We start from the raw sequence: 56,956 nt of genomic DNA, 5'->3' as shown, positions 1-56,956 counted from the left end.
GATAATCGGATGCTTTCCTGCGAATACCCAGTCCGCCGGGAATGATTCCTTCCGTTTCCAGTCCGCGAAGTACCGCTTCCTGCATCACTTTCCATACTTCGTTCAGGTAATCCCATATCTCGCTGCCTTCCCGCTGTTCTACGTATTCCCAATACGAGTGTCCGGTTGTTTGGCACCATTGCTGGATCTCCCGTATGGTACTCATTTCGTAAATGTCGACAGTTTTTTGTTCGTTGAAGGTTTCATTGGCCAATGTGCCTCCTCCGATGCTGTAGATACTCCAGGCCTCCATCATTTTGTCGTTGCTGTCGAACGACTCGAAGAACATACCGTTTGGGTGGAAGGGCAAAACGATTTGGGGTTCCCATACCAGTGTAGTAGGAGCTACCGGCTCCAGTATTTCCAGTATTGCTTTATCTGTCATGTGACCTACCCCTGTGGCAGCCAGGCTACCGTATAAGGTAACAGTAAATCTGGCCGCTTCTTTGTTGCGTTCCAGAAACATCTGAGCGGCTCGTCTTGGCCCCATCGTATGGCTACTTGACGGCCCGTGGCCTATCCTGAATATTTGCTTTATTGATTCCATTCGTTTTGTGTTTTTTATGTTAGGATACAGTACATTAAATGAAGTCACAAAAGTACATAATTAACTTTAAGAAATATCATTAATTTTGTGACTTATAAAATAGTGATAGATGATACAGCGTTTAAGACCCATTATGTTTGTAGGAACCTGTTCGGATGCGGGAAAGAGTGTTATAGCAGCGGCTTTTTGCCGGATCTTCAAACAAGATGGCTATACACCGGCTCCCTTTAAGGCACAGAATATGTCGTTGAATTCGTATTCAACCCCGGAAGGTGGCGAGATGGGGCGTGCCCAAGTCGTTCAGGCTGAGGCGGCAGGTATTGCTCCGCATACAGATATGAATCCTGTTTTGCTAAAACCTAACCATGACACCAATTCACAAGTTGTATTGCATGGAAAGCCGGTAGGCAATATGTCGGCAAAGGATTATTTTGGAAAGGAAAACCCCAAAGAAGCCTTGTTTCAGGAAGTCAGAAAAGCCTTCAAACGCTTGGAGAAGCAATATAACCCGATCGTTATGGAAGGAGCAGGTAGTATTTCCGAACTTAATCTTCGCGATCGCGATATCACAAACATGCGTATGGCGCTGGCAGCAGGAGCCAATACCTATCTGATAGCCGATATCGACAGGGGAGGGGTCTTCGGATCCGTATATGGTACGATTGCTTTGTTGCCTCCTGAAGAAAAAGCCCTGATAAAGGGGATTATTATCAATAAATTCAGAGGAGATATCTCCCTGTTTGACGATGGGAAGAAGATATTGGAAGAGCTGACCGGTGTTCCTGTAGTTGGCATAATCCCATACTTCCGTGATATAAAGATTGAAGAAGAAGATGCTGTAGCGCTTGATATGAAGAATAATACCTGGTGCGAAGGCAAGATCAATGTCGCTATAATCCTGCTTAGACGGATGTCTAATTTTACCGATTTTGATGTTTTGGAGATGGATCCCCGCTTCAACCCCTATTATACCCATGATATTCAGGAAATAGAAAAGGCGGATATCATTATCCTTCCCGGTAGCAAGAATACCTTGTCTGATTTGCAGACACTCCGGGAAAATGGTATTGCAGACGCAATCGTAAAAGCTTACAAGAATGGCAAAAAGGTAATTGGCGTTTGCGGGGGCTATCAGATGATGGGTGTACAATTGGAAGATCCGGATGGGGTAGAGGGGGATATCCTGCTTATGCCGGGTTTAGGTTTGTTGCCTTTGAAAACCGTTCTTGAGAAAGAGAAAGTTACCCGCCAAAGCCAGTTTGTCTTTTTACCCAATGCAGCAGATACCCCCTGCAAAGGATACGAAATACACATGGGACAAACTTCGCTAATGGATGGAGCAGAGTCAAAACCGCTAGTAAAACAAGCAAACGGAAATACAGATGGCTACTACCTGAATCAAAACTGCTGGGGAAGCTATATACATGGCATCTTCGACAATTCGGTAGTTCTGGATCATCTGGATAAGGAGTTCACCCCCTCGGAGGTATCAAGCTCCTTCGATTATACAGCTTTCAAAAACGAACAATATGACAAATTAGCCAGCTTGGTACGGGCGCATGTAAACATGGAAGAGGTGTATAAACAATTACTTTAGACGCTTGACTGGTGCAACGTCTTCCAAGCTAACACTAACGGATACTCCCATTTGTTCGAGATAAAGAAGCAGGTATTTCTTTTTGATTTTCTTTACTTTTCCTGATACGTGCTTCATGGCTCCTGTCAGTATCTCTACCTCTTCTCCTACCATAAGGGTGCGATTGGCGGCCTGTTCCAGGAATTCTTTGATAGCATCTATCTCTTTCTGACGGATAACAGCCGGTTTTCCATTGTAAAAAACAATGCGTGATACTCCGTAGATCTTTATCATGTCACGTATTTCGTGTTCCTGACACTTAACGAATATATAGGAGTTAAACAGAGGTACTTCTACTACCTTTACCCGGTCGGACCATACACGCCGAGCCTGGTGCAGGGGCAACCAGCACTCATATCCCTTAGCCATAATCCTTTCTTTTACTTGTTTCTCGGCTCTGGCTGATGTATATAGGACATACCAATTCGTAATATTTGATTTCGGTTTCATTATTTTGGTTGTTTGCGAACACAGTGTAAATATTATTTCGTATTATTGCATTTGAAAATGCTATACACAGGTTAAAGATATATACTTTTTTAATACCATTCACCTTTTTTAAGGTTAAAAACGAAAAGACATAATGAATAGGAGAAACTTTTTACAAAAAACGGCTTTTTCAGCTGCTACTTTAGGGCTTACGCCTTTAATCGGAAACTCTTATAGCTCTGTTTTCGGACAAACAGCTCCCAGTAATAAGGTAAAGGTTGCCCTTATCGGCTGCCGCAGCATGGGATATTCGAACCTCAACACATTTCTAGATTATCCCGAAGTAGAATGTGTGGCTCTTTGTGATATAGACGATGAATGGCTGAACAAACGGGCGGCCGATGTAGAGAAAAAGACAGGTAAGAAAGTAGCAAACCTATATAAAGATTGGCGGCATGTGATTGATAATAAAGACATCGATGCCGTAATTATCGGGACTCCTGATCATTGGCATTGCCTTCCGATGATCTGGGCTGCTCAGGCAGGCAAAGATGTATATGTAGAAAAGCCTCTCTCCAACACCATAGAAGAATGTGACCTGATGCTGAAAGCTGCCCGTAAATATAACCGGGTTGTGCAGGTAGGACAATGGCAACGGAGCGATCCTCACTGGAACGAAGCAGCTGCTTATTTACGTGCAGGGAATATCGGACGTATCCGTACCGTAAAGGTTTGGGCGTATCAGGATGGGAAGCCTACACTTCCGGTTAAGCCCGACAGTAATCCTCCGGCAGGGGTCGACTATGATATGTGGCTGGGCCCGGCGCCTAAGCGTCCGTTCAATGAATATCGTTTCCATTATAATTTCCGCTTCTTCTGGGACTATGCAGGTGGTTTAATGTCTGATTGGGGTGTCCATTTGCTGGATTATGCCTTGGAAGGAATGGGTGCTTCTTTGCCGAGTCATGTATTCGGAAGCGGAGGTAAGTTTGCTTATCCTACCGATGCTATGGAAACGCCTGATACCTTAATGGCTACCTATGCATATAAGGACTTCAATATCATCTGGGATCATGCTTGTGGAGTCAATCACGGATTGTTTGATAAGAAAGAAGGCCTGGCCTTTTATGGTGAGAATGGAACGATGTTATTAACTCGTGCCGGATGGGAGGTAATGCCTGTTGTTGCCAATAATGTTCCCCGGATGGAAGCTGTTCCATTTAAGAAAGGAGAGGGGAAAGGCTTGTATAATCATGTGGGCAACTTCCTGTCTTGTATAAAGAGCCGCCAGCTACCGGCAGGTGATATAGAAATAGGCGCCCGGGTGGCTAAGATGTCTCATTTGGCAAATATATCCTGTCGCTTGCAACGTGAAGTACATTGGGACGACGCAAAGAGCATGTTTGTGAATGATAGTGAGGCAAATGCACTGGCAAAAGCCTATTATCGCGCCCCTTGGGAGCTACCTAAACTGTAATAAAAGGAGATAAATAAACTTCGTTATATCTAAACTGCCTCATCATTCGTGAGGCAGTTTTTGTTTTAAGGCAAGTTTTCCGAATCTTTTTTCTCTTTTGAATTTCTCATATTCTTTCCAATACTAATTCGATTAATCCGGTAAGGGAGCCTTTGTAGCTTGTGTTCATGTTTTTATCCACGCGTCCGGCTATGATGCAGCAAACGGTCATGGCTCTGTGTCCCATTAAAGCAGCCAGGGCAGCCAGAGACGAGCTTTCCATTTCAAAGTTGGTAATCTGCTTGTCCTGATAGTTGAATGCTTCTATCTTTTTGTTCAGATCCGGATCGGTAAGTGGTAGGCGTACTTCACGTCCTTGCGGACCGTAAAAGCCATTAGCTGCAATAGTTATACCACGTATAATGTCGTCTTGTGTTATTTGTTCGATCAGCGAAGGATCAGCGTTTACCACATACGGCCAAATGCCGGATGGTTGCCATTTAAGCTGTTTCAGTAATTCGGCTTCAAAGTCGGTATCGCGCACCTTTTCGCTATTGGCATAGAAATAGACAACGCCATCAAAGCCAATGGATTTTTCGGCAGCTACATAGGTGCCGATAGGAGTAAAAGGCTGAAGCCCTCCGGAGGTACCTACGCGTACCAGAGTGAGCTGTTTCAGTTCCGGCTTGACAGTCCGTGCATTAAAATCAATGTTGGCCAGTGCATCTAGCTCAGTCAGCACAATATCAATGTTATCCGTACCGATGCCATGAGATACTACCGAAAGGCGTTTTCCTTTGTAAGTACCTGTAATCGTGCGGAATTCCCGGCTCTGTACATCACACTCCTTTGTGTCGAAGTATGAGGCAACGGTGGGTACCCTGTCGGGGTCGCCTACCAATATAACTTTGTCTGCCAGTTGTTCCGGTTTCAAATGAAGATGGAATACGCTTCCATCTTCATTTATAATCAGTTCAGAAGGAGGAATTACTCTCATCTTAATCTTTTATAGGTTTTGAAGGACCGGTATTTGGCTTGGCGATAGCTTCGCGCATAGATGTATCGGCCTCTATATTCTTCATTTTGTAATAGTCCATGATCCCCAGGTTTCCTTCGCGGAAGGCTTCTGCCATTGCTTTGGGTACTTCGGCTTCTGCCTCTATTACCTTGGCGCGGGCTTCCTGAGCTTTTGCTTTCATTTCCTGCTCTAGTGCAACGGCCATGGCGCGACGTTCTTCGGCCTTAGCCTGTGCGATGTTCTTATCTGCCTGAGCCTGATCCATCTGCAATACGGCACCGATGTTCTTACCTATATCGATGTCTGCGATATCAATCGATAAGATCTCGAAAGCTGTTCCGGCATCCAGTCCTTTGCGGAGTACCAGTTTAGAGATAGAATCCGGATTTTCAAGAACCGTTTCATGATTGTCGGCAGAACCGATAGAAGATACAATACCTTCTCCTACACGGGCCAGGATGGTTTCTTCACCTGCTCCCCCTACCAATTGTTTGATATTGGCACGTACGGTAACGCGAGCCTTGGCTATCAGTTGGATACCATTTTTTGATACAGCCGTAACCGGAGGAGTATCAATTACTTTGGGGTTTACTGACATCTGTACGGCTTCAAATACGTCACGTCCGGCCAGGTCGATAGCTGTAGCCATCTGGAATGTCAGGTCGATATTAGCCTTGGAGGCAGAAACCAGTGCGTGAACCACCCGTTCTACATGTCCGCCGGCCAGGTAATGAGCTTCCAGCTCGTCACGGGTAAGGGTTTTTAAGCCCGCTTTGTGTGCTTCAATCATCGCACGTGTAATAACACCGGGAGGAACTTTACGGATACGCATCAGGAATAACTGTATCAGTGAGATATTAACACCGGATACTTTTGCCGAAATCCAAAGCAGGAACGGTACATAGTAGAAGAAGATGATCAACAGTATGATCGCCGCTCCTAATAGAAATGCTGGTAAAAAGGTTACTTCCATGAGTTTAATTATTATGAGTGAATAGTATTGTCTTTCGTTGTTACTAATACGTTATATCCGTCTACACGGACTACTACAATAGGTGTTTCTTCATCGATAAACTCCCCTGTAGACTTGGCTTCTACTGTGATATCTTTGATCCGGGCTTTGCCGATTGGTGCTAGGCGGGAAAGGCTTATTCCCTCGTCGCCCACTTCAATACCCAGCTCGCGGCTGGACGTTAGTTTTGAGTCCACATCGGTATTCAAGGCTACCTTATTGAACGATTTAGCCCTTAATAGCCAGAAGAAGGTGATAACAAAGCCTATAACCGAGCCAAGCAGTGTTATATGTCCGGCAAATGGGCTGATCGTATAGGCGTATATAACGCCGCCGATGGCAAAAAGAGCGCCCCCTATCCCAGCAATCGTAATGCCCGGCAAGAGGAATATCTCCAAGAGGATCAAGAAGATAGCCAGAGCCATTAAGAAAATAATGATAACGATGTCTAATATCATAATAGTAGAATAAATTTACTTTTATCGGTTGAGTTTCAAGAAGTTTATCTCGGCATTACGTGCTTTTTTCTCCCACTCGCCGGGTTGGTCCAACAAGCCAAAGAACTGCTCTTCCGCCTGCAGAATTGTAGGCCTTAGTTGGTCTTTCCGGGCACGATTGCCTTGTGTGTAACTTACCCGTAGTTCGTTTAGCTTTTTATCCAGGCTGTTGATCTGCTTGTTCAGCTCAATCACCTTCTGATAATGGCTTTTCGCTTCCGGGCTTTTGATCTCATCCAGTTTGTAATAGACAATTGTATTGTTGATTATGAACTCAAAATCTTTCTTTATTTCTTCTTTGCCCGACGGTATATCGGTATGTGCCAGTCGGATCAGTTCCGTATAGTCGGAGCCTGGTTTCCAGGAGTCTTTAATAGAGGTAATGGTAGCGCGTGCGCGTTTGAGAGCCATGTCTTCTCCTTCGATACGGCTACGTAAAGCATCTGGTATGTAGAGGTATACACATACTTTACCCTCTGGCTGGAACCTGTCGGACACAAACCAACCCAGACCTTTTGCCTCGTCAATGACCAACATATAGTCGTTGGCAAACGAATTGAAAGGCATCCCCAGTTGTTCCGGTGTCAGATAGGTGTCCGAATTGGTGTTGTAACGGGTTACAAATAAGTCATATCCGCCAATAGAACCGTTTCCTTTGGAGGCATAGTAGATGGTAACACCATCCGACAGTACGAAGGGGTAATTGTCGTCTTCCTTACTGTTAATGTTCATAGGAAGCTGCTTCTCATCCCCCCAATTATCAAGCAGACGAGACTGGGTAAACAGGCAATATCGGTTTTCGCCGGTAGGGCGGGCATAGTATATTTTATCCCCTTTCTCATTCATATATACAGTGGTGTTAAGGTCTTCTGTATTAAAGAAATCCTTGTAATACGACAGGCTGCCTCCTTCTTCACTCAAGGTATAAGAGGAAAGGAAGCTGTTTTTGTCAACCACCATACTATCAATGATTTGTATATTCTCTACTTTTTCTACCATGCGCTGGGCTTTTTGTGCCAGTTCCATCTGAGCCTTATAGGGCTCTACATCCTGTTTTTTCTTGGCCAGTTGATCCGCATATTCTTCAAACATTTCGGCTGCTTCTTCAAAACGGTATAACTCCATATACATCTCTCCCAGATGTAGATGGGCTTCCTGTACCCGTCTTTTTACGGCAACAGACAGATACTTTTCCGCCTCTTCCAGGTCGCCTGTTTTGTAACAACAGACCCCATACCAAAGATTATAGGAAGCATTATTGGGAGCTTGCTTTACCAAACGCTCGAAAGCCGGCTTGGCATCAGCGTATTGCCCTTCATTGTATAGTTTCTTTGCCTGGTCAAGGCTTTGGGCGTATAAACTGTTGTAGCTTAGAATAATTATTATGAAATAAACAAGTCTTTTAACCAACTGTATCATTTTTCCTGTTAAATAAGTATGCTGTTTCAAAGGTAATAATATTTATGGTTATCTGTATCATTCGCCTTCTAAAAATTGCATAAAGCGGTTTTCGGCTATTAAGTCCCACAATTGTAGAACATATGTTCAACATATGTAGAACATGAGTTCAACAACTGTAGAACACGTGTTCAACAATTGTGGGACGATGAATGAAAATAATATTTCGTATATGTTTTTTTTGAACACATTTGCCTACTTTTGCACCCGAAATAATAAGGTATGGCAGCAGTTTCTGAAGACGAAAAACGGTATCGTAAAATAAAGGATAAGGTTCGAAAGGCAATCCTGGACTATGGACTGATCAAGGACGGGGATCGTATACTGATTGGTCTGTCCGGAGGGAAAGACTCGCTGGCTCTGCTGGATTTGCTGGGGGATCGTTCCCGTATATTCCAGCCACGCTTTGAGCTGGTAGCAGCTCATATCGTTATGACGAATATTCCGTACCATTCGGATCAAGCCTATTTGAGGGATTTTGCTGCCCGGTATGATATCCCCTTTGTGTTGCACGAAACCAGCTTTGATGCCTCAACGGATACCCGGAAGTCGCCCTGCTTCCTCTGCTCCTGGACCCGCCGGAAAGCCTTGTTTGAAATAGCTAAGGCAAACTCCTGCAACAAAATAGCACTGGGTCATCATCAGGATGATATATTGGAGACTCTTTTGATGAATCTTACCCACCAGGGAGCCTTTTCTACGATGCCTCCCAAGCTGAAAATGGATAAGTTTGAGATGGAAATAATTCGTCCGCTTTGTCTCGTACCGGAGAAAGAACTGATCTGGCTGGCCGCCTGGCAAGAATACAAAAAACAGGTGAAGAACTGTCCTTATGAATCCGGTTCAAACCGTTCGGATATGAAACGTATTTTGCAGCAGTTGGAAGACATAAACCCCGAAGCCCGCTATAGCCTCTGGGGAAGCATGACGAATATTCAGGAACAATATTTACCGCAAAAAATAAAACCTAAAAAATAGTATGCAGGGAGTATATTCTGTATTGTTATTGATTGTTTCCAATATATTTATGACTATTGCCTGGTATGGGCATTTAAAGTTACAGGAAACAAAAGTGATCACGCATTGGCCTTTAATGGGGGTTATTGTCTTTAGCTGGGCAATTGCTTTTTTGGAGTATTGTGCTCAGGTTCCGGCTAATAGGATTGGGTATGTGGGGAATGGAGGCCCGTTTACTTTGATGCAGCTGAAGGTTATTCAGGAGGTTATTACCCTTACAGTGTTTACTATTTTCTCTACTTTACTGTTCAAGGGAGAAGTCCTGCACTGGAACCATGTAGCAGCCTTTATCTGTCTGATATTAGCCGTTTATTTTGTCTTTATGGAGTAGTACTTCCAGGGCGATGGCGGCGCATGCTTCTGCATCGGCCAGGGCGTGGTGGTGATTCTCCAGGTTGAAACCGCAGTATTCGGCTACGGTATGTAGTTTGTGATTGGGCAGGTTTTTGAATAGTCTCCTGCTGGCCTGTAAGGTGCAATGGAAGTCATAATCCGGATAATCCATGCAATAGGTTTTGAATACAGCCTTCAGACAATTCTCGTCAAAAGCTTTGTTATGTGCAATCAGCGGGAGGCCTTCGATAATTTCTTCTATCTCCTTCCATACCTTTGGAAATACCGGTGAATGGAGGGTGTCTTCTGCCGTAAGTCCGTGTACCTGTGAGTTCCAGTGTAGATAGTAGTCCGGCTCGGGATGAATCAGGCTGTAAAACGTGTCGGCAACAATCCCGTCACGTACAACAACAACTCCTACACTGCAAATGCTGCTTAGCTCCTGATTCGCAGTCTCAAAGTCGATAGTAGCAAAGCTATCGCTTATATCCCGGAAGTTCGACGTTTTCTTCATGCCCCGAAGGTACGAAAAACGCAAATAAAAAAAGTCCTGCAAACACAGGACTTTTTATTCGACAATCAGATTTAGACTTATTTTTTCTTTAGTATGTACATGTCAGCCAGTTCTCCGGTGATTTTGTTGCCTTCCATATCCAGATGGGTAAGGGTATTGTCGCTTACAAAATATTGGTTGGGAGCATCCATACCTTCCAGAGTAATGATGGACTTTTCTTTGTTCCATGTAAACGTACCTTCTTTGACAAAAGGCTCGGTAGACTTGCCGGTATAAACAATGGTTTGCTTATACGTATCACCTGTCAGTGTTACTGTTACGTTCATGCCTTCACCGGATGCAGTGGGCAGCTTACCTTCATATATGCCACTTGGAAGCACGCCGGAATAAGTACCTTCGATAGTAGGCTGATTGGCTACCTCTTGCGCTTTGTTTTCTTCTTTCTTAGTGTTGCAAGCGGCTAGTAACAACACCATACTCATCATTAAATAAAACTTTTTCATAATTTATTGTTTATAGAAATATTTGACAATTTCTATAAAAAACACTTCACGTATGAAAAAGGTTTTATTTTTTGTCAATAATTATGGCAACAGTTGCATCGCCTGTTACATTAACAGCTGTGCGGAGCATGTCTAATGGACGGTCTATCCCCAAGATAAGCGCCAGGCCTTCGGCAGGGATGCCCACAGAGGTAAGTACCATCGTAAGTATAACGTAGCTTCCGCCCGGAATGGCCGGTGTGCCAATGGAGGAGAGGATCGTCATAAGGAGGATCGTAAGCAGTTGTATCAGACCTAGTTCTATGCCTAACACCTGTGCGATAAAGAGAACGGCAATAGCCTGGTAGCAACTGGTACCATCCATATTAATGGTCGTTCCAACGGGCAAAACAAAAGAGGCTGTATCTTTGGCTACACCCAGCTCTTTCTCAACCGTTTCCATCGTAACGGGTAGTGTAGCAGCGCTGCTACTGGTAGTAAATGCAAAAAGCTGTACCGGGTACATGGCCTTTAAGAATTTCTTTACCCTTGTTTGAGTAAAAATGTGAATAAGAGCCGGATAGAAGAAAAAAATAAGAGAGAATAATGCCACAACTACGGTTAACGCGTATACTGCCAATGCCCCGAAAACAGAAGCATCTCCTTTAAAATCAATAATCAATCCGGCCATTAAAGCAGCCACTCCCAAAGGGGCGAAACGGATGATGTAGTCAATCATGCGGAGGATAATCTCGTTCAGTCCATTAAACAAAGACAAAACAGGTTTCACCTTTTCTGGAGGAATCGTAAGGGAGGCTATACCAAAGAAAATAGCGAAGAAGATTACTTGCAGCATCTTTGAATTATCAGCAGCAGCACCTACTATATTATTCGGTACAATATCGTTCAGAAAGGCCAATGGGCCTTGTTTTTGTGTTTCGGCAGCTTCCTGTTTTTTCTGCTCGGCAATGGAGTAATAGTCTTCTTGTATATGAACTATTTGTGATTGATCTACCAGTTCTCCCGGCTTAACAGCCAATCCCAATCCAAGCCCCAGTAGTACGGCAAATGCCGTAGTAAAGATGTATATTAAGATCGTTTTTCCACCCATTTTGGAGAACTTACTGATATCCTTCAATCCACTAACTCCATTCACCAAGGAAATGAACACCAGCGGTATAGCAATAAGTTGCAACAAACGAATAAATAGCTGCCCCCAAGGACGAATCCAATCCTGTATAAATCGCTCACCATTAATGAATAAAGCTATCAGTCCGATGATAATCCCAACGATCATCCCCAGCAAAATCTGCAAATACAAAGGTATGGCTGAAAGCTTTCTTTTTATCATTTTTGCTGTAAAGATAGCATATTTATAGCTGAAAGCAAACTGAAGGGTAAAGGGTTGTTGCTGACAACTCTATGGGATGGCTTATCGCTTACTACTACAAGGAGCGGGCTAGGGATGCCAGGTATTCTTCGACTTCTTGGGTGTTTTCTGGTTCAGGACTCCAGGGGGCGAAATTTTCGGGGGATAGGGGGGCGAATGGACCTTCTTTGGCTTCGTAGATGACGGTTCCAGTTTCCAATACTAGGAGGGAGTGCCAGACTCCGGCTTTTATGTCGGCTCCATATACTCCGTTCAGAGGATCAAGGATTTGTTTTTTGGTGATATGGCCTTGTTCGTCAAAAATGAAAATGGCAGCTTTTCCCCGTAATATCAGAAATGATTCGTCTTTGTTGGGATTCAGGTGCCGGTGCGGACGCAGGTATGTGCCGGGTTCCATTGCATTGATCAGACGGTTAAGAGAATCTTCCAATGAATCATGAAGGTTATAGTTCATTCGCAGACGGGGGGATTCTTTGGCTTTTTCAGTCGTTTGGTTCAGGAGTTTCTGATCAATGATTTTCATGTGATTGTAGGGTAAAAATATATCAGAAAGGGGATAACTTATAGGATATCCCCTTTCATATAATAAAAGAATAAAATACTATAAAAACAGATCAATAATAACGTTCCAAAATCCAGGCATCCTGGAAGTTCGGATAATATTTAGATCTGAAGGCGTCTCTGCTGTACAGAGCGTCTCTTTTGCTATCGAAACTGGAAACAATAACACGTAGCATACCAAGCTCGTTTTGGGCAACCATGGCATTATAACCATCACTCTGCATGCGGTCTCTCAACGAGTATGCATTTGTGTTGTTTCTGAAACTGCCTATTACTACGCTATAACGTCTTAGATTTGCACTGTTTTCTCCCATATATGGGTTGATACGTTCCTGACGTGTAGATACATTCAAGTCTTCTTCAAACTCATCAGTAAGTGGTTTGGAAACGACTTCGAATTCATCCTCAAATTCATCATAATCGTCTGCAAATTCATCATCTTCAAATTCATCAACAGGTAGGCCTGATTCTCTTTCTCTTGCTTGTTCATAAGCGGCTTTATAAGCACTTTGTTTAGGTTTACACGAGCTGTAAGCAAGTAACATGCATATAGCAGCTCCAAATAACCAAATCTTATTCATAATTATCCAGTTCTTAAATTATAATCGCAAAGATATAAATATTATTTACTATTTTCGCACTTAGTTGAAAATATATTATAAAGTAAATGAATAAAACTTTCTTTTTTATGGTTATTTCGGCATCCGTTTTGCTGGGTGCGTGTACGCACGAAGTTAAAAAGACAGAAAACACATCTCCTCTTATCGGGCGTACGGAGATAAAAGTATCCAACGGTCTGATGACCCCGGAAGTGCTGTATAGCTTAGCACGCGTAAGTGACGCCAAACTCTCTCCCGATGGAAGCAAAGTGCTCTACGGGGTGAGCTTTTTCAGTATTGAACAGAACAGAGGGAACCGTGAATTATTCGTTATGAATTATGACGGGACTGCTAAAAAACAAATTACAGAAACGCCAAAAAGTGAACAAAATGCTGTTTGGTTAAAGAACGGAAATGAAATTGCTTTTTTATCGTCTGAAAGCGGAAATTCGCAGGTTTGGATTATGAATGCAGACGGCACAAACCGTCGCCGGGTAAGTAATTATGAGGGTGGAATAAATGGCTTTATTCTCTCTCCGGATGAAACAAAAATTCTTTTCGTAAGTGATATTAAATACGGGAAAAGAGTTGTTGATATGTATCCCGATTTGCCCCAGGCTACTGGCCGCGTTGTGGATGATTTGATGTATAAACACTGGGATGAATGGGTGGAAACTATACCGCATCCGTTTGTAGCTTCTTTTGATGGGAAAATGATGGGTGAAGCCCTTGATATTATGCAAGGTGAGCCTTATGAGTGCCCGATGAAACCTCATAATGGAATAGAAGATCTGGCCTGGAGTCCGGACGGAAACCTGATAGCTTATGCCAGCCGTAAGAAAACCGGATTGGAGTATTCATTGTCTACAAACTCAGACATATACATATATAATATTGCTACAAAGGAAACCCGCAACCTGACTGAGGGTATGATGGGCTATGATACACATCCTTCTTTTTCGCCGGATGGTTCGTCTATTGCCTGGATTAGTCAGGAAAGAGATGGGTATGAGTCTGATAAAAAGCGTTTGTTTATAGTCAACCTCTCTTCGGGAGAAAAGCAGTATCTTACATCTGCCTTCGATTACAATGTAGACGATTTTCAATGGCTGCCCGATAGTAAGTCGCTTTACTTTATTGCTTGTAAAGAGGCACTTACCCATATCTGGCAAATAGGTTTGGATAAGCAGATTCGCCAGATTACTACCGGACAATATGACTATACAAGCATGGATGCCGTAGCTGGTAATATGATTGCGACACGCCATTCGATGGAACGTCCGGCTGAGATATATGCAATTAATGCACAGTCTGGTGAAGCTACAGAAATCAGTTTTGAGAATAAAGCTACACTGGATCAGTTGGCTGTCGGGAAATCGGAGCCCCGCTGGATAAAAACCTCCGATGGAAAGCAGATGCTTACCTGGATTGTATATCCGCCGAATTTTGATCCGACAAAGAAATACCCCACCTTGCTGTATTGCCAGGGAGGCCCTCAGAATACGGTTAGTCAGTTCTGGAGCTATCGCTGGAATCTTCAGATTATGGCAGCAAACGGCTATATCATTGTTGCTCCGAACCGCAGAGGATTACCCGGTTTTGGGCAAGAATGGCTGGAACAGATCAGTGGTGATTATGGTGGCCAGAATATGAAAGATTATTTTGCTGCGATTGACGAAATGGCGAAAGAGCCATATGTGGATGAAGAACGCTTGGGAGCAGTAGGAGCTAGCTATGGAGGTTTCTCTGTATACTGGCTTGCCGGACATCATCAGAAACGCTTTAAAGCCTTTATTGCACATGCCGGTATTTTCAATCTGGAACAGCAATATCTGGAAACCGAAGAATTGTGGTTTGCCAACTGGGATATGGGTGGCGCTTACTGGGATAAGAGTAATGCGATTGCTCAAAAAACATTCGCCAACTCACCTCATTTATTTGTAGATAAATGGGATACACCTATTTTAGTTACACATGGAGAATTGGATTACCGTATCCTTGCCTCGCAAGGTATGAGTGCCTTTAATGCAGCCAAGCTACGCGGAATTCCAACCGAAATGCTGGTCTTTCCTGATGAAAATCACTGGGTATTACAACCTCAAAACGGTGTCTTATTCCAACGCGTCTTCTTCAACTGGCTTGATAAGTGGCTGAAATAAGGAATGACGAATGACGAATGTAGAATATTTTGTTGCAATTTATTCCACATTCTTCATTCATCATTAAAAGATTATGCTATCGTAATTTCCGGATCCAAATAGATGTCCTGGATGGCATTTAGTAGTTCTACGCCATCTTTCATGGAGCGTTGGAAGGCTTTTCTTCCGCTGATTAGGCCCATACCGCCGGCGCGTTTGTTTACGATGGCTGTAAGGACGGCGTCTTTCAGGTCGGAAGCACCGTGTGATTCACCTCCCGAATTAATCAATCCTACACGTCCCATATAACCGTTGGCTACCTGATAGCGGCATAAGTCGATAGGGTGCTCGGTGGTGAGTTCTGTGTACATTTTCTGGTTGTATTTCCCAAAGTTAATGGCTGGGAAACCACCATTATTTACCGGTAACTTTTGTTTTACAATGTCTGCTTGTATCGTTACTCCCAGGTGATTGGCCTGGCCTGTCAGGTCGGCAGCGGCATGGTAGTCCATGTCTTCTTTTTTGAAACCATCGTTTCTCAGGTAGCACCATAGAACGGTAGCCATGCCCAGTTCGTGTGCATATTCAAAGGCTTCGGCTATTTCTACCAACTGGCGCCTACTTTCTTCTGATCCGAAATAAATGGTAGCTCCAACGGCTACAGCTCCCATATTCCAGGCTTCTTTGATCGTTCCGAACATCACCTGATTATACGAATTAGGATAGGTAAGTAATTCGTTGTGATTGATTTTCACCAGGAATGGAATTTTATGTGCGTATTTACGCGACATGATTCCAAGTACGCCAAAAGTGGAGGCTACGGCATTACAGCCGCCTTCTATCGCCAGTTTGATAATGTTTTCAGGGTCGAAGTATAGCGGATTCGGAGCAAATGAGGCTCCGGCGGTATGCTCTATTCCCTGGTCTACCGGCAGAATGGAGAGATAACCTGTATTGGCAAGTCGTCCGTGTCCGAACATGGATTGTAAACTTCTGAGTGTTTGTATATTCCTGTCAGAGTTTATCCATATATCATCCAGCTGGGTAGGAGATGGTACGTGTATCAAACTTTTTTCTATTGTCTTACATCTGTGATTAAGGTAATATTCACTTTCATGACCTAAAAGACTAATAACCTGTGCTGTATCCATAATAAAACTGTTTTATATTTATTAATTTATGTTTTTTCGTATCTATGTTTCTAACAAAAATAAGGAGTTTTTTGTTTTAAAACATCAATGGGACATTTTTATAATAAATAATAAAGATTACTTTTGTCCGATTGAAAACTTTTAACCAATTTGTTTGTTTTATATAAAACTAAAAGTTATGGCAAAATTTGAAATTACAAAAAGAAAAAATGGTGAGTTTCAGTTTAATCTGAAAGCTGGAAACGGAGAAATTATTTTAACTAGTGAAGGTTATGTAGCAAAAGAAAGCTGCAAAAAAGGTATCGAATCTGTAAAAAAGAATGGTCCTCTGGATGCACGTTACGAACGGAAGGAAGCGAAAAATGGCAAGCCGTTTTTTAACCTGAAAGCCAGCAATGGGCAGATCATCGGAACGAGCGAGATGTATGCCAGTGAGTCCGGCAGAGAAAAAGGTATCGAGTCTGTAAAAAAGAATTCGGCTATTGCTGATGTTGTTGATTTAACCGTTGAATAATAATTAATTGCGATAGGATAAAAAGAAAAAGTTAAACAATTAAAAACAAATTATCATGGGATGGATTTGGTTTATTATTATTGGCGTATTGGCCGGTGCTATTGCTGGCTATTTAATGAAAGGTAAGGGTTTTGGCTTTATTGTAAACTTAATTGTAGGTGTTATTGGCGGCTTATTAGGCGGCTGGATATTTTCTCTGCTAGGCCTGAGTACAAGTGGCCTTTTAGGAAGTTTGGTTACAGCTACGGTAGGTGCCGTTGTCTTACTTTGGATTTTGTCGCTGATTAAGAAATAGCTACTAGGGCTTTATGCTTAAAAGCGTAAAAGAATAAGAAAGGAACATCTTGAATGGTGTTCCTTTTTTCGTTTCTGTTTTGTCGTCTTTATCTTGAGATTTATTTTACTTTTGCAAATATAAATATAAAGGTTACTGCTATATGTTCGCTTTAATGCCGATAATCTTTCTTTTGGGAATCCTTGCCATTGCTTTAGAGGATAAGATAAAAATAAACAAAGCGGCTATTGCTTTGTTTATGGCTATTTCGTTGTGGATGATTTTGATGCTGGATGCATACCATATTTTTATTGACAGGTCAAGCCCATTGTTTCAGGAATTCCTGCTTGAAAACCCGGAAATGGCCGATCTTCCTCCGCATCAGCAGTTTGTTAATTTTATATCCAATCGTTCCATCGTCTATCATTTAGGAAATGTGGCCGAAACGCTGTTTTTTATCATGTGTTCGATGCTGATTGTCGACATAATAGACAAGCATGGAGGCTTTCGATCGGTAACAGGCTATATTGCAACTGCTAATAAACGGAAGCTGTTGTGGTATATCAGTTTTTCTGCTTTTTTCTTTTCTGCTATTCTAGACAACCTGGCAGCTGCTATTGTAATAATGGCTATTCTGCGTAAGATTGTTCCGGATCGTACAGACCGGATGAAATATGCCTGTATGCTTATCATTGCTGCCAATGCCGGAGGCTCTTGGTCTCCTATCGGAGATGTAACGACTCTTTTGCTTTGGGTGGGAAAGAATATCTCGGCTATGCATCAGATTACACATTTGTTTGTTCCAGCTTTGATCAATTTGCTGGTTCCGCTTACTATTGCTCATTTCTGGTTATTCAAAAAAGGGGCTACCTTACGTGTTTTGAGCGAAGAAGAGAAAGAGGATGAATATATACCGGAAATACCCAATCATGCACGCAGAACCATTTTTACGATCGCAGTCTTGTCACTGGCTTTAGTCCCTGTCTTTCAGATGACAACAGACTTGCCTCCCTTCCTGGGTGTTTTGTTGGGATTGGTTATCCTATGGTTTTATACTGATATCATGTATAGCAGGCTGCACCGGATAAAGGAGTCTAGGAAATTGCGGATCGTAAACTTGTTACCCAATGTGGATTTGTCTACCATCTTCTTTTTCCTGGGTATATTGATGGCTGTAGGGGCTTTGGAGACTTCCGGGCATCTGGGTTTGATGTCTGGTTTTCTGGACAAGCATATCCATCAACCTTACATTATTAGTTTTGTAGTAGGGCTTTTATCCTCTTGTGTAGACAATGTGGCACTGGTTGCGGCTACGATGGGGATGTATCCGGTGGTTCCGTATGCAGCGGATCTGGCTCCTTATGCGCAATTTTTTGTTAGTGATGGGGGTTTCTGGACGTTCCTGGCCTATTGTGCGGTAACAGGAGGAAGCATTTTGATCATCGGATCGGCTACCGGTGTAACGGTTATGGGAATGGAAAAGATTGATTTTATGTACTATACCAAACGATTTACAATCCTGGCTCTGGCAGGTTATATCTGCGGAGCGGGAGCCTATATGTTATTGTTTGCCTAAACTGAATTTATATGAAGAAAAAATGGATTATGTTGGCTGTTTGTGCAGCCTTGTTTACAGGGATAGAAGCCATGGCTTGTACCGGTTTGCTGGTTGGGAAGAAGGCTTCGGTTGACGGTTCTGTTATGATCAGTTATTCCGCAGATTCCCATACGCTTTATGGCGAGTTATATCGTTGGCCGGCTGCTGTTTGGCCGAAAGGTTCCATGCTGGATGTAGTAGAGTGGGATACCGGTAAACCCTTAGGGAAAATCCCGCAGGTAGAACAGACCTATTCTGTAATAGGAAATATGAATGAGTATCAGGTAGCTATCACAGAAAGTACTTGGGGAGGCCGTCCGGAGTTGGAAGACTCTACCGGTATTATGGACTATGGTAGCCTGATATACATCGCTTTGCAACGTTCAAAGTCGGCTCGAGAAGCTATAAAAGTAATGACAGACCTGGTGAAGGAACATGGCTATTATAGCAGTGGCGAAACCTTCTCTATTGCTGATAAAAACGAAGCATGGGTGATGGAATTGATCGGTAAAGGAGTTGGAAATAAAGGGGCTGTATGGGTGGCCATCCGTATTCCCGACGATTGTATTTCTGCTCATGCCAATCAGGCTCGTATTCAGCAGATTCCGTTTAAAGACAAGGAAAACTGTATGTATTCTCCGGATGTAGTTTCCCTGGCACGCGAAAAAGGCTATTTCAGCGGAAAAGACGAAGATTTTAGCTTTGCAAAGGCTTATAATCCATACGATTTTAGCGGTTTGCGTGGTTGCGAAGCTCGCGTATGGTCTTTCTTCAACAAGTATGACAAAACGATGGGAAAATATGCCGATTTTGTGAAAGGCGATCCTAGCAAGGAACCGATGCCTTTATACATCAAACCGAACAAGAAACTTTCTGTTCAGGATGTACAGAACGCCATGCGTGATCATTACGAAGGAACAGACCTGGATATGACAAAAGATGCCGGAGCAGGCCCGTATAAAGTGCCATATCGCTGGCGTCCGATGAACTTCAAAGTAGACGGTGAGACCTATGTGAATGAACGTGCTATTGCTACGCAACAAACAGGTTTTGTGATTGTTCCGCAGATGCGTAACTGGCTGCCCGACGAAATAGGTGGTATTCTGTGGTTTGGCGTTGACGATGCGGATATGGCTGTCTTTACCCCCCTGTATAGCTCTATGCTGGATGCCCCCGAATGTTATCGCGTGGGGAATGGTGATATGCTGACATTCTCTTGGACATCAGCCTTCTGGATGCATAACTGGGTGGCCAATATGGCTTATCATAAATATAGCTTTATGATACAAGACATTCGCAAAGTACAACAAGAGTTGGAAAATGGCTATCAGGATGTGGTTCCCGCCATCGATAAAGCTGCAGCGGAATTGTTGGCTAAAGACCCGATGGAAGCCCGTAGATTCCTTACTTGGTTTAGCACCACTACAGCCGATAATGCAACAGCCCGCTGGAGAAAGCTAGGTGAATATCTGACGGTTAAATATATAGACGGAAACGTAAAGAAAGAAGAGGATGGAGCATTCAAGCGGAACCCTTATGGAATGGCTGTTTCTCCTGACTTCCCAGGCTATGATGAAGCCTATTATCGCAGCATTGTAAAAAGTGCCGGCGAGCGTTTGAAAGTAAAAGAGTAATCTTATTATTAATCATAAAAACGTAAAGACATGAAGAGAATTGTTGTTTTGCTAATGTTGGTTGTTTTCTCCCTTGGCGTTCATGCGCAGAATCATAAGGGGGATTCGTCTTTTGGTTTGAACCTTGGTTACGGATTTGATTCTGAGAATGTAACACTTGGACTTGATTATCGGATCAATTTTACGGATGCAGTGCGTTTCGCTCCTTCTATTACTCATTTTGTGAAGGATAATGGACTAAGCGCCTGGATGATTGATGTGAATGCGCATTATGTTTTCCCACTGAGTGAATACTTTGGCTTTTACCCTCTGGCAGGTTTGAGTCTTGGCTTCTGGAAAGCCAGTGCTGGTGGTTGGAGTCATAACGATACTCGCTTTGGAGCAAATCTTGGCTTAGGCGGCGAAGTATATGCTTCAAAAGAAATAACACTGGGTCTGGAAGTGAAATATAATATCGTAAAAGACATTGACCAAGCGTTGATTGCCTTCCGCGTAGGATACAATTTCTAATATCCCTTAAGAAAAATACAGGATATTCTTGTCCTTTTTATGTTTAGAGGTACCTCTAAATTTATTTACACCTACCTCTAAATCGATTTACACGTACCTCTAAATTATTTTAGACGTACTTCTAAATAAAAAACGATCAAAAGCCACTTGGAAAATGGCTGAGCAAAGTGGGAAAAGGAATCACCACTTCAGATAATCGTCAAACGTGATATGTTCAAAGTTGGGGATTACTTTATATACTTTGTCCTGCAAGGACTCGGCAGAGTTTGTTGTGCTAAGTCCTATTACTCTCATTCCGGCAGCTGTTCCGGACTGTACACCGGCAAAAGAATCCTCAAACACCAGGCAATCTCCGGGAGGGACTTGCAGGTCGGATGCTGCCAGTAGATAGCACATCGGGTCGGGCTTTCCTTTAGTGATACGATCGGCTGTGACAATGGTATCGAACAGGTTTTCAAGATTATACATGGAAATAGCCCGTGTTATTTTAGCCATATCGGAACTGGTGACAAGACCAAGTTTGACCTGATGCGACTTTAAAAGCCGAAGGAAATCTATCGAGCCTGGCATGGCGGGAAGAGGCATAGTAGCCTCATATTCGGAGGCTTCCCTAAAAATCTTTTGTCTTTCTTCTTCGGGACGATCACTGAAATATTGGATTATTATATCGGGAAGGGTAGTACCTTTGATAACGTCCTGAAAGTTTTCAATCCCGATGTTGTAACGTTTGCCGGCCTCGTGCCAGAATATATCATAAATAGGCTCAGTATCAACAATTACGCCATCAAAATCGAAGAGAGCTGTTTTTCTTTGTTCCATTAGATTATCGTATGTAAATATGTAGTATTTAAGAGGCAAAGATACATTTTTTATCTATCTTTGATCTGTTTATAATCTAAATTCATGGTAACACGCAGAGATTTCCTGAAAAGTACGGCCCTAGGTACAGCCGCAATTACAGTAGGAGGTATTTCCTTTCCGCATAGCAGTTACGCCCGCATTGTTGGAGCAAATGACAAGATAAAGGTCGGTGTTGTTGGTTTTTCAGACCGAACGAGACATACTTTAATCCCTTCCTTTCAGGTATATGCCGAGCAGATGGGCTTTGAAATTGTAGCCGTATCAGACATATGGAAACGTCGTAGAGAAGAGGCTATAGCCTTTATGAAGAATACCTACGGGAAAGATATAAAGGCTTTTCGCAATAATGAAGAACTGTATGAGGCCGGAATATGTGATGCTGTGATTATAGCAACCGCTGATTTTCAGCATGCGCTGCACTGTATAGAAGCCGTAAAGGCTGGCTGTGATGCGTATGTGGAGAAGCCTTTTGCTGAGACAATGGCTGATAATCGGGCAGCCCGCCAGGCTGTGTTGGAGACAGGTCGTATTGTGCAGATAGGCTCTCAACGCCGTTCTGCACCAAACTATCAGGCTGCAAATGAGTACATCAGGTCAGGGAAGTTCGGTAAGGTAACGATGGTTGAGATGAGTTGGAACGTGAATCAGCCGGGACGTTGGCGTCGACCGGATTTAGTATCCCAATGCTTTGAAAAAGATACCGATTGGAAACGCTTTCTGATGAATCGCCCCTATGAGGAATGGGATCCTCGCAAGTATCTGGAATACCGCTTGTTCTGGCCTTACTCGTCCGGTATTCCCGGGCAGTGGATGTCGCATCAGATTGACACGGTTCATTGGTTTACCGGATATGCTCACCCCAAGTCTGTTGTAGCAAATGGAGGTATTTACCAATGGAATGACGGACGCTCAAACGCTGATACCCTGACAGCTGTATTTGAATATGCCGGAGCGGATGCCTCGGATGCTTTTCAGGTAGTCTATTCATCACGCATGCATAATAGTGCCGGAGGGGTTAAAGAACTCTATTTCTCTAATGGTGGATCCTTGAATCTGGAAACAAATAAAGTAACGTCGGATGGTGGCCTGACAGAACGTATGGCTGCACAAATGGGTATGCCTTCAAATATGCTGGACACTTTCGATTTACCGTCAGTTAAAGTTGAAACAGCTGCTAACACAGGGACAGATCCGATGACAAACTTACACATGCTAAACTGGATGGAATGTATAAAGAGTCGCAAACAGCCAAATGCCCCAGTAGATGCCGGATACAATCATTCCATAGCAACGATAATGTGTACCGCTTCCTTGCAGACGGGAGAAAAAGTGACTTTTGATGAAACTACTCAGGAAGTAAAAGCCGGAGGGAAAGTCTTCACTTATTAATGCCTCTCCTGCGGAATTTTGCCTAATAAGTAGCTGTCTATTTGTTTAACAAATTCTTCGCGAGGAAGGGCGCCTTGTGCTATTTGAGGGATTCCATCCGTAGGAATGAAGAGTAGGGTAGGGATGCTTTGTATTCCGAAAGCTGAAGCCAGCTCTTTTTCCTTGTCGATGTTTACTTTGTAGATAATAATGTCATCTTTATATGCAATGGCTAAATCTTTCAGAATAGGAGAAACTTTTTTGCATGGTCCGCACCAGTCGGCATAGAAATCAACGATGCAAGGCTTATCGCCTTCATATATCCATTGGGTGCTATTCTCTTCATAATTAAATACCTTACTGAGAAAATCAGCCTTGTCTAAAACGATAATTTCACCTTTAGAAACCTTTTCTTTTCCATTGCTCTCTGTCTTTGCCGACATAGAACAACTAAAGAGGGATAATATGACAGAAAAAGCAAAAAAAGTACTCAACTTATTCATCTTCATGCAGTATTTATTTTCAAGCCCACAAAAATAAAGATAAATATCCACGCGACACCATCAAAAACCCTAAAGAAAAATAATAGAATTAAAATAAGAAAAAATCGCCCCAAAAGTTAGGAAGTAAAAAAATAATACTTACCTTTGCCCCGCGTTTGAGACAAAACGCAAAACATGATGACAATTTAGGAGAGATGGCAGAGTGGTCGATTGCAGCGGTCTTGAAAACCGCCGTACTGAGAGGTACCGGGGGTTCGAATCCCTCTCTCTCCGCAAACAAGCAAAGCAAAAACAAGATAATCCCTGTAAATTAGACGTTTACGGGGATTTTTGTTTTTGGAAGAATAACAGAAAATAGCAAATTGGAGTACTTTTCGCAGACTTATTCGGGGAGGAGTGAGAAAAATAGGAAAAGCTCCCCTCTTTATAGGTAATGGATTGTTTTTCAATGTAATGCTATGTTTTGCGTAGTTCTGTTCCCACCGATATTTCATATATTTCGAACCCAATTAAAAATTGAAATGTATGAAAAGAATGACCTTCAAAATCCTGTTTGTCGTAAAGGCATCACGGGTCGCAAAAGATGGGAAAAGTCCTGTTTATTTGCGTGTTACAGTCAATGGACAACGATGTGAAACATCCATTAGCCTTAGAGTTGACTTCAAAAAGTGGAATACTATCGCTGAAAAGGTAATCGGGGACGATCGGGGAGACCAAGAAATCAATTTCCGTTTAGACACCATCCGCATGCGGATTATGCAAATCTATCGCGAGATGGAATTCGACCGCAAAGAGATTACAGCACATAAGATTATTGACCAGTATTTGGGAAGAAACGACAAGCCGGTAATTATGTTACTTGATATTTTTCGAGAACACAACGAGCGTTGTCGAAAACTGATTGGCAAAGATATGGCTCCGGCGACAGTTACCCGTTATGAAACTTCGTTGAAACATACAGCGAATTTTATCCAATTCAATTTCCACAAAGAAGACATTCCGATTACGGAAGTCAACCACAAATTTATTACGGATTACGAGTTTTATCTAAAGACCGAACGAAACTGCTCTCATAATTCGGCAACCAAGTATCTGAAAAATTTCAAGAAAATTATTCGTATTGCTTTGGCAAACGACTATATCAGTAAAGACCCTTTCGCCAATATTAAGTTCACGCTGGATGAGGTGGAGCGGGACTTCTTAGAAGATTCCGAAATTCAACGAATTATAGATAAAGAGATAACAATAGAGCGATTGGCACAGGTGCGTGATATTTTTGTTTTTTCGATTTTTACAGGCCTCGCCTTTTCAGATTTGAAAGGACTTACAGCCGAACATATCGCCACTGACAATAATGGTGCATTGTGGATTAGAAAAAAGCGACAGAAGACCAACAATATGTGTAATATCCCATTATTGGATGTGCCAAAACAGATATTAGCAAAGTATAAGAACCACCCTGTTTGTGTTCAGAAAGGAACTTTATTACCTGTTCTTTGCAACCAGAAGATGAACGCATATTTGAAAGAACTGGCTGACATATGCGGAATTGCGAAGAAAGTCTCGACACACACCGGCCGACACAGCTTCTCAACGTCTGTTGCCTTAGCTAATGGAGTTTCAATCGAAAATGTAGCAAAAATGCTGGGGCATTCCGATACAAAGATGACTCGCCATTATGCCAAAGTATTGGATAAGAGTATTATGCGAGATATGGAAGGGGTAAATGGTAAATTTTCAATCGGATAAATTATGAAACGAGATGTAATAACTATAGAAAATGGAATTGTATCCGTTCCGGTATCAGCCGAGGTCTGGATGACACAACACCAACTTGCCGATTTGTTCCAATGTTTTGTAGGCAAAGTAAATGCAAATATTCGTGCTATTCTGAAAACTAGCGTATTGGATGAAACCAATGTTTGTCGGACTTATCATTACAAGAATGGTGATTTTGTTGAACAATATAGTTTGGAAATGATTGTGGCTCTTTCATTTCGGATTAAGTCGAAGAATACAGAAATCTTTCGGGAGTGGTTAATGAATAAAGTAGTATTTCAAAATAGTCTCCAACTGTTATTAATTAGCAATTTTCAGAGCAATAAGTCAATGCTCAATTGATTTTTCTTATTTTTCGTTCACAAAAGAACAGGAAGAGAATAAAACGCCAAACCCAATGCCCTGCCGGGTTTCCTTTGGAAAGGTTTGTCTAATTTATTCTTTTCCTGTACGATAAAAGTTGCCGAAAAAAAGAAAAAATAGTATTGTGTTTAGGGTTGGTTCCGGAAAGCTTCATGGTATCCGTCATTAAGTAGTTTCTCTATATCTGATGATCTATACAGTATCTTGCCGCCCAGTTTGATATATGGGATTCGACCTTCGTTCCTATAATCCTGTAGACTCCTCCGGCTCAACTTTAATTTCTTGGAAAGTTCCTCATCCGTATAAAAACTGTCTCCGTTCAGGGTCGGTTTGCGGGATGTGAATAGCTTCTCTATCACAGTAGATAGCCGTTCGAGTGAAAGGAAAAATGATTTTACCCTTTCGTTTTCGGATGTAATTAATTGGTTGCTCATATCTGTTTTCCTTTTTTATATTTAGCTTGCTCGCGTTTTTCTTCTACTACTGGAACGATTTTTTCCACGTCTTCCGGTTTGTAATAAGTTTTATGGCTGATTTGGGTATATGCCAGCGTTCCATTATCCCGAAGCGTTTGAAGTGTCCGTTTCGAGATGTTCAAAAGCTGGCATACGTCCTGATTATCCAACCATTCTTTCATATCTCTGTCTCCATGCAAGCGGCATAGATGCTCCATCCGGCTTGCAAAATCTTCAAACTTGGAGAGCATTTTCTCGAAAGTTTGTGCTTCAATATTTATTATTTCCATATCTTTATTTTTTAAGTATTAATTTCAATCGAAGCACAAATATATATACAAAAAATCGGTTAAATAGCAAAGAATCAGGCTATGGCAGCATTTGTCCGGGGTTGTCCGGGGTTTTGGAGATAAACTCATTTCAGAAATGGAAAAATTTTGCTTTAAATAAGGAAAACAGCCTTCGAAAATCAATCCGAAGGCTGCCCTGTTTTACACGTTCCATTACTCACGTATAAATTTTCGGAACTCCTCATTTCTGATAGAATCGTAAGGAGCATTCCCTTCTGCCTGTTCAAAAGCCAACAGGATACGTTCCTGTGCACGAGGTATCCGTGTTATTATCTGTTCGAAAAGATCTGTATCACAAAGTTCAAATGCGACATTTAAGGCAGCCTTCTTTTTCTCTCTGTCAACTGTCCTGCCTGATGCCAGACCGCCCAACATCTGAAGTTCCTCAAAAGAAGTCCCATGCCCCCATGTGCCTATTTGTCTTGCCCTTGAAATTGCTGCTACGAAGTTTTTCTCTGTCAATTCTTCGAGTAGCTCTTTACTTACCAGCGAGCGGGCAACCTTGACACGTAGCTCATAAGTACGATTCTCCATATAAAGCGTGGTGTCTTTAAATCTCTTTAATATCGAACTGGTTACTTTTTTATATGCTTTTACCACCTGTCCCCAAGTAGCATCGTAGATTCTTTTCAAGAGTCTGAGGTGCATATCGCCGAATGCCTTGCGCAGCGGATCGCTCAGGAGCATCCCCGCCCAAAACCACAGGCTCACCAATACATAGAATTTTATAAATACTTCGTTCATTATTCTGTTGGGTTTATATTATTCGTCTGATAAATGGTATCTATCTCCTCTTTGAATGTATCCAGATGGTTCAGGATAATATTCTCCACATAGCTGCTGATAGTCGCTTTTGATTCATCCATCAGGTGAACAATTCGCATCAACCGGCGGTGGGTCGTGGCAGTTATGTACAGCGGCTTTCGGTGAGTGAAGTCTATCCGATTGAAGAACAAGCTTTGATAATCTGCCTGTGGTTTGCGCTTTCTTCTCTCTGGTGGTTTTGCAGGAGGTTCAGGAACTTTGGATGCTGGTTCCATCACTTCCGAGTCCACGCTGGCAGACTTTACTTCTTCCGGTGTTGTATTCTCCATAGCCTTTTCCAACGGCACACCCTGATGTACCATTGAGCGGAGTTTATCGAATTTATTCTCTGTTGCCATTATAATTGAGGTTTAAGGTGAATAATCTCCATAATTTCATTAACCAGCAAATCCAAGTTGCTGCCTTTGAGTAAATTCCTATCAGCAGGAAAGATTGTGGATAGAAAAACTGCATCGCTACCCTCGATGGACTGTTCCTTGTCGTAGCGGACGGATTGCGAGATAACTGTCTGCATCAGCGGTAATCCAAATTGGCAGATAAGTTTCTCGTAGTGTTCGAGCCAGTCTTTCTTGATACGTCCATCGACACGATTCCAAAACAGATGGATGGCTTTCAGGTTCAGGTCTTTGTATTCCCCCAACACTTCTTTTACAGGAACAATGAATGAGAGTGTACTCTCCATTGACATCCGAGAGGGAGCCATTGGCACGAAAACATAATCCATCGACATAAAGGTTGAAATTACCCCATCGTTGTTGATGGTTCCCGGCAGGTCGAAAAATACCACATCATAGTCGGCTGGTTCGCCAGCCAAAAACTCACGGGCTTTCAGGATTGCTTCTTCCGGTTTGGAGCATACGATCCGATAAGTCTGTTTACCCAGCGAATCAAACAGGGCAATAGCTTTGGACTGATAGTGCAGGTTGGTTTCCAACTGCCGGATTTCACGTTTACGCATGTCGTAGACACTGCATTGCGGATAGTCGCAATCCATTACGGCAACATTCAGTCCCTTGAGATAATGCAGATAGCTTGCCACGAGTACTGTAAATGTACTTTTGCCGACACCTCCCTTTTGGGTGGAGAAGGCGATAAATAAAGGTTTTTTTTTCATCTTGTTTTCAATTTTTAGAATTACACATATTGATATTTGTAAGTTTTTCAAGCTTTATTATTTTGTTGTTTTCAAGTTTCCTTGTTTTCAAATTACCAAACCACCAAGTTTTCATGTTTGATATTTTTCAAGTATTCAAAATATAAAACCAACTTGAAAAACTTCTAATCAGAAAAACAGCAGATTTTCCAAGTCTCAAAATTTATCGACAGATTGAAATTTGTATATTCTCCTATCTGTAAAATCTGCCAATTCCAAACTTTCCAAACTTTCAGTCGCGAATATATAATATTCTGTTTGTCAATATACAATGTCGGTTTCTTATGCATTGAAAGGATGTGTTTTGCACCAAGGACATGCTATTAAGAAGGCTATTTGAATAATTGCAGGACAAGTATGTTTTTTTTATCTCTCAATGGTTTGCCTGAATTTATCAATTGGCAAATCGGCGCAATTCGCACCGATTGCTTTCCGGTCAAACAAGCAATATATAGCAGAGTTATACATGCCAATCCGGCTTTAACATTGACCGGATATTATTAATTTTCTTCGTGGTCTGAAATATTAAAATGACAGACCGATGAATGAAGAAAATTATTTTAAGGCGACCTCCAATTTAAGTCGCATTAGAGAATCCGGGCTTCTTAGTTTTATGCGCCGGATAGTGTGTAACAGTTGCCGCCTAAGCAAAAAACAAAGAGCCTCTCGCCTCTTTATTTTTTTGTCGTCGTCAAAGGAGCAAGGTAATCGCACGGGTAACCCGAAATTCGCCTTTGGCTCTTTCTTGTTCCTCCTGTGCATACCTTGCCCTGCGGGGCAGCGAACTCCTGCGCCCGCTCCCGATGGTCGGCTGGTTTGGGTTCGCTTGACAACCTTCCCGTTATTCTCCCGATGGTCGCATGCTGGTCAGGTTGTCTTGCAAGCCTTCGCTTCATCTCCCGGTGGTCGCTTTCGTTTCGGCTTGCCCGGCTATCTGAATAGCCGGAAAGATTCCATAACCTTCAAATGTATATGTTATGGAAGATAAGAAAGAGGAGAAGCCTAAACGTGGTCGTCCGGCTAAGGAGAAAGAGAAGCTAAATTGTTCAATCAATCTCAAATTGACAGAGAAAGACTTGGGTTTAATCAAGGAGAAAGCGGAGAAAATAGGGATGAAAGCAACCCAATATGCACGGGAAATGGTGCTTAAAGTAGGTGTCAAATCCCGTTTTACATTGGAGGAACTTGACCTTATGCGAAAACTTTCAGGTATAGCAAATAACCTGAACCAGATCGCAAAGAAAGCTAATCAGGCAGGATATATTGCGGAAAGCATTAATATAATGGGAATGATGATCAGAATTAAAAGGATACTGGATGATCGCTAAGAATATCAAGGGAAAGTCATTCAGGGGATGTGTATCATATGTGATGAACGAAACTGCCAAGTTGCTTGAAGCCGAAGGTGTATTAGCTTCAAGTAAACACGATATTATCCGCAGTTTTGCCATGCAACGTTCCGGTAGAAAAGAAATTAAGCAGCCTGTCGGACACATTCCATTGTCATTTGCTCCCGAAGATAAAGATAGAATGACGAATGATTTTATGGTACAATTAGCTAAGGAATACATGGAAAAAATGGGCATTAAAAACACCCAATATATCATTGTCAGGCATCACAACACCGACAATGAACACATTCATATTGTCTATAACCGAATCGACAATAACCTGAAATTAATATCAGTCAACCACGATTACAAACGGAATATCAAGGTTTGTAAGAAGCTAAAAGATAAATATGGATTGACTTATGGAAAGGATAAAGAAAGGGTTAAGCGTGAGAAGTTAAGGAATCCGGATAAGGCAAAATATTATATCTATGATGCGATTAAAACCGTTCTGCTGGAATGTAAAACACCTAATGACCTGCGATATAATCTTCAGAAATTCGGGATAGAGCTTGAGTACAAGCATAAACGAACATCATCTGAGATTGAGGGAGTATCATTCCGGTACGGAGATATAGCATTCAAAGGCTCTGAGGTAGATAGAAAATACAGCTTTGGAAATATCAAAAAAGTATTAGAAAAAAATATCGAGGAGTCGAAAAAACGAGGAGAGGAAGAACTTTTACAGGAACAGACGGCACAAAAAGTAAGGCAAGAGGCTACGTTAAAAGTCAAACAAGAAGACGAAGAAAAAGCGAGGAAAAAAGACGAGGCAAAAGTACAAGTAGCCAAACGGAATATTATTATTAAAGGTGTGGTATTGAGTGATGAGCAAGAGAAAACGCTGATGGGCAGTGGTCATATATTCCTTGAAAATATGACAGCTAAGGATGGAAAAACTCAATTCTCAGCTTATGTTTTCCTAAATGATGAGAAGAAGCAGGTGTTGTTCTCCTATGACAATCCTGATGAGTTTGTGAAATACGGCAAGTATGAAATGCGTATCCGGGATAAGATTCTGATTGAAAATGGGTATATGACCAAGGCTAAAGTAAAATGGTTTGGAGGAGTAAATTATGCCTATCCATTTCTTTGGAAAGCGAATAAGTCTGATGCCGAATATAAAGAGTCATGGAATGATCCAAGGTTGCCGAAAACTCAAAAGGAGGAACAGAAACAAAAGCCAAAGCAACCTATTATTCAACAGAAGAACAGAGGGAGGAAGAGGTAAGTCCAAGCGGAGGAACGAGAATATTAACAACAAATTTATTACGTAAAAACAGATAAAAATGACTTCAGTAAAAATAAAATTTAGAAAATCAACAATAAAGAATAAGGAGGGAGTCCTCTATATTCAAATTATTCATAGTCGTGAAACTAAGCTCATTACGACAAGATTTCGTTTGCATTCTTTTGAGTGGGATAATCGTTCATCCACAGTAGTCGCAAATACCATAGACTCTGAAAGGATGTCTTACTTGCAAAACATAAAAGACGGATTAGAATTAGAAATCAGGCAGATTTATGATTTAATCTCCATGCTTGAAAGGCGTGGCGATTATACTACTAAGGAATTGGTTGAATACTACTTCAATAATTCTTTTAATGGTTATTTCTTTCCTTTCATAAAGTATCAAATCAAGGAGTTGAAGTCTGAAAATCGAACCAAAACCGCATCAATATATGAAACAGCGAGGAGAAGTTTTTCTCGCTTCCGGTATGGAGAAGATATCCGAATCGACAAAATAGACAGTGCATTGATGCAACGATATGAAACTTACCTAAAAAATAATGGTGTATCACAGAATAGTATTTCTTGCTATATGCGAGCATTGAGAGTTATATACAATCTGGCGGTACAAAAAGGCTTGACAATCTCAAAAAATCCGTTTAAGGATGTTTATACCGGTATAGACAAGACAACAAAGAGAGCCGTAAATCAAGACATTATCTCTAAATTGATTAGGTTTGATTTTTCGGAATATAGCCATTTGCAATTGGCACGAGACCTTTTTATATTTAGTTTTTACACACGGGGAATGTCCTTTGTTGATATGGCTAATCTCAAACAGAGTAATCTAAAAAACGGTTATCTTATCTATTCCCGAAGTAAAACTAAACAAGTTTTGACCATCAAAATGGAAAAATGTATTGAAGAAATAATAGACCGATATAAGGAGGTTGTTTTTGATGATTACATTCTTCCCATATACAACCCTCTGAACCGTGATTATAACAGTCATTTACGAACCTACAATAAACGTCTTAAACGAATTTCGGAACTACTCAATCTGGAAAAGCCATTGAGTTCGTATGTCTCACGGCATTCTTGGGCTACAATAGCCTTGCGCAAAGGAATTTCGGTACAAGTTATCAGTGAAGGGATGGGGCATGAAAATGAGAAGACAACCCGAATATACTTAGCTTCTTTGGATCAATCTCTTATAGACGATGCAAATGCCCAGATAATTTCGCTATAAAAACATCTCCGAAAAAAGATACCACCTCTTGCTTAGAAGTGGTACGCATGAAAAACAATGAATTTGACAGAAATATAATCATTTATGGAAATAATAATCTCAATTATTGTTGGACTAGTTATCTTATTTGTTGTATATGCTATTTGTTCAGCATTATTCAAATCATTCCCCATGTTAATGTATATATTAGCTGGAATAGTCGCAATCGGCATTGGAGTTACTTCTACTTGGTGGATTGGTATTATTGTCGGACTTATAGCTTTAGGGTTATTTGCACGTATGCAAGAAAACGGAGGGCATAGATGCATTCACTGTAATAGTTATGATACAGTTGAACAAGAAATTGATGAAGATTTAATAGATAGTCTTAACTGGAAGCAAAAGAAACCTGAGATTTGGGAAATTAAGGATTTTGTAAAATGTAATAAATGCGGTCAATATTCTGCTATATATAAAAATTAACAACTATAAAAACTTATTATTATGGATATTATTGATTTTATGCTTAAGACCCTTTTCGAACTAGTTGGGTGGATTTTTAAACAGATACTTAATTTGTTTGCATGGATTATAAAGGGACTTTGGAACTTAATGTCTGGAAAAAAATCTCAAAGTTTAGAATAACATATTTATTAAGCAGTATCAATATGATTAAAAAATTACCGAAAGCAAAAATTTGTACTCTATTTATTACTTATGGTTGTAACTTGAACTGTGTATATTGTTTTGAAAAATATAAAGATCCCCAAAAAGTGATGTCTCTTGATTTGGCTAAGGAAATAATAATGAAAGAGTTTTCCCAAGTAGAGGCTTCTAGTGTAAATGACTCACTTAAAATTGATTTGTTTGGAGGAGAGCCTCTTATGAATTTCAAATTCATAAAAGATTTTTCCGAATGGCTTTGGATGCAGGATATAAAAATTCCATACATAATATATGCTACTACAAATGGGACATTATTAGATAAGGAAAAACAAGAGTGGTTTAGGAAAAATAAGGAAGAAATAGTTTTAGTAATGTCGGTAGATGGGGATTCTGCAATGCAGATGAAGAATAGAGGTTGTTCTACCGAAAAATTACCTATGGAAATTGCCTATGAGTTATGGCCCGATCAACCATTTAAAATGACAATATCTAAATATTCCATTCAAGATTTAGCTAATGGACTGATTAATATGGTAAAACAAGGGTATTTAGTGGAAAGTCGGTTAGCTCAAGGCGAAAATTGGGAAGATGGAGACGCCGAAGTATATCGTAGAGAATTATCTAAAATAGCCAGATTTTATCTGGATAATCCAGAATATATTCCTGGATCTTTATTTACCCGCTTTTATGGAGATGTGTTAACTAGCAACACTCCATTGAAATTCTGTGGCGCAGGAACTAATATGATAGCTTATGATATAGAAGGAAAAACCTATCCTTGTCATATGTTTTCTCCCATTGTCTTGGGAAAAGACGCTAGAGATGACATTTCTCAAATTAACTTCTACAACCCGGATGAATTAATAGAAGAGTCTTGCTTAAAATGCAAAATGGTTCGTGTTTGTCCTTCTTGTATCGGATATAATTACTACCAAAGAGGTAGCGTAAAAAAACGAGACAAATCCATGTGTAAATTAATGCTTGTTGAAGCACAAGTAATAAGTGCATTTCAAATAGAATATTATATGCGCAAAAAAAATGTAATTACTGAAGAAGAAAAGGTTAAGTTAAAAGCAGCACTCTATGCTTATAAATCATTGATCGATTTCTCATTCGATAATAATTAATTTATGTTTAACTATTAAAAGAATTCTTTATGAAAGTATCAGAATTATTACTGGAAGAAGCGACTTTGTTGGTTGAAAATACTAACAATAATTTAGTTGCAGAAATGGCTGCTTGCGGATGTTTTGGTTGCGGTATGGGCTGTTCAGGAACAGTTGGGATGTAATTGAAACTAATCTGTTTAATTTCTCTCCTTGCTATATAAGCAAGGAGAGAGTTTTATCAAGATAATATTATGGGATCTCGTCAATACAAAGCAACACCACCCTTAGAAACTATTAACCACGCCCGTGAAATATTGAAAAAATTAGGGGTATTTACTATAGAACATCATTATAGAAAAGAAGGGCTCTATTACTCCTGTAGAATACTTATTGCAAACGATAATTTACAAGTGATAGATGTTGGCACTAATGGTAAAGGAATGACCATCGAATATGCATTAGCTAGTGCATATGGTGAATTAATGGAGCGAATCCAAAATAGAATGTTCTTCAAAGATATTTTTTTTGCCATTAAGGACAGCAATAGCAAGCATAAACAACAGGCAGACTTTATAAGCATCCTAAAACAGAATAGATTAGTTCTTGATTTTAGATATTATCCAGATGAAAGAAAGTATATTTTAGGAAGTATTCAAGAATTAGTTTCTCAAATTTCAATCTATATGCCATCTGCTTATCACCCAGTTGAAGAGCAAAATTTATTGCTTGCGATGACAAATGATGGAATTGGTAAAATGCAAATACCGCTGCTCGAAGCTGTTTACTATAATGTGAATAAAAAAGTTTGTGAGTATTTACCATTTCAACTTATTCGTCTTTCGTCCAGTTCTACAGGGATGTGTGCAGGTAATACTCCTGAAGAGGCAATATTGCAAGGGATTAATGAAATTTTTGAACGTTATGTTCTTCAACGGATATACATTGACAAAATCACCCCACCACAAATCCCTGCAACCCATTATTCAAATAGTAAAATTCTGGACAAACTTGAATTGTTGCGAATTATTCATGGAATCAATTATGAAATAAAAGATTGTTCGCTAGGAAAAGGATTTCCAGTCATTGGCCTTTTACTTATAGATACTCGCAACAACAAATATACTTTTAGACTGGGTGCAGCGGCAAATTCTATTATCGCTTTAGAAAGATGTTATACCGAAATTTTTCAAGGAATACAAGAACTAAACAACATACAGTTCAATGATATTGATTTTAATATATCTGGCATCAATTATGAAGCTGAATACGAGAAAAATGTTGTGAATGGTACAGGAATTTTTCCTGAAGAGTTGTTCTTAGATACTCCCTCGTATCAATTTAAAGAATCATCTTGGAAAATGTATGAAAACGATAAAGAAGAACTTGACGCTTACTGTGATTTTATAGCAGAACAAGGATATACGCTTTATGTAAGAGATAATTCTTTTTTAAACTTCCCAGCATACCATGTATACATACCTGGATTATCTGATGTTTCGTATGCTTTATTTCGATTGATGAGCCTAGTTGGGAGAGTGTTCAGTTATGATGTAAGCATTCACGGCTATATTCCGCTTCAATACCAAATCAAATCTCTTGATGAAGATGGCCTGAAGCGATTATTACAATCTGTAGAACAACAAAAAGACAGTCATTTTATCAAACTTGTTCCATATAATACATCACCTCATAATAGAATCAACCGTAATTTATTATTGTCTTTACTCTATGTTCGACTTGGCGATTATTTGAATGCTTTTCAAAATATGAGAAGCTATCTTCTCTATACAAAATCCCATGGAGTACAAATTGAAACATATTATTTTGCATTGAGGGACTATTATTATTGGATGTATAAGCTTAATAATCAAAGCACTTATATTCAACCTATATTAAAAAAACTATATGGTGAACAGTTATCTAAAGAAGTTGTCAATGATATGAAGAATAAAGATGAGGTATTTAAAAATTTCAAATTCCCGAATTGTTTTAACTGTTCTACTTGTCAGTCAGCAAATCAATGTAAGTTTTTTGACATTTTAAGAATAGAAGCTCGTATTCAACAACGCTATAATGAGAATCAACCTCAACAAGAGAAGCTTAATAAAGTATTCCATTTTAATAAACAAACAATATAAGATGACATTATTCAATGAAGAGACCGATAGTTACTTGGATGCAATTATAGAAACTCCAACACCTTCGGGTTTTGAAAAGAAAGGACAGGAGATTTTCGCTTCTTATGCTATGAAATATGTCGATTCGATAACAACAGATACGCTGGGAAACATTATTGCGCTAAAGAAAAGCTGCTCCGGAAATGGACTCAAACTAATGATATCAGCACATATGGATGAAGTTGGGTTTATGGTTAAATATATTGACAACATGGGAATGGTATATATAGTTCCAATTGGCGGTGTTAACTTGTCATTATTACCCGGATTACAACTTATCCTGCATCATAATAAAGAAAAATACGTAGCTGTTGTTGGGAGAAAACCTATTCATTTGTTAAATGAGAATGAAAAAAAATGTATTGAAACAGACTCTATTTGGCTAGATTTAGGATTTGCATCAAAAGAAGATGCATTAAAATCTATATCTATTGGGGATATAATGACATATTCATCAAGCCTTAACCATGTCTTTGATAATAAATTTATTACTCATTCGGCCGATAATAAAATAGGTGGTTTGATTTTACTTGAAATAATGAAAAATGTAAACTCATCACCTTATGATATCTATTTTGTATCAACTGTTCAAGAAGAAATTGGCCTTAGAGGGGTTACTGTAGTCGCATCTCAAATCGAACCTGATATTGCTCTCGTTATTGATGCTACGCATGCTACCGATTATCCACTATCAACTCCTTCGAAACATGGAGATATTAGCTTAGGTAAAGGACCTACTCTTTGCATAAGTCCTGATATAGATAAGCTAATACTTGAAAAATTATGTACCATTGCTAATCTTAACGGGATTAGTTACCAAATGGAGGGACACCCTAACGGTACAACAACAGAGGCTAGAGTATTACAAATAGTAAAAAATGGAATTCGAACAGCTCTAATCTCATATCCGGTAAGATATATGCATTCTCCAATAGAAATGTTTTCTATTGAAGACGTTAAACAAGTAATAAAATTATCAATAGAGTTTTGTTCTAGTGATAATGATATTTAATTCGCTAATATGATCTATAAAGTACTAAATATGAATTCTGCGTTATACAAAATAAATATTTTCAAATTTTTCAAATCAAAGATAAAGAGAAAACACTGTGAGACTCCTTCAAAAGAACAACTAGTACAAAAACAACATGATTTGATAAACACTACCGGGAATGCTAATAATGACGTTCTATTTGAAGAGATTCAAAAAATAATAAATAAAATTGAGCTTTATTTGTAATTGTAGATTCTTTCTTATCTTTATATTCGTGTGTAGTTCTTTGGATATGTGCAGAAAGTAACGTGATGTAAAACAGCAAGTTTTGATCGTTTTCAAATCGCAAACCTATTCCAACCATTTAAATATAGGTTGCGATTTGTCTGAAATTGACAGTATCTATGGAGCGCCTATCTATTTATATGTAATTTTCCGCAGCAGAAATGTCAAGTTTATAGTGCGATAAACTTGACATTGTGAAAATATTTGTATCTTTGTAGCATGTCATTAGCAAGTGAAATACGAACAAGGATAAATAAATTCCCAGAGGGTAAAACCTTTGGTTACTCTGATTTACTCATTGTTAAAGAAGATTATGTTACAGCTGCAAAGGCATTGGAACGTCTGCAAAAAGAAGGTTTGATAAAAAAGATGTCCAAAGGTGTTTTTTACAAGCCTAAACAAACTGTTTTTGGAGAACTAAAGCCGGATTATACTGAGATGTTGCGTCCTTATCTTTTTGAGAATGGGAAGCGAGTTGCATACGAAACCGGATATTCTCTTTATAACAGACTTAAGTTAACCACACAGGTAGCTTTTCGAATTAAGATTGCTAGCCGTGATAGGCGTATTTCGGTTAATAAAGGTGCATTAAAAATTGATACGGTGAAAAGCTATGTTGATGTAACAGATGCCAATTACAAATTGTTGGAACTGCTTGATGCCCTCAAGGATATAAAACGCATACCAGATGCTTCGCCAGACAACAGTATTGTTATTTTAAGTAACAAAATCAAAGAACTGAACGATAAGCAGATTGCAGAAATGATAAAATATGCTTTATCATATCCGCCACGAGTGAAAGCTTTGCTGGGGGCTATTTTGGAAAACATCAATAGTCAAGTAAGTACAAACAAACTAAAGCAAAGCCTTAATCCACTTACTAAGTTTGAATTGGACATAAAGAAGTCTCTCCTACCAACCATTAACAACTGGAATATAGAATGAAACTGCACCTAAATGGAATAAATTGAAAATAATTGTATTTTATTGTGTTTGCCTCAGATAATTACCTTATATTTGTAACAATTACCTGCCATGGGTAATTATGATAAATTAAGGTAATCGTGATGAGTAATGTTCAAAAATATCTGCAAGACATACTTGGCTTATCTGGGACTATAAAGAAAGTGCCGGACATGCTGATTAAGAAACTTCCGTTATACTTGAGCCATACCTATAATTATCGCTTACTCGAATTGGAAGACCATTCTCTTTTGCTTGCAGAAGATGTTGACACAACACCTAAAACTGTAAGTCAGCTAAAGAAGCAAGTAAAAACGATATATCAATATACAGAATTGCCTGTCGTTTTTGTGTTGAACAATCTAAGTCCACAAATGAGGTATAGGATGGTTAAAGAACGGCTCAATTTTATAGTACCTGAAAACCAAATATATCTGCCTGATTTACTTATTTATCTGAAAGATAATAAGCCGCAAACCTATTCGTTTCCGGAGCTGTTAAGTCCTGCGGCTCAAATGTTATTGCTCTATCATTTACAAGTGGAGCATTTAGAAGAATTCTCATTTAAAGAAATCGCAGAGAAACTAAACTACTCGCCTAAAACAATCACAAAGATTGTATCGGAACTGAAAGCAAAAAAGTTATGCAAAATCACAGGAACAAAAGAAAAACGAATTGCTTTTGAGGTTGACAGGAAACAGTTATGGCAAATAGCAGAACCTCAAATGCAATCGCCAATTATTAAGTCCTATTTTACAAACGCAAAAGAGGGTCAGGATTTTTGTAAATCGGGAGATATGGCTTTAGCTCATTACACTTTTTTAACAGATACTAAAAAGGAAATGTATGCCGTCTATAAGAATAAATTTGAAGAGTTGAGGAAAAGCGATTTTTGGGAGTATTTAGATGAAACGGAAGGAGATATGCAGGTTGAAGTATGGAAATACAATCCTCGCTTATTAAATGATAATGGATATATAGACCCTCTATCTTTATATCTGTGTTATCGGGAAGATTCAAATGAGCGTGTGGAAGCTGAATTAAAAGAACTAATAAACAAAGAAAAATGGTAAGAGGATTAGATATATTTCGAGAGTATTTCAAGGAGTATGTAGGTAATTATGTGATTATTGGCGGAACTGCATGCAGTGAACTTATCGAAGATGAAGGCTTAAAACCACGAGCGACAAAGGATATTGATGCAATCTTGATTGTTGAAGCATTAAGTGATGAATTTGTTAAACGATTCTGGGAGTTTATTAGAGCCGGGGAATACGAGTTGTGGCAAACCATATCTGAAAAGACACAATTTTATCGGTTTATTAGACCTAAATCAGAAGGTTTTCCTTTACAAATTGAACTCTTTTCAAGAGTACCGAATCTGATTAAAGTGCCGGAAGGCTCGCATTTGACTCCAATTCCTGTCGGAGAAGATTTATCAAGTCTTTCTGCGATCCTTTTGGATGACGACTATTACCACTATGCAACATCTCATACGGTAGTTTTAGATGATCTAAATTTCGTGGATAAAGATGCTATTGTTGTACTTAAGGCAATAGCATATATTAATAACTCGAAGCGTAAAGCAGGAGGTGAGCCGGTAAGGTCAGAGGATATTACAAAACACAAAAACGATATTTTTCGTATTACCTCAACCTTTACTGGAAGTGACAGATATGAAATCCCGGAAGTAATAAAGAATGATTTAAGGACATTTCTTGAAATGATAAAAGAAGATGGTTTGGGAACCACCGGGTTATCCAAAGAATTAGGACTTGGAGCAGAAATTACCATTGATGAGTTTTCCACTCAACTAAAGACTGTGTTTGGATTATGAAAATACAGTACGCATCCGACTTACATCTTGAATTTCATGATAATTCAAGGTTTCTAAAGGAATCGCCACTTATTCCGGTAGGTGATATTCTTATCCTTGCGGGTGATATTGGATACCTGAATGATGATAATTATAGCAAGCATCCGTTTTGGGATTGGGCTTCGGAGAATTTCAAGCAAGTGATTGTCGCTGTAGGAAACCATGAGTTGTATAAGTATTACGACTTGGCAAAGATGCCACATGGGTTGGTTTATTCCATCCGAGAGAATGTGAAGTGTTACTACAACGATGTTATCAGCATAGAGGATACCGACATAATTGTTTCAACATTGTGGGCAAAAATACCATTAGAGGAAGCCTATCTAACAGAGCGTGGTGTTACTGATTTTCATCGCATTCTGTTCAATGGAGAAATATTGACTTTTGCCGATTTCAATCGCGAACACGACAACTGTTTTCGTTTCATTCGCAATGAAGTAGCGAAAAGCACAGCAAAACATATTATTGTTGTAACCCATCACGTCCCATCATTTCAGTTAACATCTCCTGATTTTGCAGGAAGCAAAATAAACGGAGCATTTACAGTCGAGCTAAAAGAATACATTGAATCCAGCCCAATAGAATATTGGATTTATGGACATTCACATCGTAATATAGACAAACAGATAGGAAATGCCTGTTGTGTGTCTAATCAGTTGGGTTATGTCTCACATAATGAACACTTAACATTTGATCCGCAAAAAATGATCATAATAAATGGATGAAAAACAAATAACAAAGGAATTTTATGAAGATATTCGAAAACTTGTAGAAGAATCGGAGAAAATTTATAGGTTAGCTGAACAAGAGTATGCTCCTATGGTTGATTATTATATAGAAACTAAATGTACAGATTCAAAAAAAATAGAGAAGCTACTGGACGATCTACTTAGCTGTGCTTGTGATGAGCGAATACTTTTGCTATTCAAAAAATTATGTAGGTATTATTATTCCATAGATTCGGAAGCCACTATTTATTATGTAGGTGCCTATAGAAGGATGTGGGATGAGGATCAAGATGTTGAAAATGAAAAATAACAATTTGTAAATCCGAAAGAATTCGTTACTTTTGTAGATATATGAAATGCGGTGCAAATCGCAGAACCCTTTCAAAGCACAAATCGGGGAGGGTCTAATTTTAGGGATAAGTAAAGCTTATATATCAAGCGGTTAGATAGGAATAAACGTTCCCTCTCTCTTCGCAAACAAGACTGAATGTCTGTAAGTTGAAAAATGAATACCCAATTTTACATCCAAAAATGTAAAGTTGGGTGTTTTCATTTTTAATACTGTTTATGATTGGAGTTCTGGGACCACCTGCAAACATCTAGTTTGTTGATTTGTGAATATTACTTCTTATTTTTGCCACAAAAGAACTTGTAATATATAATGTTTAGTCGAGGGGGAATATCTATGGACGATATCAATGCACGAAAATTAGTGCCAACGGAAAATAATGGCAAATGGGGATTTTTAGATGCTGCAACAGGAGAAGAGGTTGTACCGTTTAAATATGATTATGCTCATTTGTTCTCTGTAGGATTGGCATTGGTCCAGCTAAATGGCTGGTGGGGGTATGTAGATAAAACAGGGAAAGAGGTTATTCCGTGCATATATGATCCCGCATACTCATTTACCAAAACGGGATTGGCAGCTGTATGTATTGAGGGTAAATATGGCTTTATAAACCAAGCTGGAGAAGACGTTATACCGTTTATGTACGATGATGCCCGTTATTTTAATAAAGAAGGTAAGGCAAAAGTGAAACGAAACGGCGAAACTTTCTTTATAGATATGAATGGGAATAGGGTGGAATAAGGTAAGCTAATGGAAATTTGCACCTATTATTTTATGCAGTTCACATGGGTGAACGTTGCGGTTCACTTCCGTGAGCGATGCGGCTCACCTTTGTGAACTGAGTGGCTCACCTAGGTGAGCCGCTGAAAAGAATACATTAAATCTACTTAGTTTATTTCACTTTCAAGCTATTCAGGTACTCCTTTACTTCTGGTGCTATGCGATAGCTTTCGCGGGCTTTTTGGATGGCTTTGTTGTGTACGAATTTTGAAAAAATTTGTTGTTCCAATAGGGGAATGGTTTTATCGTAAAACTTGACGAGAGCTAAGCTAATAGCCCATGCGATTGCCATATCTACATAATACTGTCCCTGGGGTACTTCCGTCAGATGCTTCAATGCTGTGTCAATGTATGTTTCGTTTATGGAATAGTCCATCAGTATAATAACAAAAGTACGCTTAGTAAATTCTCCCTCATGGGTTTTGAGTGGCAGGAAGTGGGCTAGTACTTCATCCGGGTGTTTTGCGAATATTTTGGGTGTACATATAATGGTGTCTACATGTGCCCAATTGTCGAATTTCAGGATTAGTGGGTCTAAGTAATGGAAAATCGTTTCCAATGAAGGCTTTTTCAGGTTGCCCAGCACCAAGCCGTAGAGTAGGATATGGTCGTAGGTGGTGTATTCTGCATTTTCAAGATAGGTTTCCACATCCGGGCTTGCTACTATCTCTTTCGCCAGTTTTTTCAGTATAGGCATACGAATCCCAAGTATTTCATAATTCGTTGGGATAAGCTTTTCATTAAAAGCTTTATAATCGCTTTCAGCTAATGACCGAAGCTTTGCATCAATAGATGATATCATTTATTTCTATTCGTTTTTGTTGAGTAATTCCTGAAACAGCTCAAAATATTGACCCGCATGGAAACCATCCATTAAGCCGTGATGAACATTCAGTGCCACAGGCAGTAGCATTTTATTCCCTTCTTTAGTGTATTTGCCAAAGGTTATTTTGGGGATACTGTCGGCAATGGCATAGTTTCGTTCGTTAGTAAGTGCTGTGAACGAAACCCAGGGGATAGTAGAGTAGTGGATTACATCAGGGCGACTACCGTTTTCGTCTATATTCATATTGTTTATAGACTTAATTTTTTCAATTTCCTTTTGTGCATACGCATAAAAGTCTTCAAACGTATCAGCGTATGGTAAAAAGGCAAAAGCGAACATGTCTATAGCATTGAGAGCCGTAGTAGAGCCATGTATTTTGTTGTAGCATACTACATTGTTGTCTTCTATGCGATAGCGGAATTCTTCTATACTGTTCACCGTCATGAGTGAGCGATACATGTAATAGAGGAAAAAAGACAAATTGTTTTCTTTGGCATATTGGTATGCTTTGCTGCAATCTACATTGGCTGTTATAGACCAGAATGGTTCCTGATAGTCTTTAAAGAATTGATAATGTTCTCTTCGTTTCCAGGTATTTATGTCAATAATTTGTTTTGTCATAATTATGTGTTTTGCAAGACATCCTCTTCTTCTTTTACTGTTTCCAATGGGCCTATTTCGGGGAGGATACTGCGGGCTTCCTCGTCACTTAATGTGTCTACGTCTTTTAGTTTGCGCTGGATAACGCGTGTACGTGTTCCCAGTACTTCTTCGATCTGCCCGCCGGCTATGCGGATGTTCTGATGGGCTTTTTCCAGCATTCCGCCCACTTTTTCAAATTCTTTCTTAACAGCTCCCAGTATAGTCCATACTTCACTGGAATACTTTTGTATCGTTAATGAGCGGAAACCAACCTGCAGGCTGTTCAGTATGGCGGCCAAGGTTGTGGGGCCTGTAACGATTACTTTGTAATTCCGTTGAAGGTCTTCCAGTAATTGAGAACGACGTACCACTTCGGCATAGATACCTTCAAAGGGAAGGAAGATGATGCCAAAGTCTGTTGTATAAGGAGGGTCGATACATTGATCGTGTATGTCTTTTGCCATCTTTCTGATGGTAGACTCCAGTAATTTCCCATAGAGCTCTATTGTATGCGGATCGCCCAGGTCGTAAGCATGTAGCAACTGCTCGTAAACCTCTTTGGGGAACTTGGCGTCGATAGGCAGGTACACACACTGTAGTTTGTTGTCTTTTCCCGGAAGTTTGATAGCATAGTCTACAACGGCATCTGTTTTTTTGCTGGTACGTACATTCGCTTCGTACTGGTCGGGTGCAAGTATTTGCTCAAGCATCATACCAAGCTGCAGTTCTCCCATATTCCCCCGTGTTTTTACATTGCCCAGAATGCGCTTCAGGCTTCCTATGTCTTGTGCCAGCGTATTCATTTCTCCCAATCCTTTCTGTACATTGTCCAGGTATTCGCTTACCATGCGGAATGACTGGCTCAGGCGGTCGTCTAATGTTTTCTGTAGTTTTTCGTCTACCGTTACCCTTATTTCTTCCAGTCTTTTTTCTGTATTGTCTATCAGGTGTTGTTGCTTCTTATCCAGGGATTCAAATTTTTCACGCTGCATATCATTCATTATATTAATGTAGCGTTCAAATGTTTCACGAAAATCAGTCATGGAGCGCGTTAGGTCATTCTTCGTGTCAATAGAGATCTGTCGTGTTTCCTGTCTTTGCAGACTGGCATCTTCCCTCGAGTTGGTGGCTACCCGGTCGAGAGAACTTAAAATGCTTTTATGCAATTTGTCTGCTGTTTCTGTATCGGGTTTCCTTTTTATAAAAAAAATGAGCAATTGTATTATAATTATTACTACAATTCCACTAACAATAATTGTTTCCATATTCTAACGGTCTTATCTGATTTTAACGGTCTGTTATTTTACGCAAAGATATATTTATACGGCAGGCAGTGGTATTAAAAAAGGTTAAATAAGGCCTTGTGGCAAAACAATAGTCGGTTTAAGTTGTTTAATATATAAAAGGTTATTTATATTTGTGGTACGATACTATTGATATAGATCAAAATAGAAAAGAAAAAAACGATATGGCAAAAGTTGCTTTTAAAGGGATTGAAGTCCATACCAACGGTGTACTTCCTGCAGTTGGTTCGATAGCTCCGGATTTTATAGCTGTAAAGAATGATCTGTCGGAATTGGCATTGGATTCTTTGAAAGGAAAGCGCGTAATTCTGAATATTTTCCCCAGCTTGGATACGGCAGTATGTGCTTCTTCCGTTCGCCGCTTTAATAAAGAAGCAGCTTCTCTTCACAACACGGTAGTTTTAGCTATCTCCAAAGATTTGCCTTTCGCTCAAAGTCGGTTTTGCACTACAGAGGGTATTGATAAAGTGATTCCTCTTTCCGCATTCCGCAATTCAACGATTGAAGATAATTATGGCTTGTTACTTGTTGATGGTCCGCTTAAAGGCTTGTTTGCCCGTAGTGTACTTATCATCGACGAAGCAGGCAAAATTATATATTCGGAACTTGTTCCGGAAATTACAGAAGAACCAAACTACGAAGCGGCATTAGCTTCATTAACATGATAAAGTTGTAGATTATTGTTTTTCATTGGTTAAAGTTAAGGGTTAGTGTAGGAGGCCGTGAGATGTGAATCTAGCGGTCTTCATCTTTTTTACGATTAATCCATTATCTTTGTTGTTGTATACTTAAAAGAATGTTATATGATGAATAAACTGATGATGTGTAAAAACGTACTGTTACTTACCCTTTTATGTCTAATTGTTTCCCCCTGTGTTTTGTTTGCTGAGGAAGGTGCATCTGCTCCTGACAAGAGGCTTTTCCATATTGCCAGAAGTAAGAACAAAAATCTGGTGTGCTATGATGTAAATCTGCAGGATGGAAAATTGGATACTCGAAACCCTTTAACGATTTACTGGCTAAACAGGGAAGACAAACCGGGTAAGACGGAAAATTTAACTACGATTCAGCGAAAAATGGCTTATGGATATAAGTTGCTCTCTTCAGACGATGAAACATGTAAAATAACCCTTACCGCCTATTCGGCAAGAGAAATAACGATCCGTAAAGATGGCACGCATTATGTTTGTATGGTTGATATAAACAATAAACCGGCCATTCTTCAGTCATTATATGTACAAGCAAAGAAGAGCAATTCCCTGACGGTGGAATATATCGAACTAAATGGAATTGACCCGGATACACAACAGCCCGTTTATGAAAAAATAGAAAATAAAAAACAATAAGTTATTTTAAAATAATATGTTATGGAAGAAAATGAAGTTTTAGGAATCGGTTCGCGTGTTAAACACAAAGAATACGGACCGGGTGTAGTCATTCAAGTAAAGTCTGCCAGCTATCTGATTACCTTTATGGAGCATGGCAACAGGGAAATTTCGCGCACGTATAAAGAACTGGAGGTAATAGACCTTCTGGTACAGCCTGACGATCTGGTAAGCCTGGAAACCATCGAATATAGCCTGATCAAGATACTGAGAACCTTTTCAGATATTCAGGAAACAGTGCCTATTGCCGACAAGTGGGCGGGGGGAACACTGATCTTGAAACCTTCAAATCCGGAATTGAAACCTTACGAGATGCCTATCTCTACATTTTTCAATAAAATAATCATGATTCGTGACAGATTGCGGGTTTTGGAGCAGAAGATTAATACCAGTAATATCAGTGAGGAAGAAAAAATTACCTTACAACAATATATTACCAGGTCTTATGGCAGCCTGACATCGTTCAACATATTGTTCAAATATAAGACGCATAGCTTTATAGGAGAGGGCTCTAAAGATAAATAAAAAAAAGGATACTTTCCCAAGCATCCCCTTTTAAGACTAACCATATTTTTAGAGTTTTTCATCGTGCAAATATAGCTAATTATTTAAAATAAATAGCAATGTTTTGAAACGATTTTGCCTAATTGTAAAAAATAAATCGCTGATGGTCTGTTTTTTACAATTAAGTATTGTTTTGATTTTAAAAACGGACATTCATCTGTTTTTCGTGTCCGGATCATATAAAAAATGAGAGGGATACCTTCCCAGGCGTCCCTTCTCCATAGACTAACCTTAAATTAACTTGGCGTTAATTTAAGAAAGATAAGATTTCTTTTATGTTTCACGCCACAAGGCGTTTCTGATTTTCAGTGGTGGAACATTGAACTGTTCTTTGCAGAAGCGGCTGAAGTGTCCGGCGTAGCGGAAGCCGTGTTCGTGCCAGATGGCTTCCAGCGACTTTTCTTTTTCTTCCCGCAGGCTGAAGTAGATATGGCCGGCTTTCTGCTTTAATAGCCATTGATAGGGTGATAGCCCGAACTCTTCTTTCATCTGGCGCCCAAAGGCACGGCTTTCCATATTCAGCAGAGCCGCCAGTTCTTTTACCCGGTTTACCTTCCGGCAATGGAGCAGTACCTCCAGGCGGAAGGATGGGTCGTTGCCTACCAGCGGATAGAGCAGTTTGGCCACTTCCTGCTGTTCGTAAAAAACTTGTAGCATAAGGAAGAACTCCTGGTATTTTACTTCCTGCAATTCCGGGCTGTCTATCCCTTCGCTGAAGTATCCCAACAGCAGTGCGAGGAACTTCTGCAGCGGTTCGCGCAGAGGGATGGCCTCGAAGGTGTATTCCATCCCTGCGACTGTCCGGCAGAGGTCTGCCATATAGACGCCATTGTAGTCTGCCGGTAGGTTGTAGAAAGAGAAACACACCAGTCTGCATACCGATAAGGCTCGGCATTTTGCATCCGCTCCTATGGGGAGCATCACGCATTCATCTGCCTGTACTTCCTTTCGTATGAAGTTATTACAACTCACCTGCATCCTTCCGTCCAGGAGGAAGAGCAGGTGGTTGTACATCACATCCTCCGGCCGGAACATTCCCCCTTCCTCCACCTCATGGTAACTGAAACCGCTTGTATTCATATCAACTTTCTATATCCAGTTCTTCAAAGATTTCCAGAAGTGTATCGTATTTCCCCTTTACTATTTCCTTGCTATCTATTAAATAGATTGCAGGGGTGCCTGCAACTCCATAACTGATAGCATTTTTGCCATGGAATCCCTGATAGTCACAAAGGGTATCAGGCCAGGGAAAAGCGGAAGCTACTTCTTCAAATATTTTTTTCTCTTTATCAACAGAAATCGTTACAATCCGTATCTGTTTATCCTTTAGTTTAGTATACTGCCCTGTTAATTCGCTTATCATCTGCATACAGCTTCGGCAGCGGCTTTCGTAGAAGAACAAAAGAGTTGTTTTGTTTTCTTCCTGTTGTAAGCCTTCAAGGGGCGGAGCTTTTTTACCCGGAAGCAGGATGGAGACCAAAAGCCTGCGGGCTATTTCCGGACTGTGTTCCGGGTCAATGCCATAGGGGTAAGCGGCTACCGCTGTAGCTGCTTCTATATCCCCCCGCTCCTCCAATGTTCTGCAAATCGAATGAACCAGTGGTTGCAGCATCTCCGGCGATTCGGCCTCTGTCCGGTCTATCAACGTCATAACTGCCGGGATAGTGCTATCTGTAGTCGTATAGGAACTTACCCAGGTTTCAATCGCTTTATTCCAGTATTTTGTTTGATACAATTCCCCCATATCCAGCGAATCTCGAAAGAAGGCCTGCGAATAGGCTGGCTGCTGCTTTCCCTGACAGGATAGGAATATCCCCGCAAATAGCAGCAACCATGATGATAGATATTTAGGTTCAATCTTCTTCATCAATCAGTATGCAGCGTACAGTTTCTCGTCCATTTCTAACACCGTTTCCGGTTGCATTGTTTTTTGGCGCGCCGAATTGTATAGATCCGGCCGGATTAACAGCTAATGAATTTACTTCGAAATACATGTTATCTTCATCAAGCCAGAAGCCACCTGACCCGCCCCAGCGTTCAAATCCGGTGGATCGTACCCAATATCCTCCGTGCAGATCCCGAGCTGTCTTACTAACATTCCAGTAATCCCTGCCCGGTGTGGATTCATCGTCACGAAGTAATGCCCAAAGATCAGCATGATTCTTTTTGGAAGGTAGTTTCCAACCGTCCGGACAGGAATATAGAGCAGCTCCCCATTGGTAATAATAGCCACGTTCACCCTCTGCGTGGCCGTCATATGTTTTATGGTAAGCAGCATCAGGCATTATCTCCTCGGGTAAAATAGGGTCTTCTGCGAGGTTTTCCACCATCCAGCAGGTACCTCCATAGGCATGGATCAGGTATTCCCTACCGGAAGCCCCCATCGTTATTTTGGTCGCACCACCGGCTGCACCGCAGGATAAACCGGTTATAGTCGCTGTAGTCATTGTCGCCATATTTCCTGTAGGGTCTTTAAAGGTGATAATGGCAGACTTTCCGCTCAACGAACCGTCGGTATCTGCTTTCATTTTGAAACGGAAGGGTGTACCCGACGAAACATTATATCCACCGCTCTGCGACGTGATTTCAGAGGCCGTCATATCCAGTATGCCATGCGGGTCGGAATACGAAGCAACCACCCAGGCTGTATTACTCTTTACCCCAAAGGAATAGGTATTACCATCCAGGTAATAATACTTTTTGGGCTTGTGGGTACGGTTGTAGTGTACCTGCCTTAGGATTAATTCTTTCGAAACGGTTTCCGAGCCGTTGGTTGCCTGAAACTCCAGGCGTATATTCTTTTCGTAAAAAGGATCCAGTTCTACATTTTCAGCAGTCATGGCTTGTGGCCATACGGTGTAGTTTGCCGTACCAATTCCTGCCGCGATATTCCCCAGCGAGGGGGTGATGTCGGGTGCAGTAGTGGGGAAAGGATAATAACTCATCGGGTGCTTAAATACCGTAAGCGGGCTGCTTGACGGAATCCAGTTTACCTTGAATGTCTTTTGCCCCGGACGTACATTAAAGGAAGACGAGAAGATCATTTCTTCGATAGGATTGCCCAGGTTATCCGTTACGTGGAGCTGTAAAGTTGAATAGATACTCTGTGTTACATACACCGGATAACGGAGTCTTCCGGCGGCAAAGATAATTTTTGCTTTCCTACTGCTGCCACTGGTATTTTCTTCCACTTTGAAGTAGCGTTCCGATTTCACATCTTTCACCCCTGTATTTTGATCCAGCGAAACCCATGTAACCGCCTGTGTTTCATTGTCGGCATTTACTATTTTCTCTACTTTCCATCCCGATTCGGATCCCGATTGATAGTCTGTCTTAACGTAAATTACATTATCCGCAAATAAAGATGAGCGGGCATCTTTTGACAGATTGTATTCATCCTGGCTTACACTGAGGTAGAACTGTCCGTCGAAGGCTACGTTTTCCATGCCTCCTTCGTCCCATTCGAGGATGTTTGCCTCTATATTAACCGGCAGTGAGTTGAAGGCGTCTCCGGGGTCTTTGAAGCCGGGGCCTTTTACTGCCGTAACGGATACTACGTATTTATGGTTGCGCAATAGGTCCAGGTACACCCATTTGTCATTCTCTTTCTTGGTGAAGTCCACCCGGTAGTAATAGGTATCCCCCTCGTAGGTTCCGCCCAATACCAGGCAGGTGTTGCTCCCCAGCTTGCTGTCCGTTCCCTTTACCGCTTCGAAAAGGTAGATCACATCTTCTGATTTCACCTTGGCGGTTGTTATATCAGTCCCATCGTATAGGAGCGGCCCTTTGGTCAGGGTAGCTTCTGCGGGTACATCGGGCGATGTCATCTTATTGTCGGCATCACTCCATCCTTTAGTAGGTGCTACACGCCCTTTGTTGTTGTAGTTGTACACCCGTATGCTTGTCAGCTCGAAGTCACTTTGGGCAGCTGTTGCGATACTTACATTCACTTTGGCCAGCATGCGCGCCAGCTTGATGGCATTGGCTCCGGTAAAAGTGGTACCTTCTTTTATTTCCACCCCGCTTTTCTTACCCCACATAGGGATATGTTTGTATCCGGCACTGCCGGGGGTGGCATTCCACTTAGCGGCTGTAGCCTGCAAGGCGGACAATACATCGGCTTTTGGGGTGTCTTTTGTAAAGTTTGTTGTTATAAGGTCCTGTGCATTAGCCACCAGTACCAGGTCGCAGGAAGCGGTCTTGACCAGCTTCACCTTGAAGGTCTTCCGGCTTTTATCCCCCGGGTCGGTCGTAATATCGGTGGCATACGATGTGTAATGGTATTTTCCGGCATTAAACGCCAGTACGGCTATGCCTTGCACGGCTTTTTCGTTATCTCCTGTCAGCGCCTTTGTGGCGTCTCCCACACCGGGGAATTCCAGTGAGAAGGTAACATCCTCTTCCGTGTCGTTCCCCTTCTCCGGCGTAATGGATCTCTCTTCTGCCGTACAGGCCGTATACAGCATAGTGGCGAAGACAGCCCACGTGATATACATTAAAAACTTTTTCATCCTGTTTATCTGTTTTTGTTATTAATTGCTTACCATAGCGGCACTTCCACTGTTCCGCCGTCTTCCCAGTCTATAACCTGCCCTTCCACGTTCACATCCGTTTCGTCGGAGGAGGCATCAAAATTCTTTATCGACGCCGTAAAGGTATAGTGGCGGTTGCGGCTGATCCTGAGATCTGTCAGGGTGGCCGATTCCCCACCCATGTAGGTATTATCGTTGTGTCCGGGCTGTGTGTCCGCTATGCCGTCGCCCAGTATCACTTTGTATGTTTTCTTGTTGGTTATATCGTCTTTCTGGTACACCGATATGGCCAGGTAGCTCCTGTCGGCTTTGTTGCTTACCAGGTATTCGGGTACATAGAAGGTATAGGTGGCGCTGAAACCTGCTTTCTTGTCGCGGCTTTGTGTGGCGTTATAGTTTGTGCCCAGCGTGGCAGGCGCTATTTGTGCCCCGTTGAAAACTGTCCCGCTGTATGATGCGGGCGAGAGCTTGGACCAAGAAGGCATGGAGTTGACAGCCACATGCTCCAGCACGATTTCCGTATCGGCTATATCTTCAAAGGCACAACTCAAATCGAGCGTTACCTTGGAGTAGAGGCGTTCGATAGCCGCCGACGAGAGTACTGTGGCATCATTGGGTTCCGCTTTAATATTCTCATAACTCCCGAACATGGGGATCGGGTGGGTAGCATCTACCAAGGGATAAGCGCTGAAGGCAAGTTGTTTGCCTTTCAAGTCGCCCGGAGAGCTAACATTATCCAGGTTCCAGGCAGCCTGTTCGTTGGCTACCAGGTAGAGGTCTATCTTACCTACAGGCACTTCTGCCGTAAAGGTGAGACCGTCCGCCTCATTGTGCTTCTGGTTGTATAATACCCTTCCCGCTTTGCTGAAGATAATCATCCGGCAGTTGCCTATCTGGTCTTCGTTTTCAGTGCCCGAGCGTGTGATGGGTATTTGCAGTGTAGTAACCTCTGCCGGCTTCTCATCCGTGGGCATTTCCCCCGATGTACAGCCAAAACACAGCAGAATGACTGCATAACTCAATAACTGAATTACTGTCTTTTGTTTGTTATATTTTATATTCTCTTTTCGCATATTTTTTCTTTCTTTCTGTTACTCAGTTACTCTATTATTCAGTTATTACCCAACCACTACGGGTGTTTCGTTAATCACCCAGCCGTTTACTATGATGGTGGCTGTACTGTTGGTATAATCAAAGATCAGTTCGATGTTGAAGTCATCGTCTATGTCCAGGTCGCCTGTGATGGAGGCGGGGACAAGCAAGTCGGTCAGGCTTACGTTTAGCAGTTCCACGGTTTCTTCCGCTTCGCCGCTTTTGGATTCTTCTTCCCCACTGCCTTTGTGGTGTGTTACAATCAGGCGTGATCCTGTTGATCCGTCATTGAGTTCCCGCATGATTACGAATTCTGAAAGAAGGACCTGGCCTTCTGTTCCGTATCCGGGTATATAAGTTAACCGTTCACCGGTTATCGAATTGTCAAATTTATAATCACCGTTGCGCGAGGTGATGGTGCAATCGAAAGTTGTTCCCGAGCGGGAAGCTGATTTGCTTGTTATTTCCAGTGGCAGGCCATAGGCTGTTACATGGATGCTGTTGGTATTCTTCATCATATCCATCAGGACATGCTTGCGTCCGGTATAATCGGACGTAATTTCAATGGTATTGATTCCCCCGTAGAACAGGTGTGTAGGATGGTTTTCCACCGTATACTCTGTATTTTTAAGGGACAGCAATACTTCTTCTATTTGTGTAACCCCTATTGTAAAAGGTGTCAGGAGATAGTCGTCGCAGAGGTTTCCCCAGGCTACGAGTTGGTAGATACCCGCCCGCAGGGATATATTCATGATGTAATTATCCGTCAGGATGTCTCCTTGGTCGGAATACTCCCCGAGATAAGTGCCCTTTTCATCGAAAACGAAGAGGCTTATTTTATCTACGGCAGCCGCGAACTTGTCCACTCCCTCTACATTTTTAATATACCGGAATTGCACGCCTATACCGCAATCCGATAAATCATCCTGTACACAGCCCTGTAGTGTTACCATCAGGCTTAGCATGCAAAAGGCGGCAATCCATTTATTTACTAATTTTATCGGTTTCATTTTATTGTTTCAATTATATTGTCAGTTTATTTTAAAGTACAAAAGGAGAGAAGGGGGAAGGCAGCAACCAAGACTGCCTTCTCCTTTCTTTCAGTTTGTGTTAGAGGATAATTGTGGAGTTACCGTCCGTCCAGTCTTTCACAATGATCGTAGCTGTTACGTGTGTACGTTCTCCCAATGGAATTTCAGGATCGATATCCAGTTCTTCAGGCAGGTTATCACCGATGCCTCCGAACTGTGTGATATTGGCCTGGTAGTGGTAGTTACGCCATACACCATAGTCCATGCTGTTGGTCAACATATCACCGATACCGAAGTTCAGGCGATAGTAACATTTACCGTCTGCATAGGTCTTAACTGTAGACAGCGGTGTGCCTGTGTTTCCTGAACCGGTTGTTTCAAACGGGTTGAAGGTGACCGGAATATTAGCATAAGTACCATCCCATGTAGCAGTTCCTGTATGGTCATACTGTGCTGCGTAAGCTGCCAGTTTAGCATCTTTTACATCAACGAACAACATTCCGTCAGCCAATCCGGTGGTACCGTTAGCTTCCAACAGCATATACAGTGTCTGTCCGCTGGCGGCAACATCTGCAGTAGAAGGTGTTATTGTAGCAACCCCGGAGGTAGCATTATACTTGATACCGTCTTTCGGCACATATTTACCTGCTTTGGGAGCAAAAATAGCTTCGATAGCTGCATAGGTAGAATTACCCCTGCGCTGTATCTGACTTGTATTCTCCGTAAAGTAGATAGAAGGTGCATTGTCTGCTGCCGTACCTTTCTTTGTAACTGTATGCTTCATCAGGTATTCGCGGTGGTAGAAAGGTGCATATTTTGACAAGTCTTCTTTGTCTGCAGCAGACCAGCTTTCTGTTTGTGTATAATAAGGAGCCCAGGGGGTAGAACCGGCAGCTACCATGTCACCAGAGAATAACTGGAACAGGTTTACCGAACGGTTGATGTTCTTGATGCCGTATTTAAGGCTTGAAGCTGTTATTTTACCTACGCCGTCGGTTGTTTCCAACGTCTTGTCTTCATTGTAGTATATTTTGGCTTTTGCTACCGTACGTAACACTTCAATCTTAAAGTGGTTCATGTTCTCAGTTCCCGGTGCTGCGGTGCGTGAGTCGCTTTCAGAGATACCACCCACAAGTACATATTGGCTGTTGGCATCTGCCGGGTTACTCATGATGTATCCGGCGGAAGTGTCTACAAGCTTCGTGATATCCACAGCTGTAACCTTTCCTGCAGTAGTTGTTCCCAGGTCTATTTCAGAAGCCTTGTAGAACTGTGCAAGCGTAGTTGTGTTAGGAATGATCTTTGCCTTGTCAAAAGGATTGGCAGTACCCAGTCCTTCTGCATTAACGATAACAAATACCTTCTTGGTACCCGACGAAAGAAGCACGGTTTTTGTCTTATCCGTGTCCGGTGCCGAAGGGTTGCTGTATACTTCATTCACCTCACATGTGCTGCTGTTTCCTGTACGGAAGATCAATAAACGGATATCGTTGATAGCATCCGTTTCCGAAGCATCCGTGATGGAAGATGCTTTTGTCTTGACATTGTTCTGCACATTGAAACTGAATGTAGCATAGGTAGGTTCTCCTTCTACAACCTCTCCTTTATCTCCTCCCGGTCCTTCCGGAATGGGCGCAACTTCCTCACTAGAGCAAGAAGCCATGAGTGCCACTGCCGTAACGGCAGTCATAAAAAACTTAAACGTCTTTTTCATTTTCACTTGAATTTTTAATTAATAAAAAAAGTCTATTTAATTGTGAATTATCAATTATGAATTATTAATTGCGAAGCAATTTCTCTGCTTCTTCTTTTCTCTTTATTTCGTCGAGGTTCTTCAGGGCTGCATCGAGGTTTTTCTCTGATGCCCGTTTGAAAAGGCTCTTTGCCTTGGCTGTATTGCCACGAAGCATTTCGAGTACCCCTATGTTGTTATAGTACTCTGCCGTACCCCGAACCACATTTCCTTTCTGCGTGTTGCGTATTGCGTTCTGCAAGTAACGCTCTGCGCGTACCTGATCACCTGCTTTGAGTGCCGAAGCGGCTGCATTGAGGTTGGCTACAGGATCTTCCGGATAGAGCTTTACAGCTGTTTCGAATACTTCCAGGAAGTCTTTGCTGCCTTCCGGATAGGTGTTGGCCACGAGGAACATTTCATTGAGGCTGAGCTGCCGGGGCTGTGTTTTGATTACCTGTTTGGCTTCTTCCACATTGAAGTTCCTGGCATTGTAATCTATTCTTGCTACTACGCGGCGGAGCTGCGGGTATAGTTGGTGCAGCATCTGCTGGTAAGGTCTTCCACCGTTGAGTGCCTTGAGGCGGTTCTTACGTTCTTCGGGATTGTAATAGTTGATGATCGAAAGGATGGTGCCTTTCGGTTCTATGTAAGATTGCTGTACAAGTCTCGTCAGCCCTTCCCAGTCTTCACCCCCGTAACCGATCTGGTAGAGGTGTGAAGGGATACCGGCACGCATGGACAGGTAGTTCCTCAGTGCCTCTGCACGTCCTCTGGATAGTTGGTTATTCCCCTGTACACTTCCTTCGGGTGAGGCGTAGCCGGTGATGAGTACGCTGGTTACCGTCAGATTCTTGTCTGATCGTATGCTACCGATGATCTGTTCGATCTTGGCCAGTTCACGGGGATTGTTGCCGAAACTTGGGTTGATTTCCGTACGTGCGACAGGGAAATCCAGGAAAACATCGCTTTGCTCACTTCTTGCCTTTACCTGTTCCGCTTCGGGGCGTATATAGGCTGCATGGATGGATGGATTGTATTCTTTTACTCCTTCTAGTATGATACGGTTGGCCAGTTTACGGCTTTCCCATTCTGCCGGTTCACCTCCGCATCCGCAGAGGTCGGCCTGTACGTCCAGCTGTGCTTCACGCATCCAGTTCTCATAGGGCACTGTCTGGCGGTAGCGAACCACCTTGCGGTTGCTGCCTTTGAGTGGAATCACTGCATAGTGTGCCGAAGCGATCTGCTTCTGCCATCCATTAAGTTCCACCTCCCTTTCGAAAGCCTTCTGGCGGTGCCGTCCATTAACCAACACACTCTTCATCTTCACTTCCCGTCCTTTGGGAGAAGACAATACCGGAGTCAGCTCCAGGGAGCGCTCTGTATTAAGGCGCAAATCCGTCAGGTCAATATCCATGATTAATTGCACGGAATCCTCCACCTGCCGAAGGGAATGCAACTTCACTGTCTCAGAGGGGAGCTGACCGTAAGCAGTCGTAGCCAGTAATGTTATATAGTCTATCCTTAAAAGCATTTCATTTATTTGATTGACAATATATTAGTTTGATTATTTCTTGTTTATATCTGCAAGAATTAGTATCTTTATCT

The 56,956-nt window shown here is 41.2% G+C and carries 60 protein-coding genes and 1 tRNA gene (1 of these 61 cut by a window edge); 32 read left to right on the top strand and 29 right to left on the bottom strand.

The genetic code is table 11. From position 1 onward, the window contains the following. On the bottom strand, positions 1-586 hold the beginning of the coding sequence (locus M2470_RS15025; protein WP_280745803.1) for an L-serine ammonia-lyase. Its footprint begins 620 nt before the window's first position; 586 of the gene's 1,206 nt are visible here — the first part of the coding sequence; the start codon lies at positions 584-586; its stop codon lies off the left edge, out of view. Positions 587-695: 109 nt separating this feature from the next. On the opposite strand from M2470_RS15025, the gene M2470_RS15020 reads away from it, so the two are divergent. Then, on the top strand, positions 696-2,183 hold the full coding sequence (locus tag M2470_RS15020; RefSeq protein ID WP_280745804.1) for a cobyric acid synthase: 1,488 nt from the start codon (positions 696-698) through the stop codon (positions 2,181-2,183). Here the strand turns inward: M2470_RS15020 and M2470_RS15015 are convergent. Continuing rightward, on the bottom strand, positions 2,175-2,672 hold the full coding sequence (locus tag M2470_RS15015; protein ID WP_280745805.1) for a UpxY family transcription antiterminator: 498 nt from the start codon (positions 2,670-2,672) through the stop codon (positions 2,175-2,177). The genes M2470_RS15020 and M2470_RS15015 overlap by 9 nt on opposite strands. A 133-nt stretch (positions 2,673-2,805) precedes the next feature. Here M2470_RS15015 and M2470_RS15010 point away from each other — a divergent pair, with 133 nt between their 5' ends. Beyond that, on the top strand, positions 2,806-4,128 hold the full coding sequence (locus M2470_RS15010) for a Gfo/Idh/MocA family oxidoreductase (protein WP_280745806.1): 1,323 nt from the start codon (positions 2,806-2,808) through the stop codon (positions 4,126-4,128). Positions 4,129-4,234: 106 nt separating this feature from the next. Here M2470_RS15010 and M2470_RS15005 read toward each other — a convergent pair whose 3' ends face one another. Genes M2470_RS15005 through M2470_RS14990 form a run of 4 tightly spaced genes read right to left on the bottom strand, consistent with a single transcriptional unit; the run spans position 4,235 to position 8,053 of the window. Further along, entirely contained in the window at positions 4,235-5,104 is an 870-nt protein-coding gene (locus tag M2470_RS15005; protein ID WP_280745808.1) for a nucleoside phosphorylase, read from the bottom strand. 1 nt (position 5,105) lies between these two features. Continuing rightward, positions 5,106-6,098: a flotillin-like protein FloA gene (gene floA, locus M2470_RS15000; protein ID WP_280745809.1), complete on the bottom strand. Its 993-nt coding sequence runs from the start codon at positions 6,096-6,098 to the stop codon at positions 5,106-5,108. 11 nt (positions 6,099-6,109) lie between these two features. Then, the gene (locus M2470_RS14995; RefSeq protein WP_280745810.1) at positions 6,110-6,595 is read right to left on the bottom strand and encodes an NfeD family protein; all 486 of its coding nucleotides are present in this window, start codon (positions 6,593-6,595) and stop codon (positions 6,110-6,112) included. A 21-nt stretch (positions 6,596-6,616) separates the two neighbouring features. Beyond that, the gene (locus M2470_RS14990) at positions 6,617-8,053 is read right to left on the bottom strand and encodes a tetratricopeptide repeat protein (RefSeq protein ID WP_280771198.1); all 1,437 of its coding nucleotides are present in this window, start codon (positions 8,051-8,053) and stop codon (positions 6,617-6,619) included. Positions 8,054-8,314: 261 nt separating this feature from the next. On the opposite strand from M2470_RS14990, the gene M2470_RS14985 reads away from it, so the two are divergent. Together M2470_RS14985 and M2470_RS14980 are read left to right on the top strand one after the other, a co-directional pair. Then, positions 8,315-9,070, top strand: coding sequence for an ATP-binding protein (locus tag M2470_RS14985; RefSeq protein WP_280745812.1), 756 nt, complete (start codon positions 8,315-8,317; stop codon positions 9,068-9,070). A 1-nt stretch (position 9,071) separates the two neighbouring features. Beyond that, on the top strand, positions 9,072-9,440 hold the full coding sequence (locus M2470_RS14980) for a DMT family protein (protein WP_280745813.1): 369 nt from the start codon (positions 9,072-9,074) through the stop codon (positions 9,438-9,440). On the opposite strand, the gene M2470_RS14975 is transcribed toward M2470_RS14980, so the two are convergent. The 5 genes from M2470_RS14975 to M2470_RS14955 form a co-directional block, all read right to left on the bottom strand. Beyond that, complete coding sequence (locus tag M2470_RS14975) at positions 9,411-9,956, bottom strand: 3'-5' exonuclease (protein WP_280745814.1); 546 nt, start codon at positions 9,954-9,956, stop codon at positions 9,411-9,413. The genes M2470_RS14980 and M2470_RS14975 overlap by 30 nt on opposite strands. A 77-nt stretch (positions 9,957-10,033) precedes the next feature. Beyond that, positions 10,034-10,459, bottom strand: a complete 426-nt coding sequence (locus tag M2470_RS14970) for a copper resistance protein NlpE (protein WP_280745815.1) — start codon at positions 10,457-10,459, stop codon at positions 10,034-10,036. A gap of 64 nt (positions 10,460-10,523) precedes the next feature. Next, complete coding sequence (locus M2470_RS14965) at positions 10,524-11,789, bottom strand: dicarboxylate/amino acid:cation symporter (RefSeq protein WP_280745816.1); 1,266 nt, start codon at positions 11,787-11,789, stop codon at positions 10,524-10,526. 94 nt (positions 11,790-11,883) lie between these two features. After that, positions 11,884-12,351, bottom strand: a complete 468-nt coding sequence (locus M2470_RS14960; protein WP_280745817.1) for a WbuC family cupin fold metalloprotein — start codon at positions 12,349-12,351, stop codon at positions 11,884-11,886. A gap of 91 nt (positions 12,352-12,442) precedes the next feature. Continuing rightward, positions 12,443-12,970 carry an SPOR domain-containing protein gene (locus M2470_RS14955; protein ID WP_280745818.1) on the bottom strand — a complete coding sequence of 176 codons (528 nt, stop codon included), beginning with the start codon at positions 12,968-12,970 and terminating at the stop codon, positions 12,443-12,445. An 86-nt stretch (positions 12,971-13,056) separates the two neighbouring features. Here M2470_RS14955 and M2470_RS14950 point away from each other — a divergent pair, with 86 nt between their 5' ends. Further along, the gene (locus M2470_RS14950) at positions 13,057-15,147 is read left to right on the top strand and encodes a S9 family peptidase (protein ID WP_280745819.1); all 2,091 of its coding nucleotides are present in this window, start codon (positions 13,057-13,059) and stop codon (positions 15,145-15,147) included. Between the two features lie 71 nt (positions 15,148-15,218). Here M2470_RS14950 and M2470_RS14945 read toward each other — a convergent pair whose 3' ends face one another. Continuing rightward, positions 15,219-16,277: a class I fructose-bisphosphate aldolase gene (locus M2470_RS14945; RefSeq protein WP_280745820.1), complete on the bottom strand. Its 1,059-nt coding sequence runs from the start codon at positions 16,275-16,277 to the stop codon at positions 15,219-15,221. A 178-nt stretch (positions 16,278-16,455) separates the two neighbouring features. On the opposite strand from M2470_RS14945, the gene M2470_RS14940 reads away from it, so the two are divergent. The 5 genes from M2470_RS14940 (at position 16,456) to M2470_RS14920 (ending at position 20,806) form a co-directional block, all read left to right on the top strand. Then, a complete protein-coding gene (locus tag M2470_RS14940) occupies positions 16,456-16,791 on the top strand; it encodes a YegP family protein (RefSeq protein WP_280745821.1) in 336 nt (111 codons plus the stop codon). A 55-nt stretch (positions 16,792-16,846) separates the two neighbouring features. After that, positions 16,847-17,086, top strand: coding sequence for a GlsB/YeaQ/YmgE family stress response membrane protein (locus M2470_RS14935; RefSeq protein ID WP_280745822.1), 240 nt, complete (start codon positions 16,847-16,849; stop codon positions 17,084-17,086). Between the two features lie 142 nt (positions 17,087-17,228). Further along, a complete protein-coding gene (gene nhaD, locus M2470_RS14930) occupies positions 17,229-18,641 on the top strand; it encodes a sodium:proton antiporter NhaD (RefSeq protein WP_280745823.1) in 1,413 nt (470 codons plus the stop codon). Between the two features lie 11 nt (positions 18,642-18,652). Beyond that, positions 18,653-20,296: a C69 family dipeptidase gene (locus M2470_RS14925; RefSeq protein WP_280745824.1), complete on the top strand. Its 1,644-nt coding sequence runs from the start codon at positions 18,653-18,655 to the stop codon at positions 20,294-20,296. A 30-nt stretch (positions 20,297-20,326) separates the two neighbouring features. Continuing rightward, a complete protein-coding gene (locus M2470_RS14920; RefSeq protein ID WP_280745826.1) occupies positions 20,327-20,806 on the top strand; it encodes an outer membrane beta-barrel protein in 480 nt (159 codons plus the stop codon). Between the two features lie 180 nt (positions 20,807-20,986). On the opposite strand, the gene M2470_RS14915 is transcribed toward M2470_RS14920, so the two are convergent. Continuing rightward, a complete protein-coding gene (locus M2470_RS14915) occupies positions 20,987-21,625 on the bottom strand; it encodes an HAD family phosphatase (RefSeq protein WP_280745827.1) in 639 nt (212 codons plus the stop codon). Positions 21,626-21,709: 84 nt separating this feature from the next. Here M2470_RS14915 and M2470_RS14910 point away from each other — a divergent pair, with 84 nt between their 5' ends. Continuing rightward, positions 21,710-23,056 (top strand): Gfo/Idh/MocA family oxidoreductase, encoded by a 1,347-nt coding sequence (locus M2470_RS14910; protein ID WP_280745828.1) that lies wholly within the window; start codon positions 21,710-21,712, stop codon positions 23,054-23,056. On the opposite strand, the gene trxA is transcribed toward M2470_RS14910, so the two are convergent. Then, positions 23,053-23,538 (bottom strand): thioredoxin, encoded by a 486-nt coding sequence (trxA, locus tag M2470_RS14905; RefSeq protein ID WP_280745867.1) that lies wholly within the window; start codon positions 23,536-23,538, stop codon positions 23,053-23,055. The genes M2470_RS14910 and trxA overlap by 4 nt on opposite strands. 188 nt (positions 23,539-23,726) lie before the next feature. On the opposite strand from trxA, the gene M2470_RS14900 reads away from it, so the two are divergent. The 3 genes from M2470_RS14900 to M2470_RS14890 all read left to right on the top strand — a co-directional run bounded on the left by M2470_RS14900 (position 23,727) and on the right by M2470_RS14890 (position 25,659). Beyond that, positions 23,727-23,811: transfer RNA gene (locus tag M2470_RS14900), tRNA-Ser, on the top strand. A 252-nt stretch (positions 23,812-24,063) separates the two neighbouring features. After that, positions 24,064-25,287 carry a site-specific integrase gene (locus M2470_RS14895; protein ID WP_280745829.1) on the top strand — a complete coding sequence of 408 codons (1,224 nt, stop codon included), beginning with the start codon at positions 24,064-24,066 and terminating at the stop codon, positions 25,285-25,287. A gap of 3 nt (positions 25,288-25,290) precedes the next feature. Next, on the top strand, positions 25,291-25,659 hold the full coding sequence (locus tag M2470_RS14890; protein WP_280745830.1) for a protein-tyrosine kinase: 369 nt from the start codon (positions 25,291-25,293) through the stop codon (positions 25,657-25,659). Between the two features lie 149 nt (positions 25,660-25,808). On the opposite strand, the gene M2470_RS14885 is transcribed toward M2470_RS14890, so the two are convergent. The 5 genes from M2470_RS14885 to M2470_RS14865 form a co-directional block, all read right to left on the bottom strand. Further along, positions 25,809-26,114: a helix-turn-helix domain-containing protein gene (locus M2470_RS14885; protein ID WP_280745831.1), complete on the bottom strand. Its 306-nt coding sequence runs from the start codon at positions 26,112-26,114 to the stop codon at positions 25,809-25,811. After that, complete coding sequence (locus tag M2470_RS14880) at positions 26,111-26,425, bottom strand: helix-turn-helix domain-containing protein (protein ID WP_280745832.1); 315 nt, start codon at positions 26,423-26,425, stop codon at positions 26,111-26,113. Before M2470_RS14880 ends, M2470_RS14885 begins: the two co-directional genes overlap by 4 nt. Positions 26,426-26,638: 213 nt before the next feature. Next, positions 26,639-27,229, bottom strand: coding sequence for a hypothetical protein (locus M2470_RS14875; protein ID WP_280745833.1), 591 nt, complete (start codon positions 27,227-27,229; stop codon positions 26,639-26,641). Continuing rightward, on the bottom strand, positions 27,229-27,648 hold the full coding sequence (locus M2470_RS14870) for a DUF3408 domain-containing protein (RefSeq protein WP_280745834.1): 420 nt from the start codon (positions 27,646-27,648) through the stop codon (positions 27,229-27,231). Before M2470_RS14870 ends, M2470_RS14875 begins: the two co-directional genes overlap by 1 nt. Next, positions 27,648-28,424, bottom strand: a complete 777-nt coding sequence (locus M2470_RS14865) for a ParA family protein (protein ID WP_280745835.1) — start codon at positions 28,422-28,424, stop codon at positions 27,648-27,650. Before M2470_RS14865 ends, M2470_RS14870 begins: the two co-directional genes overlap by 1 nt. Before the next feature lie 652 nt (positions 28,425-29,076). Here M2470_RS14865 and M2470_RS14860 point away from each other — a divergent pair. The 15 genes from M2470_RS14860 to M2470_RS14790 all read left to right on the top strand — a co-directional run bounded on the left by M2470_RS14860 (position 29,077) and on the right by M2470_RS14790 (position 42,201). Beyond that, entirely contained in the window at positions 29,077-29,451 is a 375-nt protein-coding gene (locus M2470_RS14860) for a hypothetical protein (protein ID WP_280745836.1), read from the top strand. After that, positions 29,441-29,791: a MobC family plasmid mobilization relaxosome protein gene (locus M2470_RS14855; RefSeq protein WP_280745837.1), complete on the top strand. Its 351-nt coding sequence runs from the start codon at positions 29,441-29,443 to the stop codon at positions 29,789-29,791. Before M2470_RS14860 ends, M2470_RS14855 begins: the two co-directional genes overlap by 11 nt. After that, the gene (locus M2470_RS14850; RefSeq protein ID WP_280745838.1) at positions 29,781-31,085 is read left to right on the top strand and encodes a relaxase/mobilization nuclease domain-containing protein; all 1,305 of its coding nucleotides are present in this window, start codon (positions 29,781-29,783) and stop codon (positions 31,083-31,085) included. Before M2470_RS14855 ends, M2470_RS14850 begins: the two co-directional genes overlap by 11 nt. Before the next feature lie 58 nt (positions 31,086-31,143). After that, positions 31,144-32,334, top strand: coding sequence for a site-specific integrase (locus M2470_RS14845; RefSeq protein ID WP_280745839.1), 1,191 nt, complete (start codon positions 31,144-31,146; stop codon positions 32,332-32,334). An 84-nt stretch (positions 32,335-32,418) separates the two neighbouring features. Further along, the gene (locus M2470_RS14840; protein WP_280745840.1) at positions 32,419-32,796 is read left to right on the top strand and encodes a hypothetical protein; all 378 of its coding nucleotides are present in this window, start codon (positions 32,419-32,421) and stop codon (positions 32,794-32,796) included. Between the two features lie 185 nt (positions 32,797-32,981). Further along, positions 32,982-34,106 carry a radical SAM protein gene (locus M2470_RS14835; RefSeq protein ID WP_280745841.1) on the top strand — a complete coding sequence of 375 codons (1,125 nt, stop codon included), beginning with the start codon at positions 32,982-32,984 and terminating at the stop codon, positions 34,104-34,106. A gap of 29 nt (positions 34,107-34,135) precedes the next feature. Next, complete coding sequence (locus tag M2470_RS14830; RefSeq protein WP_280745842.1) at positions 34,136-34,270, top strand: hypothetical protein; 135 nt, start codon at positions 34,136-34,138, stop codon at positions 34,268-34,270. A gap of 69 nt (positions 34,271-34,339) precedes the next feature. Further along, positions 34,340-36,226: a YcaO-like family protein gene (locus M2470_RS14825; RefSeq protein ID WP_280745843.1), complete on the top strand. Its 1,887-nt coding sequence runs from the start codon at positions 34,340-34,342 to the stop codon at positions 36,224-36,226. Position 36,227: 1 nt separating this feature from the next. Beyond that, complete coding sequence (locus tag M2470_RS14820; RefSeq protein ID WP_280745844.1) at positions 36,228-37,277, top strand: hypothetical protein; 1,050 nt, start codon at positions 36,228-36,230, stop codon at positions 37,275-37,277. A 486-nt stretch (positions 37,278-37,763) separates the two neighbouring features. Continuing rightward, entirely contained in the window at positions 37,764-38,489 is a 726-nt protein-coding gene (locus M2470_RS14815) for a DUF6088 family protein (protein WP_280745845.1), read from the top strand. 122 nt (positions 38,490-38,611) lie between these two features. Beyond that, positions 38,612-39,580, top strand: coding sequence for a hypothetical protein (locus tag M2470_RS14810; RefSeq protein WP_280745846.1), 969 nt, complete (start codon positions 38,612-38,614; stop codon positions 39,578-39,580). Then, the gene (locus M2470_RS14805) at positions 39,574-40,344 is read left to right on the top strand and encodes a hypothetical protein (protein ID WP_280745847.1); all 771 of its coding nucleotides are present in this window, start codon (positions 39,574-39,576) and stop codon (positions 40,342-40,344) included. The genes M2470_RS14810 and M2470_RS14805 overlap by 7 nt, the downstream gene beginning before the upstream one ends. Continuing rightward, positions 40,341-41,108: a metallophosphoesterase gene (locus tag M2470_RS14800; protein ID WP_280745848.1), complete on the top strand. Its 768-nt coding sequence runs from the start codon at positions 40,341-40,343 to the stop codon at positions 41,106-41,108. Before M2470_RS14805 ends, M2470_RS14800 begins: the two co-directional genes overlap by 4 nt. Continuing rightward, the gene (locus M2470_RS14795; protein WP_280745849.1) at positions 41,101-41,421 is read left to right on the top strand and encodes a hypothetical protein; all 321 of its coding nucleotides are present in this window, start codon (positions 41,101-41,103) and stop codon (positions 41,419-41,421) included. The genes M2470_RS14800 and M2470_RS14795 overlap by 8 nt, the downstream gene beginning before the upstream one ends. Positions 41,422-41,796: 375 nt before the next feature. Further along, a complete protein-coding gene (locus M2470_RS14790; protein WP_280745850.1) occupies positions 41,797-42,201 on the top strand; it encodes a WG repeat-containing protein in 405 nt (134 codons plus the stop codon). Between the two features lie 151 nt (positions 42,202-42,352). Here M2470_RS14790 and M2470_RS14785 read toward each other — a convergent pair whose 3' ends face one another. The 3 genes from M2470_RS14785 to rmuC are packed head-to-tail and all read right to left on the bottom strand — an operon-like array spanning position 42,353 to position 44,973. Further along, positions 42,353-43,042 carry a DNA alkylation repair protein gene (locus M2470_RS14785; protein ID WP_280745851.1) on the bottom strand — a complete coding sequence of 230 codons (690 nt, stop codon included), beginning with the start codon at positions 43,040-43,042 and terminating at the stop codon, positions 42,353-42,355. A 6-nt stretch (positions 43,043-43,048) separates the two neighbouring features. Then, positions 43,049-43,687: a chloramphenicol acetyltransferase gene (locus M2470_RS14780; RefSeq protein ID WP_280745852.1), complete on the bottom strand. Its 639-nt coding sequence runs from the start codon at positions 43,685-43,687 to the stop codon at positions 43,049-43,051. A gap of 2 nt (positions 43,688-43,689) precedes the next feature. Next, positions 43,690-44,973 carry a DNA recombination protein RmuC gene (gene rmuC / locus M2470_RS14775; RefSeq protein WP_280745853.1) on the bottom strand — a complete coding sequence of 428 codons (1,284 nt, stop codon included), beginning with the start codon at positions 44,971-44,973 and terminating at the stop codon, positions 43,690-43,692. A 203-nt stretch (positions 44,974-45,176) separates the two neighbouring features. On the opposite strand from rmuC, the gene tpx reads away from it, so the two are divergent. The 3 genes from tpx (at position 45,177) to M2470_RS14760 (ending at position 46,922) form a co-directional block, all read left to right on the top strand. Further along, a complete protein-coding gene (gene tpx / locus M2470_RS14770; RefSeq protein WP_280745854.1) occupies positions 45,177-45,677 on the top strand; it encodes a thiol peroxidase in 501 nt (166 codons plus the stop codon). A 138-nt stretch (positions 45,678-45,815) separates the two neighbouring features. Further along, complete coding sequence (locus M2470_RS14765; protein WP_280745855.1) at positions 45,816-46,358, top strand: DUF4833 domain-containing protein; 543 nt, start codon at positions 45,816-45,818, stop codon at positions 46,356-46,358. 21 nt (positions 46,359-46,379) lie between these two features. Further along, on the top strand, positions 46,380-46,922 hold the full coding sequence (locus M2470_RS14760) for a hypothetical protein (RefSeq protein ID WP_280745856.1): 543 nt from the start codon (positions 46,380-46,382) through the stop codon (positions 46,920-46,922). Positions 46,923-47,234: 312 nt separating this feature from the next. On the opposite strand, the gene M2470_RS14755 is transcribed toward M2470_RS14760, so the two are convergent. From M2470_RS14755 to M2470_RS14725, 7 genes are all read right to left on the bottom strand, one after another. Next, positions 47,235-48,041, bottom strand: a complete 807-nt coding sequence (locus M2470_RS14755; RefSeq protein ID WP_280745857.1) for a helix-turn-helix domain-containing protein — start codon at positions 48,039-48,041, stop codon at positions 47,235-47,237. 1 nt (position 48,042) lies between these two features. Then, a complete protein-coding gene (locus M2470_RS14750; RefSeq protein WP_280745858.1) occupies positions 48,043-48,828 on the bottom strand; it encodes a thioredoxin family protein in 786 nt (261 codons plus the stop codon). Next, on the bottom strand, positions 48,815-51,472 hold the full coding sequence (locus M2470_RS14745; protein WP_280745859.1) for an FISUMP domain-containing protein: 2,658 nt from the start codon (positions 51,470-51,472) through the stop codon (positions 48,815-48,817). The genes M2470_RS14750 and M2470_RS14745 overlap by 14 nt, the downstream gene beginning before the upstream one ends. 29 nt (positions 51,473-51,501) lie before the next feature. Then, positions 51,502-52,566 carry a hypothetical protein gene (locus M2470_RS14740; RefSeq protein WP_280745860.1) on the bottom strand — a complete coding sequence of 355 codons (1,065 nt, stop codon included), beginning with the start codon at positions 52,564-52,566 and terminating at the stop codon, positions 51,502-51,504. A 45-nt stretch (positions 52,567-52,611) separates the two neighbouring features. After that, positions 52,612-53,595, bottom strand: a complete 984-nt coding sequence (locus M2470_RS14735) for a FimB/Mfa2 family fimbrial subunit (protein WP_280745861.1) — start codon at positions 53,593-53,595, stop codon at positions 52,612-52,614. A 100-nt stretch (positions 53,596-53,695) separates the two neighbouring features. Next, a complete protein-coding gene (locus M2470_RS14730) occupies positions 53,696-55,330 on the bottom strand; it encodes an Mfa1 family fimbria major subunit (protein ID WP_280745863.1) in 1,635 nt (544 codons plus the stop codon). A 64-nt stretch (positions 55,331-55,394) separates the two neighbouring features. Beyond that, the gene (locus tag M2470_RS14725; protein ID WP_280745864.1) at positions 55,395-56,882 is read right to left on the bottom strand and encodes a DUF3868 domain-containing protein; all 1,488 of its coding nucleotides are present in this window, start codon (positions 56,880-56,882) and stop codon (positions 55,395-55,397) included. Between the last annotated feature and the right edge of the window lie 74 nt (positions 56,883-56,956).

The organism is Parabacteroides sp. PH5-46 (assembly GCF_029892785.1).
Lineage (GTDB): Bacteria > Bacteroidota > Bacteroidia > Bacteroidales > Tannerellaceae > DFXE01.
This window is presented reverse-complemented; position numbering and strand designations above follow the sequence as displayed.

Coding starts and splice junctions, on each gene's coding strand:
- M2470_RS15020 (WP_280745804.1), top strand. CDS start 696: ATGATACAGCGTTTAAGACCCATTATGTTTGTAGGAACCTGTTCGGAT.
- M2470_RS15015 (WP_280745805.1), bottom strand. CDS start 2,672: ATGAAACCGAAATCAAATATTACGAATTGGTATGTCCTATATACATCA.
- M2470_RS15010 (WP_280745806.1), top strand. CDS start 2,806: ATGAATAGGAGAAACTTTTTACAAAAAACGGCTTTTTCAGCTGCTACT.
- M2470_RS15005 (WP_280745808.1), bottom strand. CDS start 5,104: ATGAGAGTAATTCCTCCTTCTGAACTGATTATAAATGAAGATGGAAGC.
- floA (WP_280745809.1), bottom strand. CDS start 6,098: ATGGAAGTAACCTTTTTACCAGCATTTCTATTAGGAGCGGCGATCATA.
- M2470_RS14995 (WP_280745810.1), bottom strand. CDS start 6,595: ATGATATTAGACATCGTTATCATTATTTTCTTAATGGCTCTGGCTATC.
- M2470_RS14990 (WP_280771198.1), bottom strand. CDS start 8,053: ATGATACAGTTGGTTAAAAGACTTGTTTATTTCATAATAATTATTCTA.
- M2470_RS14985 (WP_280745812.1), top strand. CDS start 8,315: ATGGCAGCAGTTTCTGAAGACGAAAAACGGTATCGTAAAATAAAGGAT.
- M2470_RS14980 (WP_280745813.1), top strand. CDS start 9,072: ATGCAGGGAGTATATTCTGTATTGTTATTGATTGTTTCCAATATATTT.
- M2470_RS14975 (WP_280745814.1), bottom strand. CDS start 9,956: ATGAAGAAAACGTCGAACTTCCGGGATATAAGCGATAGCTTTGCTACT.
- M2470_RS14970 (WP_280745815.1), bottom strand. CDS start 10,459: ATGAAAAAGTTTTATTTAATGATGAGTATGGTGTTGTTACTAGCCGCT.
- M2470_RS14965 (WP_280745816.1), bottom strand. CDS start 11,789: ATGATAAAAAGAAAGCTTTCAGCCATACCTTTGTATTTGCAGATTTTG.
- M2470_RS14960 (WP_280745817.1), bottom strand. CDS start 12,351: ATGAAAATCATTGATCAGAAACTCCTGAACCAAACGACTGAAAAAGCC.
- M2470_RS14955 (WP_280745818.1), bottom strand. CDS start 12,970: ATGAATAAGATTTGGTTATTTGGAGCTGCTATATGCATGTTACTTGCT.
- M2470_RS14950 (WP_280745819.1), top strand. CDS start 13,057: ATGAATAAAACTTTCTTTTTTATGGTTATTTCGGCATCCGTTTTGCTG.
- M2470_RS14945 (WP_280745820.1), bottom strand. CDS start 16,277: ATGGATACAGCACAGGTTATTAGTCTTTTAGGTCATGAAAGTGAATAT.
- M2470_RS14940 (WP_280745821.1), top strand. CDS start 16,456: ATGGCAAAATTTGAAATTACAAAAAGAAAAAATGGTGAGTTTCAGTTT.
- M2470_RS14935 (WP_280745822.1), top strand. CDS start 16,847: ATGGGATGGATTTGGTTTATTATTATTGGCGTATTGGCCGGTGCTATT.
- nhaD (WP_280745823.1), top strand. CDS start 17,229: ATGTTCGCTTTAATGCCGATAATCTTTCTTTTGGGAATCCTTGCCATT.
- M2470_RS14925 (WP_280745824.1), top strand. CDS start 18,653: ATGAAGAAAAAATGGATTATGTTGGCTGTTTGTGCAGCCTTGTTTACA.
- M2470_RS14920 (WP_280745826.1), top strand. CDS start 20,327: ATGAAGAGAATTGTTGTTTTGCTAATGTTGGTTGTTTTCTCCCTTGGC.
- M2470_RS14915 (WP_280745827.1), bottom strand. CDS start 21,625: ATGGAACAAAGAAAAACAGCTCTCTTCGATTTTGATGGCGTAATTGTT.
- M2470_RS14910 (WP_280745828.1), top strand. CDS start 21,710: ATGGTAACACGCAGAGATTTCCTGAAAAGTACGGCCCTAGGTACAGCC.
- trxA (WP_280745867.1), bottom strand. CDS start 23,538: ATGAATAAGTTGAGTACTTTTTTTGCTTTTTCTGTCATATTATCCCTC.
- M2470_RS14895 (WP_280745829.1), top strand. CDS start 24,064: ATGAAAAGAATGACCTTCAAAATCCTGTTTGTCGTAAAGGCATCACGG.
- M2470_RS14890 (WP_280745830.1), top strand. CDS start 25,291: ATGAAACGAGATGTAATAACTATAGAAAATGGAATTGTATCCGTTCCG.
- M2470_RS14885 (WP_280745831.1), bottom strand. CDS start 26,114: ATGAGCAACCAATTAATTACATCCGAAAACGAAAGGGTAAAATCATTT.
- M2470_RS14880 (WP_280745832.1), bottom strand. CDS start 26,425: ATGGAAATAATAAATATTGAAGCACAAACTTTCGAGAAAATGCTCTCC.
- M2470_RS14875 (WP_280745833.1), bottom strand. CDS start 27,229: ATGAACGAAGTATTTATAAAATTCTATGTATTGGTGAGCCTGTGGTTT.
- M2470_RS14870 (WP_280745834.1), bottom strand. CDS start 27,648: ATGGCAACAGAGAATAAATTCGATAAACTCCGCTCAATGGTACATCAG.
- M2470_RS14865 (WP_280745835.1), bottom strand. CDS start 28,424: ATGAAAAAAAAACCTTTATTTATCGCCTTCTCCACCCAAAAGGGAGGT.
- M2470_RS14860 (WP_280745836.1), top strand. CDS start 29,077: ATGCGCCGGATAGTGTGTAACAGTTGCCGCCTAAGCAAAAAACAAAGA.
- M2470_RS14855 (WP_280745837.1), top strand. CDS start 29,441: ATGGAAGATAAGAAAGAGGAGAAGCCTAAACGTGGTCGTCCGGCTAAG.
- M2470_RS14850 (WP_280745838.1), top strand. CDS start 29,781: ATGATCGCTAAGAATATCAAGGGAAAGTCATTCAGGGGATGTGTATCA.
- M2470_RS14845 (WP_280745839.1), top strand. CDS start 31,144: ATGACTTCAGTAAAAATAAAATTTAGAAAATCAACAATAAAGAATAAG.
- M2470_RS14840 (WP_280745840.1), top strand. CDS start 32,419: ATGGAAATAATAATCTCAATTATTGTTGGACTAGTTATCTTATTTGTT.
- M2470_RS14835 (WP_280745841.1), top strand. CDS start 32,982: ATGATTAAAAAATTACCGAAAGCAAAAATTTGTACTCTATTTATTACT.
- M2470_RS14830 (WP_280745842.1), top strand. CDS start 34,136: ATGAAAGTATCAGAATTATTACTGGAAGAAGCGACTTTGTTGGTTGAA.
- M2470_RS14825 (WP_280745843.1), top strand. CDS start 34,340: ATGGGATCTCGTCAATACAAAGCAACACCACCCTTAGAAACTATTAAC.
- M2470_RS14820 (WP_280745844.1), top strand. CDS start 36,228: ATGACATTATTCAATGAAGAGACCGATAGTTACTTGGATGCAATTATA.
- M2470_RS14815 (WP_280745845.1), top strand. CDS start 37,764: ATGTCATTAGCAAGTGAAATACGAACAAGGATAAATAAATTCCCAGAG.
- M2470_RS14810 (WP_280745846.1), top strand. CDS start 38,612: ATGAGTAATGTTCAAAAATATCTGCAAGACATACTTGGCTTATCTGGG.
- M2470_RS14805 (WP_280745847.1), top strand. CDS start 39,574: ATGGTAAGAGGATTAGATATATTTCGAGAGTATTTCAAGGAGTATGTA.
- M2470_RS14800 (WP_280745848.1), top strand. CDS start 40,341: ATGAAAATACAGTACGCATCCGACTTACATCTTGAATTTCATGATAAT.
- M2470_RS14795 (WP_280745849.1), top strand. CDS start 41,101: ATGGATGAAAAACAAATAACAAAGGAATTTTATGAAGATATTCGAAAA.
- M2470_RS14790 (WP_280745850.1), top strand. CDS start 41,797: ATGGACGATATCAATGCACGAAAATTAGTGCCAACGGAAAATAATGGC.
- M2470_RS14785 (WP_280745851.1), bottom strand. CDS start 43,042: ATGATATCATCTATTGATGCAAAGCTTCGGTCATTAGCTGAAAGCGAT.
- M2470_RS14780 (WP_280745852.1), bottom strand. CDS start 43,687: ATGACAAAACAAATTATTGACATAAATACCTGGAAACGAAGAGAACAT.
- rmuC (WP_280745853.1), bottom strand. CDS start 44,973: ATGGAAACAATTATTGTTAGTGGAATTGTAGTAATAATTATAATACAA.
- tpx (WP_280745854.1), top strand. CDS start 45,177: ATGGCAAAAGTTGCTTTTAAAGGGATTGAAGTCCATACCAACGGTGTA.
- M2470_RS14765 (WP_280745855.1), top strand. CDS start 45,816: ATGATGAATAAACTGATGATGTGTAAAAACGTACTGTTACTTACCCTT.
- M2470_RS14760 (WP_280745856.1), top strand. CDS start 46,380: ATGGAAGAAAATGAAGTTTTAGGAATCGGTTCGCGTGTTAAACACAAA.
- M2470_RS14755 (WP_280745857.1), bottom strand. CDS start 48,041: ATGAATACAAGCGGTTTCAGTTACCATGAGGTGGAGGAAGGGGGAATG.
- M2470_RS14750 (WP_280745858.1), bottom strand. CDS start 48,828: ATGAAGAAGATTGAACCTAAATATCTATCATCATGGTTGCTGCTATTT.
- M2470_RS14745 (WP_280745859.1), bottom strand. CDS start 51,472: ATGAAAAAGTTTTTAATGTATATCACGTGGGCTGTCTTCGCCACTATG.
- M2470_RS14740 (WP_280745860.1), bottom strand. CDS start 52,566: ATGCGAAAAGAGAATATAAAATATAACAAACAAAAGACAGTAATTCAG.
- M2470_RS14735 (WP_280745861.1), bottom strand. CDS start 53,595: ATGAAACCGATAAAATTAGTAAATAAATGGATTGCCGCCTTTTGCATG.
- M2470_RS14730 (WP_280745863.1), bottom strand. CDS start 55,330: ATGAAAAAGACGTTTAAGTTTTTTATGACTGCCGTTACGGCAGTGGCA.
- M2470_RS14725 (WP_280745864.1), bottom strand. CDS start 56,882: ATGCTTTTAAGGATAGACTATATAACATTACTGGCTACGACTGCTTAC.